This window comes from Candidatus Poribacteria bacterium (genome assembly GCA_026702755.1).
GTDB lineage: Bacteria > Poribacteria > WGA-4E > WGA-4E > WGA-3G > WGA-3G.
The window spans coordinates 1-49352 of sequence record JAPPBX010000098.1; the positions used below are offsets into that span (position 1 = coordinate 1).

The following is a 49352-nucleotide window of genomic DNA, read 5'->3' on the forward strand; positions in this document are numbered from 1 at the left end:
TATGAGTAAAGGTATAAAGAGTTTCATTTTTAAATCTCCTTGTCGTTTTTAGAATGGAATTAGTGTTTTGGTGTGTCATGCGACACGAAAAATAGCCCGCGACGAGACGCTCCGTGTGAGACGGAGGCGGCGCGGGCGCGAAGCATCGCGAACAACGATAACTGCTGATACCGTATTCTGAAGAATAATACTTTATATTTGTAAAGTGGGGGGGGGGGGGCAGCCTAACTGCTTGTTAGTAGTCTCTACAGATGACGCGACGGGGCAACACGCACCTCTGTCTTGGGAGGGACTTGCTCCAGCCGAGGCGGAAATCGCTTTGTCGATGTTTGCCTTGATGTGTCCGTTTGGTATGATCGTCATCTTTGTGAAATTTTGCGTGGCCCGTTGTGTCAGAAGTTTGATACTTTCACATTTGTTAATGTATATGGTATCGCAAATTTCGGTATTAATCAAATTAAAAGTGCGATAAAGTCAATTATTATAAGGATTTATTCGAGTGTTGTATTAGGTCATATTTTTTGAAATAAATAACAAAATAATAATGACTTTATCTAACACTTTGCGATGGACGCGACTTTTCCCAAGACATCTCGAATACATATTTCATAGCAACTCCGAATGTGTGTTGCTTTATTGAATTGTGGCGGAACTCCGATTCACTTGCCAATTTCCCATATTCGTGCTATCCTCTTAGGCAACCCTCAAAAAAGGAGCAATTCCAATGTATCGTGTCGGTATCATCGGGTTAGGCAGTATCGCCTCCCGCTATTCAACACCAGATGACGCTGCCCCCTATTGTCACACGGGCGGCATCCGTTTTTGTGAAACGACTGAATTGGTGGCAGTTGCGGACATGTCTACTGAACGCCAAGAAGAATTCCAGCAAATTTGGGGACCCGCTTTTCCAGATAACTCCATAAACTATTACGAAACAGATACACAGATGCTTGAAAGCGAGGATTTAGACATCGTCGCTGTCTGTGTGCGCGGACCGCATCATTTCACGGTGATGCAGAACGTTTTAAAGGCGGACATCAAAGCCATCTTCCTTGAAAAACCGGCAGGATGTTCCCTTGAAGAAGTTGACACCATGACAGCGGGTGCTGACGCGAAAGGCATCCCTATCGTTGTCGACTACACACGGCATTGGGGACCACACCTCATCCGCCTCCAATCGCTCATCAAAGACGGACTCATCGGTGAGGTGCAAACCGTCATCGGCTACTGCGGCGGCGGTGTGCTCTCTTTCGCTATCCACACAACGGACATGATCTGTCAGTTCGCTGGCTATGATCCGGTTGCGGTGACTGGATTCGTTTCTGGCGGTGGGGATGTCCCAGAGCCTTACGAACCTGAACCCGCGATTGTCGGTTCAACGATTCAATTTGAAAGCGGTGCTATCGGTTTTCACGTTGGAAATCATGGTACGCGAGGTGGATTTTCCGTTGATGTTCTCGGCAGCGAAGGAAGCGTTCAGACAGGATTTTACAGTGGAGCGACTGTGCATAAAGGCGGTGAATTGATTGATAATGCGACCCTTGATCTCCCCGAAAATGCCAGTCCGTTCAAAGTCGCGTATAAACAGATTACGGACTACCTCGATGGTGGCCCCTTCCCTGATTGTGCACGGGACGAGTATACGGCTGTCAACGAAATTGGATTTGCTACGATCGAGAGCAGCTTAACTGGACAAACAATACAACTCCCGTGTCAGAACAGGAAACGACTCATCTTCGCGAACGGTTAATACGGAGTGTGCATGGCATCTGTATGGAAACTTGATCGTCTCTCTCGATTCTTTATGAAGTTTTACGGTGGTCGGCGGTATCAAACATCTCCTAACACACCGCTGCGCTTACCGTTGAATGAATGCAGCGTCGCTCTCATTACAACTGCTGGTTTTTTTCTTGATGGACAGAATCCTTTTGAGAAGGGAGATTGTTCGTATCGTGAGATTCCAAATTCCATTCCGACCCAAGCACTCATAAATGGACATAAAAGTGCGGCTTACGATGAACGCGGCATCGAAATTGATCCGAACCTTGCATTTCCACTTGATAGATTCAGAGAGTTGGAGACCGAAGGTCAAATCGGATCACTCAACGATAGACACTTCAGTTTTATGGGATCAATTACAAAACCGCAACGCCTCATTACGCAAACCGCCCCTGAAGTTGCACAGATGCTTAAAGCGGATGGTGTTAACGTTGCTTTCTTAACCCCTGTGTGACCGATGTGCAATCAGTCTGTAGGATTGATACAACGTGCTGTTGAAGAGGCGGGAATTTCCACAGTTTCGATTACGCTTGCTGAAGGTATGACTCAGAAGATAAAACCGCCGCGTGCGTTAGCCGTGCCATATCCATTTGGACATCCGCTCGGTGAACCGAACAACCCAGAGTTGCAACATGCGATTATCGCTGAAGCACTTGCGCTCTTAGCGGATGAGACACCACCCCCTATCCTTAAAAATAAAAAGTAGCAGGCACACGTCATGTATTGTAACCAATCTTTAAGGAGAAAATAGATGGATAAATTTAAAGTCGGTATTATCGGATGTGGTGGCATATTTCGTAGCCTCCACGCGCCATATTACCAAGAACCGACGCGCCGTGCGGACATCGTCGCCATCGCTGACATCAACGAAACATCTGCAAACGAACAAGCAGATCAATTCGGCGCAGATGTCTATACAGACTACCGTGCACTCCTCGATAGACAGGATATAGATGCAGTCGATGTCTGTGTCCATCCGCGCCCGCATCTCGAAATCACGCGTGCTGCCGCCGCTGCAGGCAAACACATCTTGATGGAGAAACCGATGTGTTGTAGCGTCGCAGAAGGCGAGGAAATGATTGCTGCCGCTGAAGAGGCGGGGGTCCTCCTGATGGTTGCTTACATGATGCGGTTCAGTCCGGGACATAAGAAGCTAAAATCGCTATTAGATGATGGCACGCTCGGCACACTACAGATGGCGTATTCCAATCAGGTCGGTTGGTTCTCACCGGAGCGGCATCCATGGCTCTTTGTGAAGGCAGAATCTGGCGGTATGTTGGTGGAGCAAGCGATTCACGAACTCGATATCTGGTTGTGGTTATACGGTCCTGCCTCTACTGTCTACGGGTTCACAAGCCATGTTCCGCTCGGCGGTACATATCCACCTGCCGAGGACGCTGTGGAGAACAATGCCGTGCTGACCGTGCATTTCAAGAGTGGCGGTGTCGGTATGATGATTAAGAGTTGGGCATCTGAGATTCGGAACAGCGGTAACGGTCTGGTCACCAGCAAAGGTTCCGCGACGTTGATTCACAATGGACTCCGTTGGAAAACCCACGATATGGCATCTGAGGAGGAATTCACTGCTCCTGTGCCAGATGATGGTACCTATCGCAATATGCCAGAAGAGCGGCGTGAACAGCGGTATTGGGGTGTCGCGGCGAAAGGGGCAAGTATCGACCATTGGCTGCAATGCATCGCTGGTGAAGCGGAGCCAACAACCCACGGATGCATCGGGAGAGACGGTATAGAGCTGGCAGAGGCGACGTATCGTTCCTCGCAGATCGGCGCACCGATTTCGTTGCCACTGTAGGAATGAAAAATTTTGACTTTTTTCCAGAAATTAGTATAATTTATTCAACTCGTATCCTGAATGTCCGTAGAGGCATTTTTCCTATGGATTTCGCCAGGAAGCAACTGAACGCCTTGTGAATTGTCCTAAGTAAACAAACCCTTAAAATTACTCTTGAAGGGATGTGGTTAAGGTTACAAGAGGAGAATTTTTAAAATACTACGATTCAGCAGTTTATTCGGCCAAGCTACGGGTTCCCAGATCGGGTCCCAACTTAGCTGTGATAAATACTGCGCGCATTAATGACGCTGTTTCTTATGGGCGGAACGTTTATGCTATTGCCCTGGATCTTTTAGTTGATAGGCGTGCCGCTAATATGGTGCAACATGAGGTGTTCTGTCGCACTATAGAGCAGACTTACAATTTTTCTGTCGCCGATGTGTGGCGTGGTAACTCGCGCTGGGAAGGTCTTCAAAACCTCACTATAGCTGCCGCAGTTGATATTCTGTGTTTACCTGAAGAAAATAACCCACTCTCGCGCCCATTGATTGGCGGTGCACAATTACTGGGTGAGGTGAACAGTAAATGGTGGGGGATGTTGGCACTGACCTTCCGACTCAGAGGTTTGCTCGAATTTCAGGTAGGGTGCCTCACTGTTTTAAAAAAGCCTCTCCAAGAGATAGCGGAATGCCTTTCTAAGCCAGAGACTGAAATTCAATTGCTGTATCGAACAACCATCACGGAAATAAAGAACGCTATTGACCAGTGGGCGCAAACCGAGATTTCAGCAGCAAACGAACGTTTCACTGAAGTCGAGGAAATCAAAAGACACTACGATTACGGGAGGACATTATGAGGATCGGTGTCGTTTACTCTGGGGAACAGATACAACCGTGGCTATTTCGTGCCTTGTATCCTGTTCAATTGCGTGTAAACTGCATCGCAAATTCCAGTGTCATTCCCGAAAACCGTGTTCGTGTTGAAGAGTTCGCATCATTCTTCGATTGTGATTTCTTTGAGAGCCCTGAAGAGATGTTCAATACAATGAAGCTGAAGTTAGATGGCGTTATCATTGTCTCAGACGAGATGGCAAGCGTGCCGCGTGCCCAACTCATTGAATCTGCACTTGCTGCGGGTATCAATGTCTTGGCTCCGCCCCCCCCTGGCTCTTTAGAAGAAGGACTCCACCTTGCTGCAGCATCAGAAAAATATAAACGGCTTGTTATGACAGGAACAAGGTTCATATTTGGTCGGTGTATTCAGGAAATCTTACGTATTGTCAGCGATTCCGGATTCGGAATTATTCAGGACATGCGGTTCTTGCTCGGAATCGGACGCGTGCCGTATTTAAACGACTTGTTGAAGTTCGGAGACTCACATTTCCAGATCGTTTTTGAGATAGTCCGCCGGCTCTTTGTAGAATATACGGTGCTGCCTGAAGAAGCGACCGTAATGGCTTCCAAAAATGGAGCACCGAACATCGCCTGCACTCTCAGATTTCCGCAGGGTGCACTTTGTACTTTCTGCCAGACCTCTAATCGTCAATGGGGAAACGACTCGTATCATAAAATTGAAATTACTGGCGGTGCCTCTTACATCTGGAGCGACCTGCGGACTTGGAAATGCTTCTCTACGGAGAATACTTTCAGGATGGGCGGCGGAGATGAAGAAATTTCGGCGAATATACAAGGCTCCTCCGGTCAACTTAACGAGTTCTGTTTAGCTATTGAAGGCAATCGTGAACCTTATGCGGGCACGCTCCGGAGTACTTTGCCCGCTCTATGGTTCCGAGAAAGATTACAAGACTGTATCGAACATGGACAGACGAGTCTAAAACTGAGTGAAATTCGTGCTAACTCAGATGCTGAGATTCAACGCCTGACATCTCAGCTCGATGTTGATCCACAGAATAGAGAATACCGACGTCAGAAGGCACTGCTCTTAGGTAAACGTGGTGATTTCTCCTTAGCACTTGCCGAGTACCACCAAATCCTGTGAATTCTCCCAACTATCGAACAAGCGAGAGACTTCTGGAACCAATGAACCAATGTTTATAACGGTGATTTTCATCAAAACGCAAGGAAAACAAAATGAGTGAGAAAACCGCGACTCAGATGCAGAACGTTACCAGGGATATTATCGGTGAATCAGCACAGATGCAAGAGGTCTTTCGATCCGTAAGTTTAGTCGCCCCTACAGAAGCAACTGTTCTCATTACGGGTGAAACAGGCGTTGGCAAAGAGATTATCGCGCAAGCCATTCATGACAATAGTCCCCGTAAAAATAATCCGTTCAAAGTAATCAACTGTGGAGCGTTTTCGCCAGAACTCATTCAAAGCGAACTCTTTGGACATGAAAAAGGGGCTTTTACCACTGCTATTCGGAAGCATCACGGTATATTTGAACAGGCAAACGGCGGCACCTTGTTCTTAGATGAAGTCAGCGAGATGTCGCCTGAAGTCCAAGTAAAATTTCTGCGTGTACTGGAGCAGCAAGAATTTTCACCGGTCGGTGCGGAAGACATCATTGAGGTGGATGTCCGAGTGGTCGCCGCAACAAACAGGAACCTTAAAACCGCAGTGAGTAGAAAAAGATTTAGGGAAGATCTCTATTATCGACTGAACCTTTTTCGTATTCAGATTCCACCGCTCCGTAACAGGCGTTCGGACATCGCGCCTTTGGCGCATGATTTTGTCTCCCAATTAAGCGAAGGTTACGATAAACTAATCACCGGTATAGCCCCGGAGGCGGTTAAATATCTTCAAAATATTAATTGGTACGGTAATGTGCGAGAGCTCAGAAATGTCATAGAAACCGCACTTATCTTTGCAGAAAGCGAAGAATTAAAAAAAGAGGATGTCGAAACAGCGATAGAAAACCTAAATGAACCTGACGAACACTCAGATACTCAATCGGAAGCGTTTAGAGATTCATTCTCTGGCGAAGTAGATCCTTCACAAGAAGCTAATGGGGACTCGCACATAACACCTGAAGATGTCAGGGGTAGATTATTGGAACTCGTCCAGACCGGAACAATCTCCGAGATAACCTCCTATATTAGCCTTATGCGGTATGAGGCAGAAATTCCGCATTACACCAAACGGGAAATTGCTGAACGACTCCAAATATCTGTGCCGACCTTGGATAAATATTGTGCATTGGCTGAGGAAAACACATAAAAAAGTCGATACCCTTCCCCGAAAACTTACCATCCGTTTTTCCCTCACTTGTCAATTTTTTAGAACCCTCTGAATTCACATATTCGTCAATCAATACGGTGCCCTAAGAACCCAATTTTTTCTGAATAGGGACCAACTTTGGCAAAACCAAAATTTTTTGTTTTCACAAAAAATTTGGCACGCATCACAAAGATTTTTGTGTCTTTACACGGCTTAGCGAAACGGGATCTCATTGGGTTTAGAATCAATACAATGTTAGAAACCCTGATTTTACAAGGTTGTATCATATCTGAACCTGTAGAACCTACGACGACACTCAGAAAATTGCGAGAGTTGGCACAGTTTTTGCAAATTATCCTTGCCAGTAGGATAAGGTAGGGAACCTCGCCAAACAAAATTCTGATCGCAGGAAAGGCGCGAAGAATATTGGCACCCCTTCAAAATTTGTTGGATGGCGACTTCGGTTCTCATAAAAATTGGGTTAAAATAAAAAAATTGTTGTAATTTATTTTTTTTTTGCTATACTACCTTTTGGCATCCGTAAAATCCAATATGGGTGGTTCGGCGAGTATGCAAGACCCCCGAACCGCGGCACTGCCAAGGGTAAGTTGTCAGTGCGTGTTTAATATATCATATATCCCGCTTGGTGTCTCTGATATTTTAAGCAGCGTCGTAATTTTTACGTGTCTTTTTTTTGAAGACTCAGGCATAATTACGAATGGACGTAGGAGACGGATTGACGGGGTAGTCCCTCTACCTCCCGTCTCCGCCCATCTGGCAATTGGGTACGCGTCTGAGACTACAACGTCCAAATACCCCAATTTTTCTGGTTCCCTGATGGTGAGCCCTATACTTTGCAGTCGCGCGCTGCGTAGCGGAAATCATCTTTTTTGTATTTCAGGACGGCAGCGTGTGTCGAGAACAAGTGCCTCGCCTTAATGAAGATTATAGTAAAGCCCGAAAATATGTAGACAATTGGTCAGCGAACCAACCTCTCACGGGTTCGGTGCCTGCCAGAAAAATCGGAAGATTGATAATTTACTATTTAATATTGATTAGTTAGATATAGACTTTTTGTGTTTTTATTTACTGGAATAAAAAGAAAAATAGGCTTATTATAATCAAACGCGCTGTTTGTAAATTCATAGGATATTCTTTGCAGTGTTTTATTTTTAAAAACAAAAGGAACACCCCATGGACTCAGATACCTCTCATATTTGGTGGCGAGGAGAGAATGTCACCGCGAAAGGAGTTTATGATGAAAACACTAAGTGTGCGTCGGAAAATCATTGTGTCAATTCTAACAATGATAGTTTTGATATATGGTGCGCAAGGAAATCTTAGCTACGGTCAAGCCACTGCCTCAACCGTTCAGATCCTGCCGGCCTCAGTTGCATCTCCTGCTGTCGGAGAAAAGTTAATACTATCGCTGAACATCGTGGGCGGAACATCGGTAGCAGGCTATGAGGCAGCCATAGAATTCGATACGAGTGCGCTGCGCCATGTGGAAAGTGAGATAGGTGATTATCTGCCAACAGGTGCGTTTTTTGTGCCACCAGTTGTTGCAGGCAATCTTGTAAAACTTGCTGCAACCTCCCTGGCGGGTGAAAGCAATGGGAGCGGGACGCTTGCGACGATCACCTTTGAGATCCGGGCAGTAAAAGCCTCAACGTTGACATTATCCAATGTGCTTCTCTCCGATAGCGAAGGCGTGACTTCGCGTCCGCAGGTTGAAGGCACACAGATTACGAAAGCAGAAGAATCCACGCCTACTTCAGAGACATCCGACTATATCCAAGGGCCCTGGCTATGGATGATTGCTGAAGGTTCAAACATAGACACGGATTATCTCGAACTCTTAAGTGATGGAGAGATTAACGAAGCGATGGTCTCACGAGAAGGTATCACAGAAGGGGAAACATTGGGGCAGCTCCGATGGACAGGCGAGCGTATCCAGCCATCAACCCATTGTGGTTTTTTCCTCTGTGCCTCAAATAATGTCCAGCATGTCGTTAATGCCACTGGACTCAGCCCAGTTCAGAATCTCAGTCACCACACAGCTTACGCATTTATTAACATTGTCTCACCGCATGACCAAAACAGTGTTCGGATGGGAGTCGGCAGCGATGATGCCATTAAAGTTTGGCTGAATGGAACGGTGGTTCATAGAAAAAGAACCAGCAGGAGAACAACGGGCATCCAAGACCGGTTCGACACAAATCTGAAAGCGGGTGACAATCTCCTGTTGGTCAAAGTCAGCGAGTACTCGGGTAACTGGGGATTATTCTTTAAAGTTTATCTTGACGGGGCGGATTTCACGACTTCCACGACCGTAAGAGGCCTGCGTACAAAAAACCTCGCAGCGGCAGATGTCAATGAGGATGGAAAGATAGACATTCATGATCTAATTCTCGTGATAAGGGCCCTCGAAGAAACCGCGCCTACCAATCCACGTGTTGATGTCAACGCAGATGGCAGCGTCAATAAGAGCGACTTGCTTATCATTGTTGAGAACCTTGACGACTCGGCTATTCCTGCAGCCCCTGCGGCGATGTTAGTAACCCTGGATCCAGCAACGCTTCGGGCGTGGATAGATGTTCTGCTTGCTGAGACGGACAACTCAATTGCTTACCAGAAAACGCTTGCCATTCTTCAAGGGCTTTTGGCCACTGTGCTCCCTCAAGAGACCAAACTGCTTGCTAACTACCCGAATCCGTTCAATCCTGAAACTTGGATACCCTATCACTTGTCGAAGGACGCGAATGTCACACTGCACATCTATGCCGTGAATGGACAATTAGTGCGGACGTTGGCATTGGGTTATCAAGCTGCAGGGATGTATCAGAGTCGTTCGCGTGCGGCGTATTGGGATGGTAGAAACGCCTTCGGTGAATCTGTGGCGAGTGGTGTGTATTTCTATACATTGTCCACGGAGTCCACACGCGACTCCGTTACAGCAGGCGATTTTTCTGCAACACGCAAAATGCTGATACGAAAATAGTAATGCGTCATTATTCTTCAACTAAGAGAGGCGTTGTGGCAGTGACACGTAAAGTGATCGCCACAAAGGATTAACTGACAACTGATAACTGAAAGGTTTTTCGCAGAAAAACCGAACTGATAACCATTGTAAAAGGAGTTTGTAATGAAAACGTTATTTGTAAATCGAAATGTAATCGTGTCAATTTTCGCGGTATTGATGTTGACATACGGCATCCAAGGCATTAGTTATGGTCAGGACGCACCGGACACCATTGTGGAATTCGCTGATGCGAATTTAGCGAGAGTAGTCCGAAAAGCATTAGGTCTTCCTACTGGAGATGGTGTTGATCTCCTCAAAATTCCAAAAGCGGAATTGGAAAAACTGACAGAGTTAAGGGCTAGTGGTAAAAAAATAACTGATCTCACTGGCTTAGAAAATGCGACACAACTGATGGAGTTACACATTAGAGTGAATAACATCAGTGACATAACCCCACTCGCACAACTCACACAATTGAAGAGGTTAGATCTCAGTTATAACCAAATCGGTGACATCACCCCGCTCGTACGACTTGCGCAGTTGAAGACGTTAAATCTCAATCGTAATCACATCCGCGACATCACCCCCTTGGCACAACTCACACAACTAACAGGGTTAGAGCTTGATAGCACGCAAATCAGTGACATAACCCCGCTCACACAACTCACACAACTGAGGGGGTTATACCTCTTGTATAATCAAATCAGTGACATAACCCCGCTCGCACAACTGACACAGTTGGAGACGTTATTTTTCATTAGAAATCAAGTCAGTGACATAACCCCGCTCACACAACTCACACAACTGAGGGGGTTATACCTCTCGTATAATCAAATCAGTGATGTCACGCCTCTCGCGCAACTGACTAAACTGACAGAGTTGAACCTTCGGGATAATCTAATCACGGATGTCACGCCTCTCACAGGATTGATATTTCTTGAAAGATTAGAGCTTCGGCGTAATCCAATTTGGTCTACGTACCCACTTAATGCGCTCTTGGACGCGAATCCAAATGTGGATTTAGATATTGAAGTAACGGATGCAGTGCCATTCCCTATGACAGAAGCAACGTCGAAAGGTGGCAAAGAATTACGAGTGCTAATTCCAGAATTACAGCAGCAACCGATGTTTTGGGTAAATACTGACACCGGTAAAATAGAGTCGTCTGGACACTTTGATGTTGTTACGCAAGGAGTGACGGTTTTAACCGTGGATAGAGCGGGTAGCAAGCTCTACTGGGGCGAACGTAGTCAAAGTGGCGGTGTCATTAAACGCGCAAACTTTGACGGAACAAACGTTGAGGCACTCGTTACACTATCAAACGTTCCTCGCGGTATTGCTATTGACGCTATAGGGAACAAATTGTATTGGACGAACTCGGACTTGCAAATCCAGACCGCGACCCTCAACGGTGAAAACATCAGCACCATCATCCAACTTGAGGAAGATATACTTGAAGAAACGAAAAAAAGTTGTAGTTCCGGCTTCACTTTCTTTTTATTTTTTATTCCCATTGGGCAGACGACAGGAGAATGCAGCACGGAAACAGTCCGCCTCAATCTGACTTCGCCAACAGACATCGCCGTGAACACAGTGGATGGCAGGCTGTACTGGACAGAATTTTCTGGTCGTATCCGGCGTGTAAACCTTGATGGCACCGGTCTTGGTACACTTCTACCCGAGATAGGAAGTCCTTATGGGATCGTCGTGGTGGATGACAAGATTTATTGGGCAGAGGAAATAGGTGAGCATTCCGGTAAGGTCCAACGCGCGAACCTTAACGGCACAAACATTGAAACACTTGCCACGGTACAAGGGCTGCCTACTGGCATTTCTGTTGATACTGCAGCGGGTAAGGTGTATTGGGCAAACTCACTTGGCGGAATCCAGCGAACGGATATCAACGGTGGTGAAGTTGAAGTTGTTGTCTCAGGCATAGCTGCCCCGGGAGACTTCGTATTGGTTCCAAGCGTACGACCAACAACACCGACGACAGCCACCACAGATGCCACAGTTAACATCTCACCCGCTTCAGTGGCATCACCTGCTGTTGGGGAACAGATAACCTTCAACCTGAACATTGCAGGTGGCGAAGCAGTCGCAGGTTATCAGGCAACCGTGCAGTTTGACACAACTGCGCTGCGTTATGTCTCAAGTGCCAATGGCGATTATCTGCCTGCCGGTGCGTTCTTTGTGGAGCCGAAAGTGGAGGGTAATCTCATAAAACTCAACGCTGCATCCCTCGCTGGAGAAAGCAGTGGGGATGGCACCCTCACCACACTCACATTTGAAGTGATTGCAGTGAAGGGATCTACTTTGACATTATCTGATGTGCTGCTAACTAATAGTGCTGGTGAGGGTTTTGTGCCAACGGTTGAAAATGCAGAGATAACTGAAGCAATTCAACTCACAGGAGACATCAACGGTGATGGTATTATAAACATTCAAGATTTGGTACTGACTGCTTCAAATCTCGGAAAAACAGGACAGAATCCGGCAGATGTCAATGGGGACGGATCTGTCAATATTCAGGATCTCGTCTTAGTCGCCGGGGCATTAGGGACAAGTGCCGCCGCACCTTCTCTGCATCCGCAATCTTTGGAAACGCTCACTGCTACAGAGGTCAAACAGTGGCTATCCGCTGCACAGCACTTAGACCTCACGGATACAACGTCACGGCGCGGTATTCTGTTCCTACAACAACTCCTAATAACGCTGACACCTAAAGAGACGGCACTACTTGCTAACTACCCAAATCCGTTCAACCCTGAGACGTGGATACCCTACCACTTGGCAAAGGACGCGGATGTTACACTGCATATCTATGCCGTGAATGGGACATTGGTGCGGACGTTGATACTGGGATATCAAGCTGCGGGGATGTATCAAAGCCGTTCCCGTGCGGCGTATTGGGATGGTAGAAACGCCTTCGGTGAACCTGTAGCAAGTGGTGTCTATTTCTACACGCTTACCGCAGGTGATTTCACCGCTACTCGCAAAATGCTCATCATGAAGTAGAAATGTATCAGCAGAAGGATAGAAGAAGGAAGTATGAGAAATTCGGTTCCTATCCTCTCATACTTCCACTCTTCCAATCTTCCATTCAACAACCTGATTGTACATCGCAATTAAAAGATCAATGAGAAGGAGTTTATTATGAAAACGCAAATTATGAGCCCCAACTTTCTAACAGTATTTGGTTTTACTTTACTCGTTTCTTTCCTTTTACCGATAGTTCCCGCTTTAGCTAATGAATTTGAAGTCGGAACACAATTTGGGATATCTCAGTTCCGTCCCGATGTTGACGATGACTACTCCGTAAATATCACCTATACACAAATTCCATCAACATTAGCGCATATAGGAGCTTCCCCTACTTCGCTTTACGCCACATGGTTTCCGCATAAGCAATTTGCTATCGGGCCGGAATTCAGTTTTGGAAGAATGTCAGTTTCTGAGGCGTATCAAGGAGCGGAGGAGTATTGGGAAGAGGAAGAGACCGAGGAAAGCATAACAACATTCCATCTTGGAGGTCAAGCATCATATTTTCTGCTCAGCCACTCAGTATCTTCACCTTACGTCTTAGGGCGGGTTTCTCATACTATATTTAGCGGTGAGGATTCATTCTTCTTTGACGGAAACCTAAAGATCACAGGTATCGGAATAGGTGCGGGTTATCAGTGGCGTATAGGGTCGGCGTTTGTCTTACGGGCAAAAGGACAGTATCAACGACTGTGGATGTCAATTGAAGATGAAGATGAAGGTGAAAACGCTAATGAGTTCTCATTCACCATCGGGATCGGCACCCGGTTCGGAAACAGTGAATTCAGCACCTCTGAAGTGCCAAGCACGCAATAGCGATTTCACCGCAATACAGAAGATGTTGATTGAAAAATAGAAATATATCGACGGAAGAATGGAAGAAAAAAGAAGTATGGGGGAGGCGATGCCTATCCCCCTATACTTCCAACCTTCCATTTAACAATTCGATTGCCTATCACAATTGAAAAATCAATGAGAAGGAATTTTTATGAAAACGTTAATCGTAAATGGAAAGTCCCTTGTGCTTATCTTAACTATTCTCTTGGTAACTTTTGGAACGCAGCGGAGTTACGCACAAACGATAACTGCCTCAACTCCACACCCCTTAACAGAAGCAACACTGCATGGAAGTGTGATCACACTCACACTCAGCGGTGGAACTTACGAGCGGTCTGTTTGGAATATCAGAGATGCCGTGTCAGTGTCCGGCATTGTGGGTGTAACTGTTGAAAGGTTCGATGTAGAGCGCGTCAGTGACACCAAGGTGGCAGTTGAATTGACATTCAATGGTGACTTTGACACCAATGCAACGCTTACATTCGCCCTCGGTGCAGACGCAATCGTAGGATATAACGGACCCGCGCTTACCACACGAGTTCTTGTCGCTGCGATGCGGGAATCGCTCGTCGCATCAACAGAATCTCCTTTGACAGAAGCGATTCTTCATGGAAGCGTGGTAACACTCACGCTCAGCGGTGCTACTTACGAAGGGGCTTCTTGGAACATTGAGAGAGCATTGACAGTATCTGGTATTGAAGATGACACTGTTGAATTTGATATAGGGATCGTGGGGGACCCAACAGGAATCGAGATTGAAGGGATCCCTATTGAAAACTTTGATTTGGAGGACCTCGGTGATTTGGCAGAATTTGACATTGGAAATGTCCCTGTTTTAACCTTTGACGTGGAACGCGTCAGCGATAGAGAGGTGACTGTTACATTACTATTCTCCGGTGATTTCGATACCGATACGACCCTCACCTTCACTCTCGGCGCGGATGCAATATCGGGATACAACGGATCAGCATTCATTGCCGAAGTTCCTGTCACTGCGGTAGAGGAGTCATTAGTTGCATCAACGGAATTTCCCCTGACAGAGGCGACATTGCCGGCGGAACTACCATCAAGCCCCACGCCCGCACTCAGTGAGGGGATTAGTGTCGTCACACTCACACTCAAGGGACGGCGGTTCACCGAGTATAGTTGGGAACTTGGAGAGGCTTTGAAGGTATCCGGCATTGATGGGGTCACATTTGAATCATGGGATGTGGCGCGCATCAGTGACACAGAGGTAGCCGTCCCCCTGACTTTCAATGGTGACTTTGACACCGATGCAACTCTTACTTTAACTATTGGCGCAAGTGCAATAGCAGGCTATAATAAGGCGTTCACTGTCCAAGTTCCTGTCACTGCGGTAGCGCAATCGGATGCCACGGTGAGCGTTTCACCCTCTCCAGTCCTATCGCCGGCTATCGGAGAGCAGCTCACACTTTCCCTCAACATCGCTAATGGAAAAAACGTCGCAGGCTATCAAGCAATCGTGTTGTTTAATGGTTCCACCCTTGACTACGTGAAAAGTGCAAACGGAGACTATCTACCAGCAGATGCTTTTTTCGGAGATCCGATTATTGTTCACGACTGGTTAGGAGACACATTTTTCGGGGACTACATGTGGTCTGGAAAGGTGATACTCGCCGCAACCACATCCGGTGGTGCAGCGAACGGGGACGGCACACTTGCCACCCTCACGTTTGAAGTTCTTGACTATAAAGCATCCAGGGTGACCTTATCCCAAGTCTACCTTATAGATTCGGATGGAAAGCGGTGGGAAACTGCCATTGAGAGTGGAGAAGTGATTGAACCACCTGCACCGGCAGAAGCAATCTTGGGAGATATCAACCGCGACGGTGCCGTGAACATTCAAGATTTGGTGATTGTTAGTGCCCGCTTTGGTCAGACAGGACAGAATAGTGCTGATCTCAACGGTGATGGTCTTGTGGATATCGTTGACCTTGTGCTTGTAGCAAATGCTTTCGGTGCGGATGCGGCTGCACCATCGTTGAATCCACAGATATTGGCACAACTCACCGCTGCAGAGATCAAAGGGTGGTTGAATCAGACACAGCAGCTATCGCTCACTGATCCGGCATACCTACGCGGCATTACCGTGCTGGAACAACTCCTTATGGCACTAACTCCCAAAGAGACTGCACTACTTGCTAACTACCCAAATCCATTCAATCCGGAAACGTGGATACCGTATCACTTGGCGAAGGATGCGGAGGTTACACTGCATATCTATGCCGTGAATGGACAATTAGTGCGGACGTTGACACTGGGATATCAAGCTGTGGGAATGTATCAGAGTCGTTCGCGTGCGGCGTATTGGGATGGCAGAAATGCATTGGGTGAACCTGTAGCGAGTGGTGTGTATTTCTACACCCTCACAGCAGACGATTTTACTGCCACGCGTAAGATGCTGATAAGGAAATAATTCCGTGCCAGTAGAAATTCCGATGGGAGTTGGATTGGTAGGAATATTCCATAGTAGTCGTTATTTTTAATTGTTTAGGCTTGCGATGGCAAGTATAATATTGTGTTCAATGTGCATATTGATATGAACAAATACTACACTGTTTTTTTCGTGTGCTTCGTCAACTTAGAAGGTGGACAATCCACTCGCATGGCGTGAAGAAACAAATGTTCGCTCAAGGGAAGTGGGTAATCGAAAAGAACGAAAAGGAGTTTATCATGAAAACGCTAACCGTGAACTGGAAAACCGTACTGTCAATCGTTACAGCGGTGTTGTTAATATACGGTATACAAGGTACAGGCAACGTGCAAGCACAAGACAACGCACCTGAATTGACACCGGTCAGTGACCGGACGCAGCAGGTTCAAGATACGATTGTTGCCTTGGTGCCGGGTGTAGATTCCGCTAACGATGTAACCGCTGCACACCTATCTTTAATCACCAACCTTAACCTGAGTGATCAGAGCATTACCGCACTGAAAACTGGCGATTTTGATGGATTGTCGGCGTTGCGTTCGCTTTCTTTAGCGAAAAACACGCTGAGCAGTCTGCCAGCAGGTATCTTCTCAGGTTTGTCTGCCATGAGTAGTCTTGACTTAGGTAGCAACGAACTCAACAGTCTACCCAATTCGGTCTTTTCTGGACTCTCTGCCCTGAGCAGGCTCAACTTGTCCTATAACAGCTTGGATAGTTTATCGGCAAATACATTCTCTGAAATGACTGCGTTGACGGGGCTTGATTTAGGCAACAACCAACTCAGCAGCCTGCCAGTAGATATCTTTTCTGGGCTCTCTTCACTGAACTGGCTCAGTCTGTCTTCCAATCAACTCAGCAGTCTACCCAATGGTCTCTTTTTCGGACTCTCTTCGTTAAATTCGCTCTATTTGGGCGACAACACCGTTGGTTTATCCATCACTGTATCTCTGGAGAAGGTTGGCGAAAACCAGTTCAAGGCAACAACAGCCACTGGTGCACCTTTCAATATCGTGTTGCCGGTTACCGTTACAAATGGAAGTATTGATGGCGGTGCAACCACCATTACACTTGCCGCTGGCAGCGTAGAAAGCGAACTCCTCACCGTGATCCCCACCCCCGGTACATCAGATGCTGCCACCGTAGATATTGGCACGCTCCCTGAACTGCCGACAAGCCATTTCGGTTATAGTCTGAGCAAACCGAGCAGTGCTGATAACACCCTCAGTTTTGCGCTCGGTATTCCCAGACCTACCGGAGATCCGAACGTGAATCATGCCCCAATTTTTAGAGAGGGAAGTAGAACGACGCGATCTGTACCGGAGAATACACCCGCTGGCAGAAACATCGGCAGTCCTGTCACCGCTACGGACCTTGATGAAGATGTCTTGACCTATACCGTCAGTGGTGCAGATGCAGCCTCCTTTGGTATCATCAGTACAACTGGACAATTACAAACACGGGCACCCCTCGACTATGAAAAAAAGAATACTTACGCCATGACCGTGACCGTCTCCGATGGCAGTGCCAGAGATACTATCAGTGTCACGATTGATGTCACGGACGTAGAGGAAAACAACGCACCCGTCTTTGTAGAGGGCACTGCTACGGAGCGCTCCATACCAGAGAATACACCCGCTGGCAGAAACATCGGTGCCCCCGTCTCTGCTACGGACCTTGATGAAGATGTCTTAACCTACAGTCTCAGTGGTGCAGATGTGGCCTCCTTTGGCATCGTCAGCACCACCGGACAGTTGAGAACGCGCGCACCCCTCGACTATGAAAAAAAGAACACCTATTCAGTGGCAGTCCACGTCTCTGATGGAAATGGCGGAACAGACACAATCGGGGTCGCTATCAACGTCACAGATGTAGAGGAAAACAACGCACCCGTCTTTGTAGAAGGCACTGCTACGGAGCGATCCATAGCCGAGAATACACCCGCCGGCAGAAATATTGGCAGCCCCGTCACCGCCACGGACCTTGATGAGGAAGATGTCTTAACCTACAGTCTCAGTGGTGCAGATGCAGCCTCCTTTGGTATTGTCAGCACGACTGGACAGTTATGAACCCGCGCACCCCTCGACTATGAAAAAAAGAACACCTATTCGGTGGCAGTTCTTGTCTCCGATGGTAAGGGTGGAACAGATTCCATTGGTGTAGCTATCAACGTCACTGACATAGACGAAACCGCCACAGCACATGCGCCGGTCTTCACAGAGGGCAGTGCCACAGAACGCTCAATTCCTGAGAACACGCCTGCTGGCAGAAACATCGGCAGTCCCGTCACCGCTACGGATGAGGATGAGGACATCTTGACCTATACCCTCAGTGGTGCAGATGCGGCATCTTTTGGCATCGTCAGCACCACCGGACAATTACGAACGCGCGCACCCCTCGACTATGAACAAAAGAACATCTATTCAGTGGCTGTTATCGTCTCCGATGGCACGCTCACAGATACCATCGGTGTTGCTATCAATGTCACAGACGTAGCGGAGAACAGCGCACCGGTTTTCGCAAGTAGCAGCGCAACGCGATCCATACCCGAAAACACGCCCGCAGGGGTACATATCGGTGAGGCGGTCTCTGCCAAAGATGCTGACACCGATGATACCTTAACCTATACCCTCAGTGGCACGGACGCAGCAGCTTTTGACCTTGACGGCACCACTGGACAACTGAAAACCAAAGCCGCGCTTGACTACGAAACGAAGAATTCCTATTCGGTGACCGTAAAGGCCGCTGACAAGACCCTCACAGACACCATCAGAGTTACAATCATCATCACTGACGTAGATGAGAGCAGCGCGCCAGTTTTTGCGGGGAATCGCACGACGCGTCTTGTGAAAGAGAACACGCCTGCTGGTGTAAACATTGGTGCTCCCGTGTCCGCCACAGACGATGACGAAGATACCTTGACCTATAGGCTTGGTGGCACCGATGCGGTGTCCTTTAGCATCGTTAGCACCACGGGACAGTTGAAGACTCGCGCACCGCTCGACTTTGAAACGAGGAACGCCTACACGGTAACCGTTACCGTCTCCGATGGCGGGCGCACCGATACCATCACGGTCGCTATCACTATCATTGACGTAGACGAAAGGCCTCCGACCACAGATGAATCTCCTCGACCCGCCCAGGTTGAGAGTGTCATCAGCATTAGTGAAATCATGTTTGGCTCAGAAAGACGCTTTACGCCGCCGCAATGGATAGAGCTGCACAATGCCGGTCCAGATATCATCAATCTCACAGGATGGAAACTGATAATTCAGAATGTAGACTCAACAGAATTGACCGGACCCACAACCTGGGATGAACCAGTGGTGAGTGCAACAATCACCTTTGAGGACGACTTCTGGGGGGATGCCCCAAGGATTTGGCCGGATGATGTTGTTCTGGTGGTATCAAACGAAGATAGTGAAAATTCAAAGAATCTCACTGAAGATCAGATTTATGACCTCCAATGGAGAACAGACCTACCCCTCGGTTTGTGGAGCATAATTCTCAGCACGGAAGGTTTCCACATACAACTCATTGATAATGAAGGGAACTTGGTGGACGAGGCTGGGAACTTTAAAGATAATGTGCAGCAATGGCAATTACCTTATGGAAAAAACAGAGGTAGAACCAGAGACAGTCGCCGGACTTCAATACTCCGCCGCTACGCTAATAGTCTGCCACTTGATGGCACCCAAGCAGGCGGTTGGATTTCTGCTGTGGACGCGAATTTAACAGCGGAACAACAAACCTACTATGGGGATAAGAACGACATCAGCACCCCTGGTACTGGGATCGTCGTCAACGAAATTTCCACACAGTTTGTTGAATATGATGTTAATCAGGACGGAGTCGTGAACGTATCTGATCTGGTGATCGTTGCCGGATGCCTCGGACAATCCGGGCCCAACGCCGCAGATGTTAACGGCGATGGCATTGTCAATATTCAAGACTTGATACTCGTGGCAGGGGCACTTAGTCAAACACTCGCAGCACCGTCGCTGCATCCAGCATCACTCGCAATGTTTACCACCACTGATATTCAAGAGTGGTTGGCACAAGCACATGGCTTAGACCTTACGGATCCGAGGTTGCAAAGCGGCATCCGCTTCTTAGAACAACTCCTATCTGTATTGGTCCCGAAAGAAACCGTATTGCTGCCGAACTACCCAAATCCGTTCAACCCTGAAACATGGATACCGTATCGGCTGGCAGAAGATGCTTTCGTCACGGTGACGATCTATGATCAACGCGGAAGGGTCGTCCGTAGACTCAATATTGGGCCCCAAACTGCCGCAGTCTACGAGAGTCGGTCAAAAGCCATCTATTGGGACGGCAGAAATGAGGTTGGTGACAGAGTCGCGAGTGGAATTTATTTTTATACCCTCATCGCAGGCGATTTTTCTGCCACGCGAAAGATGCTCATTCTCAAGTAACACAAGGAGTGTAGAACTTATGAAAACCGATTTGCTGGCGAGGTTTCAAACCTCGCCAGCAGCACCTAATAGCGGATTATGAAAAATCGTCATAGGGGTCAATTGATGCTCCGAGGCATCTTTTTCTAAAATTGACACCTATTATGTTGCAAGTCACACTGACAAAACGATTACAATTGCTATGAAATCAGCGAAAGTCTTATTTACAATCTCTCTTTCAATATGCCTTCTGCTTGGACTGACCCCGCGCGCCATGAGCCGAAACGCGATCCCAGGAAAACAGTCAGGGACATCCGAAGATCCGTCGACAGTCAACCCAACGAACCGAGACAAAGCACTGGAAGGGATGACCATCTTGTATGGAACCAACGAAAACGCGAATACAAGGATCCCGCCGCCACCGATGCAGAAATTGTTCCAAGGAGACAACTATCTTAAAATCGAAAAATCCCAATTCATCGTAACCTACGACGGTTTTACAGACGAAGCGAGGGAAGCGTTTCAATATGCAGTCGATATTTGGAATTCGCTCATCCGGACACCGGTGCCAATTCGGATTGAGGCATCTTTTATAGATATGGGTGGATTTGAGGATGGAACTATTATTTTAGGCGGGGCGCGCCCGGCAGGCTGGAAGTCGCCCGCATCATTGGATTTGTGGTTCCCAGAGGCACTCGCGGATAAGAGAGCCGGTAGAGATCTTGCGAATAGCGAACCCGATATTATAACAAGATTCAATAGCCATGAAGACGCAAATTGGTACTTCGGCACAGATGGAAATACACCATCAGGGAAAACGGACTTCGTTAGTACCGTGCTGCATGAGATTGCCCACGGATTTGGTTTCTTCAGTTTTGCAAGGGTAGAAGAAGAATCAATTAGGACATTTTCCGCCTCTGTTGGGCGCGGTAAACTTAGGGGCAGCACCCCAAAATTACCTTATATTTACGATTTCTTTGTTGAAAATGGATCTGGGACAACCATTATGTCTTCCCCTGACCCGTCCTTTGATCTTGAAAATCAACTCACGAGTAACGACCTTTTCTGGAACGGAAAAAAAGGGACTGAAGCAAACGGGGGTATCCTCCCCCAACTCCATGCACCCAGTTCATGGGAGCAAGGTTCAAGCTACACCCATTTGGATGAGATAACCTTTCCAGCCGGCACCCCGAACTCCTTAATGACCCCGCATTACCATAACCAAGAAGCGATTCATGACCCTGGTCCCATTACACTCGGCATGCTTGAAGACATGGGATGGACAATCAACAAAGCACCCGGATTTATCGACGGCTTCAGCACCACACGCACAATGGTAAACGGAAGTATCAGGAATCCAGTACCAGCGGCAGATGCGGACGATGACTCACTCACCTATCAGCTCAGTGGCACGGATGCAGCAGCTTTTGATATTGATAGCACAACCGGACAATTGAAAACCAAGGCAACGTACAACTACAACAAGGCATCTTATACAGTAACTGTCACTGTTTCCGATGGTGCTTTGATAGATGAAATCCGTGTCACCATCAACGTCATCAGCACAGAAACTGAAACACCCACTAATAGCAGACCAAGCTTCGTGGATGGCAGTCACACCAATCGCGCTGTGGCAGAGAATACCGCAAAAGGTGTAAACATCGGTAATCCGATCACAGCAACAGATCCAGATAATGACACTCTCACTTACACCCTCAGCGGTCCCGACGCGGCAGCTTTTGACATTGATAACACTACCGGACAACTGAAAACCAATGCCGAACTCGACTATGAAAAAAAGAACGCCTACACCGTAACAGTTACTGTCTCTGATGGCAACCTCGCTATCACCATCACCGTCGTTATCATTATCATCAATCTGGACGATCAGAAAAGTCCAACGCTAACGCTAACTTCGCAACCGCTAACGGAAACAACGCTCAACGGAAGCATTGTGACACTGACTTTGAGCAACCGAATCTATGAGAACTGGCTCAGCGACCCTGTAACAGTATCCGGTATTCCGGGTGTAACGGTTAGACCGTTTGATGTTATCCGTCTGAACGATACGCAATTGTCAGTCCAACTGACATTCTATGGGACAGACCTCAATACGGATGCTCCACTCACCTTCACAGTAAAAGCGGATGCTATCGCGAACTACGATGGCCCCGCGCTCACGGCGACCGTACAGGTTACTGCGAATGTAGAATCGATAGTCGCTTCAACAGAAGCACCTCTAACAGAAGCAGCACTGAATCGAAGTGTCGTTACATTGACCTTAAACGGCGGTGTTTACGAATCTCAATATACTGTCGGAAACAGTGTGACGGTATCCGGTATTCCCGGTGTCACTGCTAACAGATTTAACGTGGAACGTCTCAGCGGAACGCAGGTAAATGTTGAACTCACATTTGATGGTACGGACTTTGACACCGATACCACGCTCACCTTCACTGTGGAAGCGAATGCCATCGTAGGATACAACGGCACAGCACTCATCGCACAATTACCCGTCAGCGCAGTAGTCGAAGCTATCCCAATCATAACGGCTTATACACCACAACCGTTGACGGAGGCAACCCTCAATGAAAGCATCGTCACACTCACACTATCAAGCGGCGTGTATACACAATCCAGTTCCAACATCAGCCGCGCACTGCAAGTATCCGGGATTGCTGGTGTAACGTTTCTTCAATCCGATGTAGTGCGCGTCAGTGGGACGAAAGTAACCGTTAAACTGATATTCGACGATACCGACTTTGATACCGACGCAACCCTCATCTTCACAGTCGGGGCGGATGCTATCACCAAATACGAGGGGCCCGCACTCATCACGAAGATACCTGTCACCGTCGTGGTTGAAGAAAGCCCTACAATAACGGCTTTTGCGACACAACCCTTGGCGGAGGCAACCCTCAATGGAAGTATTATCCGCTTAACGCTCAACAACGGTACTTACGTCCGATCTAACGATATTGCTACTGCTGTGACAGTATCCGGGATTGCTGGTGTAACGATCGGAATATTCGGGGTGGAACGTGTGAGCGACACAGACATTATATTTCTACTCGAATTCAATGGTAACCTTGAAACAAATGCCACACTCACCTTCACTGTCGCAGCGGAGGCCATTACTGAATACGACGGGCCTGCACTGATCGCACACATCATTGTTAACGGCGGACAGGAATCTGTCGTCGCATCAACTGAGGCACCCTTGACAGAAACAACGTTGAACGGAAGTGTGGTAACGCTCACACTCAACGGTGCGACTTACAAGCACTCGACCTTTGACCTCAGGGATACTGTGGAGGTATCCGGTATTGAAGGTGTCACTTTTCACTGGTTTGATTTAGACCGCGTTAGTGATACAGCGTTGACCGTTGAGTTGACGTTCAAAGGCAATATTGACACTGATGCCATCCTCACCTTTACGGTGGGCGCGGACGCTATTGCCGATTACAACGGACCGCCATTGACCGCGCAAATAACTGTTACGGGCAGCAAGGAATCCATCGCCGCTATAACAAAAGAACCCTTGACGGAAGTGACACTCAATGGCAGCGTCGTCACACTCACACTCAACGGTAGAAAATACGCACGCTCCATATTCAGCATTAGAGACGCTGTGTCTGTCGCCGGCATTGAGGATGTGACGATTGGAGCGTTTGGGGTGGATAGGGTCAATGACACGGAGATCACCATTGAACTCGAATTCAGCGGTGATATCGATGCTGATGCGATACTCATCATAACAGTCGCGGCAGATGCCCTATTGAGATATAACGGTCCCGCACTCACGGCGCAAATACCTGTTACTGGTGGGCAAGAATCAATCATCGCTTCAACATCTGCCTCTTTGACAGAAGCAACCCTTGACGGAAGCGTCATCACACTCACACTCAGTGGGCGTGTTTATGAGCGTTCTCCCTTTGACATCAGACGTGCTGTGACGGTCTCCGGTATTAATGGCGTAACGATACCTTGGCACCAACCAGAGAGAAAAAGCGACACTCACATCACTATGGAACTGGAATTCAATGGTGATATCGACGCTGATGCAATCCTTACTTTGACTGTAGGTGCAGGTGCTATCACAGGATATGACGGATTCGCTCTTACAGCACAACTACCTGTTACCGGAGGGCAGGAGTCAATAGTTGCCTCAACAGATACCCCCTTGACAGAAGCAACGCTTGATGACAGCGTCGTCACACTCAAACTTAGCGGTAGAAAATACGCGCGCTCTATCTTTGACATCAGAGGTGCCGTGACAGTAGCAGGTATCAATGGTGTAACAATACCTTGGCATCAACCACGGCGAAAGAGTGATACACAAATCACTGTGGAACTTGAATTTGATGGAAATATCAATGTTGATAGCACACTCATATTCACCGTCGGTGCAGGTGCCATCGCGGGATACAACGGTCCCGCACTCACTGCACAAATAACCGTTCCTGCTGATAGAGAGAACGCGCTTTTGGCAAACTTCCCGAATCCGTTCAACCCCGAGACGTGGATACCCTATCACTTGGCAAAACCCACAGAGGTCACCATCACAATCTACGCTGTTAATGGACAAGTCGTTCGGGAGTTAGAGCTCGGGCATCAACCCGCAGGTATCTATCAAACCCATTCCCGTGCCGCCTATTGGGATGGCAGAAACGCCTTCGGTGAACCTGTGGCGAGTGGTGTCTATTTCTACATACTTACCGCAGGCGATTTCACCGCAACGCGCAAGATGTTGATACGGAAGTAAATTTTTCTTCATCCGTAGGGTGAGGGACGGAAACCCTGCCCTACGGATACACACATCTACATCGAAATTCCTAATAATCCGCGCGTCAACTGGAAATCTGTGTTTCCTTTACCGTGCAACTTCGGTATATACTGCCGCGATGCCACCTCTATAATCAAGGCTAATAGGTCGTCAACATCGGCAGACTCTGAATCCAAATCCGCGCCGTAGTTGTTTTGTGTCATGCCATCGGTAGAAATCTGAATCAGCGGCACCATCACATGTGATTGCAAGGGCGCACCAACGACGTGTGCGAGTGCCAAATCAACACCCGTCGCACCCAATCCTGTTAACGTCTCTGTCGGTTGATCAGTTGGTGTCTCCATGATGTGGAACCCTGCCTTTTCAACGCGCTGCCCATACGCCAACGTAGGGGCAGTCCTTGTGGCTGCCCTTATAAATGTCGCATTTGCTGGCACAATAACCGTTCCACCTGCAGCGACGACTCTATGTGTCAATTGCGTCAGAGATTGAGAGACCTTTGCGGTCACCTCACCTGTTGATGTCACCGCTATATAGAGGTGTTCCAGTCCCGCATCGACAACCGGAACGGACGGTTTATCCGCAAGCGTTTCGGAAAACCAACCTTGCACCTTCTCAATAACGGCATCAATGCCACCATCCAATTGCACACTCGCCCAACCGTATCGCTCCGGCGATATACCGAGTTTCTGAATCTCGTGTCGGACGTGGTCGTTGTGCGTTTTTTCACAACCGTGCTCAAGGAGCAGACCGAGGGCAACCGTTGGGTGTGTGAGGTGTCCGATCATCGTGCGGGTATAAATCTCCTCAGAACGTCCGCCAGAAACGCCACACCCTTCTGTATGGGGTAGGGCAACAAAACGGGATATCCCTTGCTTTTTTCCGATTTCCCGTTCGTTGCAGCGGTGCGCAATCATCTGTGCAATCTGTCCAGAGCAGAGACTTGTGGGTAAGATGAGTCCGACTTGATCCGTGCGGTATCCTGCTTCCGTTTGGAGCGCACGGAATTGCAGGGTAGTAGGCACACTCCGCTGGGTTTCCGTAACAGCGTCAATCGGGAGAGTAGTAGGCACACTCCGCTGTGCCGTAACATCAATTGAAAGCGGCTCACCGGACTTCAATTCAGATTCTGTCAATAAAGCGTCTAAATCCACGGGTTCCGTCTGTTTCCAATCGCGCCACAACGAGACTTGGGAGTGCCCGGCTTTCTCACCGACCGACCGTTCACCCGATGCGACATTGACCGTCAGATCCAACATAGATTCGCCGAGTTCTTCCATCGGTGTCCCGTCGAGATATTCTCCTGCGTTCACGTCCATATCCTTGGTAAGCATCTCATAGCGTCCGGTCGTTGTGACAATCTTAATCGTCGGCACGAACGGGAAATTTGTGATAGATCCGTTGCCTGTCACGAAGAAAATCATATTAGAACCTGACGCTACCTGCCCAGCGATGCTCTCCAAATCGTTGCCGGGACTGTCCATGAAGTAGTAGCCCGATTTCTCCATGAGTTGGCTATAGTCAATGACATAATCAAGGCAGACATCGGGATGCCGTTTCATCGCTGCACCGATTGATTTAATAGCGATGTTGTAAAGTCCACGGAAGTTGTTGCCACCCGACGGATTGCCTTCTGCGGAGTGTCCGTGCCACGAGACGCGTTCCTTGAAACGTTCGATTGTATCAAGAAACTTACGCGCCGTTGGCAAGTCGCGGGCGTTCTGCAGCACATAAGCCTCGGAGCCGATAAGCTCATCGGTTTCTGCGAGATTGGCACACCCACCATAACGGATAACCTCTTTCGCAACATAGGCGGCGAGCGGGTTCCCTGATACGCCAGAGAACGCATCTGAACCACCACACTGCAAGGCGATTTTGAGATTTTCCAGAGACTGCTCAGTTCGCAGGACACTGTTCACGCTATCTAACCACCCATCAATAATCTCTGCGCCACCGGCTAAATCCGCGTCGAAACTCTCCTGCAGCCGATAGAATTTATGGACAACATCGTCCAAAGCATAGCCTTCGCGGAGCATGTACGCTTTAAGCATTTCGTTTGTAACCGATTCGGTGCCGTAGTCGACGAGTAGCATCGCGCCGATATTCGGATGGACGGTGAAACCGGCGAGTGTTCGGAGCAGCATATCAATGTTATTCGGGGTTCTGCTTTCGCCGCCCTCTGTGTGTGTCACAGCAACAACACCGTCTATATTTGGAAATGTATCGGGGTTACAAACCCCTCCTACCGAACACATATCGGCAAGTCTTCTTGCGAAACCCGACGTGCGTGCAGTCGTCCCCATAACGACGATATAATTTCGCGTGCCAACACCACGGCTCCCGGGACGCTGATAACCGAAGAAATGACGCTCGTTCGCATGCCGCGCCACCTGCCTCCCTGCTTGAAATTCAGCTTCGTCAAGCACGTAAGGTGCCATCTTGTCGCTAAAATTGGGCGTTTCAGGTAATTCAAAGGGCAGGTTCCGAATCGACAAGGAATCAATCATTTTTTGATTGCACACGTAATCGCCGGGTTCAATAGCACGTGTCGCAAAACCGAAAGGTAGACCCCACGATAGGAGTGGCTCGGTTTCCGAAATTGATTGTATCGCAAACCGGTGTCCTTCTAAAATGGTATGTGACAACTGAAACTGAGACCCCTCATAACCGATGCGTGTACCACTCTCCAGCGTTTGGGTTGCAATAGCGACGTTATCACCTGGTGATGGCAACCGCGCGACAGTCGTGAAATCATAATCCATTAAGCGTGCTCCTTTGGCAATATCGGCATTTGTTGGTGAAGTTAGAAACTACACTATAGCTGTCAATTTAGGAGTTCCATGGTGCCGTAGGTTGGGTTGAACGGAACTGAAAAGACAGATGCGGGTGTTCCAAATACCATTGAAATCCACCATATCGTTGTATACACTCCAGAACGCAGTGAAACCCAACTTTATACTAACGACGGTAGGTACTCACTTCAATTGCGTCCTGTTTCACCCACGGTAGATCAATGTCAAACCAATGCGTTTCAGATTCATAGTGATCGCGGACGTGCTCCAGATAATCCGCCATTGAATCAGCACCGATACCAACGTTGTCTGCCACAACGGTTGCGGGATTCGTTAAACGCGATTCAATTGCTTGAAAACAGGGAAAATAGTTGTTAAAATTGTTATCAAGGAGCAGAAAATCGACAGGTTCTTGGATGCTTTTGAGTACCTCCTGCGCATCGCCAAGGCGAGAATCGACGAGGTCTGCCATTCCAGCGCGTTCAAAATTCGTACGTGCTTGTGCTGCACGGTCAGCATCTATCTCAACCGTTACCAAGCGTCCAGTGCCAGCGGCTTTCAAGACGCGTAGCATCCACAACCCAGAATAACCGATAGCAGTTCCGCATTCAACAATAAGGGACGGCTTCGCCTCCTCAACGCAGGCGGCAAGAAATTTCGCCTTTTCTTCGCCCAGCATCGGGATTCTCTCTTCTTTACATTGTGCTTCGACCTCTTGTAAAACCTGATCAAACATATAATCCTCCATAGGAACGCGACGGCTCCGCTCTGAATTTGACATCCGTTAGCAGATATGGTAAATTTTTGTCGTAGTAAAATAATCATACACGAAAACCCGCTTTGAGGTCAAGAAACACACTTGATTTTCGGTCTTCATTCCAACAAATCTAAAAAAATTTGCAACCAAATCCGCGGTTCGGTGTATATTACAGATAAGCACCTCCGGAGGAACCTGATGCTTGACTTAGATGATGAATTGATGGAACGCTATCAGAAAGGCGATGAGAGTGCGTTTACACTTCTCGTGCGCCGACATCAGCAACCGCTCGTCAATTTCATTGCTCGGTTCATTAACGATAGAGATAGTGCCGAGGACTTGGCGCAAGAGACGTTCATTCGCATCTTTAAGGCGGCGCACCGCTACAAACCGGGACGCGCGCATTTTAAGACGTGGATGTATCACATCGCCAAGAACCTATGCAAAAATGAACTCCGAAACCGGGAACGACGCGACAAGTACAGGGTTGATAATGTGATAGACAGCGGGAGCGACAATAAGGGAGATTCAGAAGAAATTGATCTGATCGCGAACACTCCCGCGAATCAGGCTTTTCAACCGGAAGTAGCACTCGAACGTAAAGAATTACGCAATGCCATTCAAAAAGCAATCGCAGAATTACCAGAACAGTATAGACTCCCCCTCGTCCTACGCGATCTACAAGGGCTGAGTTACGAGGAAATTAGTGAGGTCCTGGAACTCCGGAGTGGGACCACCAAATCTCGCATCAATCGTGCCCGACTCATGCTTAAAGATAAGTTAAAACCGTTTATTTGATTATTTCATATTCTTAGGAGCAATTTATGAACTGCCTACAAGCCGAGGAATACTTCTCTGCTCACTTTGAAGACACACTTGATTATCAGACATTACAGGATTTTGAAGGGCATCTCGCAGGATGTGAAGCGTGTCAGCAGGAATATTCCCGATTTCAGGAATCTGTTAAGGCGACACAGCAATTGCCACAGATCGAACCCTCGCCCTACTTTATGCCGACGTTAATGCAACGACTCGCTGAAGAGCAGCACTCGGTTGATGGCGTTAAGGGAATCGGAACAGGTTGGAAACGGCTGCTGGATGTATTCCGCCGTCCGATATGGGCAGTTAGCGGGATTGTGGCGTTGATCCTCACCATAGGTGGTACCTATCTCCACCAAGAGGGTTTCCTATTCAATCAAGACCCCGTTTCAACGGTGGAAATGTCGGTAGAGACACAAGATAATCGTGTTACTCCAACACCGAGGCAACCGATGCAGCAGCATTACGTCCTAAAGCAGGTGAGTTATACCAACACGTCTACACGAGGTGGGCTCTAATTCGGCAATTAGTTTTCAGTTACGAGTTACGAGTTTTCAGTAACAAGAGATTTTCGTGGCAGCCACAAGATCCCTCTTAACTGGTAACTAACAACTGGTAACTATAAAAAGGAAAATGAAACATGTACGCAACAAAATCAAAACACCAGCGACTGATAATTGGACTGATCAGTTTACTTTTTTATGCAGGCCCCGCAAGCTTCGCAGGCGAAAACATCCTACAACTGCTTGAAAAGGATTTTCAGAAGGTTGTCACTGATACCCGTCCTGCTGTTGTGAAAGTCGTCGCAACACAGGCAAAGCCTTTTAGCCGACAAAACATCGGGTCCGGTATCGTTATTGATACCGATGGACACATCGTGACAACTACGTTTGAGATGGAGACCCCGAGTAAAATTGAGGTTATCTTCAAGAATAAAATAGTGTCTCCAGCAAAACTGATCGGCATTGATACACTCACCGATATTGCAGTTCTTAAAGTCGCCCATCTATTGCTTAGTCCCACGTCTTCGCAGGATGCTGCTAAGGCGGTAGCAGCTGGCGAATGGATCGAACTCACGCGACCTCAATCTCTTAAATTCAAATGGGGTGATTCTTCAAAAATTGATACCGGTTCTTGGGTCGTAACAATAGGAAGTTCCTACGGAAATAGCCCAATTGTTTCCTTCGGAATTGTCGGCGGTTGGGACACATTGCCAGACCAACTGTGCGGAGATTTAATTAAAATCAACGCAGCAGTTACACCCGGCAACAGCGGCGGAGCAGTCGTAAACACATCAGGAGAGGTTGTCGGAATGATTTTTGCGGTCCTCACGGATCCAACGAACGCCAATTCACCAGCAGACATGCTGTTCGAGAAACAGGACAACATAGATCTCAGACAATTTCTCGTTCAACCGCCTGTATTAGGAATTCGTAACCAAGAAATCACCTTTGCTATGCCGATAGAGACAGTGAACGCTGTTGCCAAAGAAATTATAGAACATGGAAAGGTAGCACGCGGCTGGCTTGGCATTGAGGTTGATGTCGGTGAACGTGGAATCTTTGTTACAGGCGTGATTGAAAACAGCCCCGCGCACAAATGTGGACTTTTACAGGATGATCTTATCCTCGAATTTAACAAAGTTCCTGTACACTCTTACGCCGAGTTGTTAAGATGTGTTGTGAGTAAGCGACCCAATACGAAGGTTCAGCTTAAAATCGGTAGGAATGGAACTGAACAATACTCTACGGTCATCTTAGGTGAAAAACCTTAACGCGCGACCCGCTCAAACTCAGCGAGGTATGCTCGCGCGATATCAGGGTTTCCTTTGATAATCAATAAATTTTCGCTGTTATGTTCTTCGGCGTTTTTTGAGAAATTGTAGGAACCCGTAACCACAATCTCCGCATCAATAACAATCACCTTGTGGTGCATGGCTCCCGGATTTCCATCCTGAACCACCCGCAAACCCGCCGCTTTCATCTGTTTATATCGGGAATATTCGTTATTAACCCGCCGCTCTTCAAACACCCCTCGAACCGCAACACCAGATTCAAAACGGGCCTGCATCGCACTACTGAGTGCATCCTGCGTGAACGAAAACGCCATAAAATGAATTGATTTTTTGGCAGATCCAATTTCCTTGAGAAGCAGCGAGATAATGTCGTTCTCCGGTGAGAAATAGGTGGAAATCTGCGTTCCATCGCTCAGTACTACTTCGGGATACACAACACGCGCACCAGAAGATTTCTCAGCCCGCATCTGAAGAAACAACTCTCGAAACTCCTGCGTGAAGTTATACGCCAGTGATACAGAATCGATGAATATAACGTTATTGTTGTTTCTGTACGCGCCGTTATAGGTTGTGTTATAGGAACCTGTCCAGACATATCGTTCATCAATCACAATAAACTTGTGATGCATAGAACCCTCTCGTCCATCGTCGTCAACCACCGGTATGTCTACATCCTGTAAACGTCTAACCGCTGTTTCTTCTACATAATCGGTTTCTGTGACGACACGAACAAGGACACCACGACGATGTGCTTCGATTAAAGCATCGGCTATTGGTGCGGAATTCAAGTGGTAGAGCGCGGCATCAATCCGAGACGCAGCATCCCCAAGTCTGGCAACAAGCTGTTTCTCAAGGGAGTAGCGGTTTTCACCGGCACCAACTTCGCTGAAGTAGACTTCCCACGCGCCTCCAACCGTCGCTGTGGAAGTGCTGCTGTAATATCGGATGCCGAAACCAGCCACAACAGCGCAACATAAAATGAGAAGGAAGGGTATAAATTTAGTACTTCTATTCTTGGACGCTGTGTTAGCCTCACGCGCATCCGAATCATTTTGCATATATGCGTTCCTTCGTAAGAGTTGAGTCAAAGCACCCCTAAGAACCTACTATTACAATTAAACCCCCCATCGCTCTCGTGACTCTTCCAAGGATTCAATCTTTGCACCCTTCTGTTTCCATGCGTAATGCCCTTTCGGTTTTTCGCCAACCCAACGTTCATCGATCGGTTCCGCAGCAAGCTGATAACGGGTATCTGCTGTTATCCGAATCTTATTGGAGGTATTGACGAGCGAAGCATGCATCAGGAACATACTGAAAATAATAACATCGCCTGTCGAAAACGTTGTCGTTGCCCAATGTCCGCCAAATTTCTCAATGACTTCAAGGGGTTTATCGCTAAAATGCCCTTCAATTAGATCTCGGTCTACATCTGACTGCCCGTAGGTAGCACGCACCCTTTCAAACTGGTTGGAGCCGAGACAAAAGACGATAGGTCCCATATCCAGCGATACATCACCAAAGGGGGTCCAACAGGAATAGAGGTCCTGTGTACCTCTGCCCATAAAGACGATATCGTAATGGATTGGGGAACCTGAACCGGGTCCTGCCGTGCGAAGCCATTTGAAATCGAACGTCGCTGCCTCGCCACCGAGGAACCGCTTGAAAAAGTCCATTATGGGTTCGCCTTCAACAACTGCTTTGAATGCTGGCATCTGCGTCAACGTCTTATTGCCCATCGAACCGGTTGAGGTAGGCTCCGGGTATTCCGGATTGAAGATGCCATCCATCAACGCCGTATCCGGTGCGAGCATCCCTTTTGTTTCGAGTTTCTCCAGAATCTGTCGACGTGCCGTAAGGACCGAGTCCTTGTCATGTAGTCCGCGAATCAACAGGTACCCATCCGTTGCTATGCGCTCTTTCAATGCTTTCGGATTGTCAAGGATGCCGTTACTCTCGCGCAAATCGGTGCTGACTTCTACTTCTTGATGCAAAAAAGGAAGTTTCATTTTTTTAATATTCCTTGCGGTTCGTTTAGGAAAACTGTGGTATCAGAATGAAACATTTGATGGAGGTAACTCTTTTAACCACGCAAGATTAAATCGATAATGCTGACGGCTGCTAATCAGATGAATTATACCGTTTTGCCCTTGACAAACAGCAAGGTAACCCCCCGGTTCAGCACTGTTTAACCCCATCGTAAAGGGTCGGCCATCCATCGTTTCGATCTCTCGGTCTGCGCCATCGTCTGTGATCAGGCGAATGTGTTCCCACGTCTCGCCATCGTCATAAGATAACGCGCCGAAGAGCCCGTTAACGAGACGTTCATTCCCAGAAGCATCGACGATCGGCATAGGTGTCGGTTCCCTCCGATCCGCTGTGAAGGAGGCGAGGAAAATCGGTCCCTCTTGAAGCTGTAGTAAAACACACCGCTGTCCACCGGAAACCACAGGGAACGGACTCGCGCTGTAATGCCACGTCTTACCGCCATCTTCGGAAAGACTTTTCGGCATCCGTTCATCAATCGTATCGCCTCTGCCATAAGCCATCAACCTGCCATCCGAGAGCTCAACCACAGCCGCGTGAATACCAGCAATCCACCCACCACTTTTTCCTGCAGCAAATTCAGGGATAGGTTGCCCTGCCCCCGGATCGTACCACGTTTCTCCATCGTCATCGCTAAGCCATATTGCAGTGCCGCCGTCTCCGCCGCTCACAGCATCGCAAGCAAGCAGTATGGAATCGTCCTGCCTTCGGAAGACCGAGGCAATCGGCATGTGTCGGAGACGATGCTCCGGTGAAATGAAGCGAGGTTTCGACCAAGTTGCGCCGTTATCGTCGGAATAGCGCATTACCAACGCTAAGGGTCCCCATGTCGCGGCTGCCGAAAGTCCATTGAAATGATAAATTCGTCCATTTTCATTTCGCCAGAGGGATGTCGCGTGATTATTCCGATCAGGCGGACCCCAGAAAGGCTCGGCAGGATCCCATTCTGTCCCACCAAAACGCAATCGACTCGCGGCGACTGTCAATTCACGTCCCCGTTCTGTCACGCACGAATACCACGCTGCGAACATATCACCATTCGGGCATTCTGTTATCGCCGGGACGTGATTATGCGCTGAAAAAAGCGGTCCATTTGAACCCTCTGGAATTTTAACGAACGTCAGCGGTTCTGCGAAATAAGGTGTCTCCGGTGCGGGTGAACTTGCAGGTTCCTGTTTGACCTCACGTCCCCACAACGCCACCTTCGGTGCAGGTGTCGGTGATGTCGGGGGCACTTCACCACAGACAACACGAAACCCGATGTACCAGTGTTTATCTTCAGGCACCGCCCCCATCCGATTCGCAGAACGCAGATAACAGAGCAGTGTCGAATGGCTACCACCGCGTGTGACACGATACAGCCCTGCTTCCCTGCCTATCGGATCGACCTGTGGGTTCGGTTGGTACGGTCCATACCAATCTCGGCACCACTCCTCTACATTCCCGTGCATATCGCAGACACCCCACGCGTTCGGTGTTGTGCGTCCGACATGCAAAGGTACAATTTCTTCTGTGCCGCGACCCCGTCCACCATCCGGGTACCAACTCTCTCCAACATTTTTATGAAATTCGGGCGGCAATGTATCCCCTGTGTGAAAATGGGTTGTCGTTCCTGCTCGGCACACATATTCCCATTCTGCCTCGGTCGGCAAGCGATAAGGGAGTCCCTCCTTTTCGGAAAGCCATTCACAGAAGCGCGTCGCATCGTGCCAATCCACAAAGATAACCGCCTCGTCATCTTCTCGAGAAAAACCGACGTTCCGAAGACTCTGCATCTCACGATGGGTCGCATCAAATGCCTCATACTGCACATTGGTAACCTGAAAAACGCCGATGTAGAACGGCGTGGTAAGCGTTACCTGATGTACCGGTTTTTCATCAGAATCGCCATCTCGGAGGTGTGTTCTTTTACTCCCTATTAATTCATCCGACAGTGCCGCGTTTTCTGAACCCATCATAAACGTGCCGGGTTCAATTCTAACGAACTGCATCCCTATCGAATTTGTATATGTCTGTTCTTCAATCGCCAATTTTCCCATAGCCTTCCTTTTCTGTGATTTTGTAAGCAATGCCCAAGTTGCAAATATAGGAGTTTGGAAGCTGCGCGCTATATTCATGTGCGCCGACGTTATTATAACAACGAATACGCTTTCGGTCAAGTTTCCATGCCTTAAATGAAAATCCTTGACTTTTTTTCCCCCTCTTGTTATCTTAAATTATTGTATTAACCGTTTAGGAATTTCCGATTTTTATTGACATCGGAAAAAGTGTCGCTTATAATTCTACTTTTAGGAGGTAGTGTCTTGAAACAGTGTGTTATTTTCGGGTTGCTCTTTCTTATTTTAATAAACGTTTCAGCGATTTGTAAAGCACAAGAATTAGTATTGCACCTACCCTTTGATACTTTAGAAGGAAAAGTCGCAAAAGATATATCCGAATTCGGCAACGATGCGACCTTCAAAGGTTCACCGAAACTCATTGAAGGTGTTTTTGGGCAAGCACTGGAATTCGACGGAAAAACCTCTGGACAAATTCCCGACCATGCGAGTCTTGACATTGTCGACGGAATCACCATTGAATTCTGGGCAATTGTGAAAGGCGGAGAAGCAATTCAGAGTGGCGTAGAAAAAGGAACGGCTTGGGTTTCTGGGCTGTATAACCTTGCTGCACTCTACAATGGTGGAACTATTCTTCAATTCTTCGACCTGCCAGATGCCTGTAACGATGATAATATTGGTCCCAGCATTCAGGATGGAGAATGGCATTTTCTTGCTGGAACATGGGACGGTAAAACGATCCTGCTCTATATCGATGGCGAATTGGAAGCAGAAATGGCGTGTAAGGGTGAATTAAAACCAAACAACGATCCGCTTTTTATTGGCGCACGCGGCGGAACCGGTCGTTTTCTTACGGGTGCCTTAGATGAAATTAAAATGTATAACTACGCCTTAACCAAGGAAGAGTTGCTCAGAGATATGGAAGAGCCTGTTGTACTGCATGTCGATGCACAGGACAAATTAACGACCGTCTGGGCACGCCTCAAAACGAACTAACTGGCACCTCAAAGGAGGTTTGATGAAAGCGACACGTTATCTTTTGGCGCAGCTGACCAGCCAAAACTTACTACACAAAAGTCCAATATTTCTTCTTTTATTCCTAACCTTAATCGGCTGCGCGCTTCCTTTTGGGAACCAACTAACGCCTGAAGAGCAGGCCGCGGTCGTCACAACCGACAAAGGCACCTTCGTGCTTGAGTTCTACCCCGATGCTGCCCCCGTGGCAGTGGACAATTTCATTAAGTTGATTAACCAAAAGTTTTACGACAGCTTAACATTTCATCGGAAAGTTGATGCACCCGGCTTGAATATCATTCAAAGTGGGTGTCCAAAAGGCGATGGATCAGGAGGTCCCGGTTGGACGATTATTGACGAATACACCAATCCGAATCAACGTCCACATGTCAGAGGCACTGTGGCGATGGCACGGGTGCCAGACACGCCGAACTCATCCGGGAGCCAATTTTACATTTGCTTCAAACCCCAACCCCATCTTGACGGCAACTACACTACCTTCGGCGGTGTAATTCAAGGTATGGATGTCGTCGATCGCTTAGAGATAGGCGATGTCATGACAAAAATCCGATTGGAGGCGAAGTCAAAATATGTTAAGGCAACAGCAGAGTAAGCAACACCAGCAGTTCGCATCTGCAGCACTCTTGGTTTTAGCGACTTTATTCGCGACCTTCGTGCTGAGTTGCGCACAAGAAGAGCAGCAAGCACCTGCACCGCGCGCACGCCGCGCTGGCACAGGCACCGCAACAACCGCAGCGAAACCACAGATTGATCCAGCAGCAGTGGTCGCCGTCATTGAAACGGCAAAAGGCACCATCGAATTTGAATTCCTTGCCACTGAAGCACCAGAAACGTCTAAGAACTTCATCAAAAACGCGCAAGTGATGTATTACAAAGGTGAAAAGTTTAATCGCGCAGAAGAACTCCTTATCCAAGCAGGTTCAAAACTTGCTGCTGGAGATACACTCCCCATTGAGAACGGTTCACAAGAGATGTCGCGAGGTGTCGTAGCTATGGCGAAAGAAGAAGGGGCGAGTGTTTCATACGCCTCTGAATTCTTTATCTGCCGAGGTGACGCGATCCTTGACAGTAATTACACCATTTTTGGAAACGTTATCAGCGGGATGGACGTAGTTGACAGTATTACAGTTGACGACGTGATCACCAACATCACCATTCGGGATAAGCAATAGCAGCAACGATGTAACGGTTGGTACAATGCCAATCGTTACATCTCACCCTATTATTTTGGAGGCATATATGGCATTAACAGTTATCCGTACGGCTCGTCCAAGCCCTATTTGGCAAGAGAGTTACGTGCGTGTGGAAAAAGGACAGAGACTTATTATCGACGCGGAAGGCGCGTGGTCACCAGATTTGCAAAATCGGACGGGATGGTGCGGTGCTGACGGTGTCCCGAAGACACCAGGCTCCGATGGTTACTTACTTCCCGGCACAAATATCGGCGCACTCATCGCCAAAATCGGAGATGTCGTTTTTGCTGTCGGCTCCCGTTATGACAATCCCGCTCCCGCCGACGGTGTTATTTTTCTCGCAATGAACGAAAATCCAAACAATAATAACCAAGCAGGGAGTTTACTCGCACAAATCATTATCTTTGATAACGAATAGCGAACTTTTTCTACAAACATCCGCTGCCTATATCAAGAAAATTAGACTCAGGAGTAATATTATATGGAAGAGACTACGGTTCAGGAAGAAGCACAGCAACTTCCACCTGTCGATTTTATTAGTTACCTTGCCAACCTTGTAGAAACGGGACGGCTCTACTTAGAGGGAATCCCGAACCCCGAAACGAACGAGGTCGTTACAAACTTCCCACTCGTGAAACATATTATTGATACGATTGAGATGCTTGAGGAAAAGACGAAAGGCAACCTCACCGCACCGGAAGCCAACTTTTTGGCGAATACCCTCTATGAACTCAGAATGGGCTATGTCCGTGCCATCAGTAGACAGGAAGCAGCTACAGAAGAAGAAACAGCAACTGGCGAAACTGAAGAAACCGAAGAAGAGGCTTCCACTGATAACACCGAAAACGCCTCTTAACCGATGACCTTTCAAGGGTTGAGACAGGCGATCCCGCGTTACAGTTTTAACACTGCCGATTTTCACGAATTATTTACCATAAATGGGGTTAACCACGTTAAACTTTCGAGGAGAATCGTTTATGGAATTCTATCACGGCACAACATTAAGCAGTGCAAGAGGGATCGTTGAAAATGGGTTTCGCCCACGTGGTGGAGCTGTCTGGTTCACAACAAATTGGAACTATGCTAAGAACCGCGCGGATCAAAAGGCACGACGGCGGCGGGGTCGACCGGTCGTACTCAAAACCGAACTGGAGGTCGAAAAACTCCGTGCACACCTCGGTAATGGCAGAATCCAAATACGGGGTGGCATTATAGCGATTCACCAACAGATGCAGGTCCAACTCTTAGAGGCGAATTCTTTTGAATTCCTTGCGTGTCCAGTTGCACTGGCACAATGGGTTAACGACCAATTGGGGCTTTACTCCCACAACGGCGTGAGTCGAAACCATTGGGGTATTGCGCGGTTGGCACATTGGATGAACAACCGAATGCGAGCGGGCACTGGAAACCAAATCAGTCGGCAAGAGTTTTTTATCAAAGGCAGACAATGGTTACCGGCATTCTTTGACAAGATTCCGTTTAGTCCTGAGGTGCTACCTATTCAGCATCTTCACAATGACACTATCGAGGTCCGCGTTCTTTATCCAGAGACGAAGGAGGAACCGCTTGAACCAGCGAAAGTTGATACCCTCCACACCAAAGCAGTCGCCGACATTTTTGATGAGAATCCAAAGCGACGGGTGCGCGGTCTTCAATCTCTCGAAAAAATCGGGACTGAAGATCTATTTGAGTGGTGTGTATTGCATCTTGAAGATGAATCAGTGGATGTGGTATGTAACGCTTTGCGAATCATGTGCCGATGCGATGACGGGTATGTCGCCCCTATTCTACCGCACGCTGAATCTAAAAATAGACGAATTCGTGCCGGTGCACTCGCAGCACTCGCAAAACACGATTTTGATGATGCCGAACGTTGGTTTGAACGTGGACTCAAAGACCCAGCAGCGTGTGTACGCATGGAAGTCGCAAAACTTTTGTCCACATTGGATAGGATTGAGCATCGTACCCTCTTTGACATTGCCCGGCACGATCCGAATCCTGCTGTCAAGCGCAGTGCCAGAAAGCGGCATTAGACGCAAAAAAACCAGAGGAATTTCCAATAGACATGCTCCAGAAGTACCAAGCGCGTCTATGAGATAGGAGAATGAATTATCAACGCAAGATCCTAATTGCCCCTATACTGCTCGTGAGCTTGATCGTAACGGGAACCGTTGGTTACCTATTCCTCGAAAGGGATAATCCGGAGGGAGAGTGGGAACTTCTCGATGCGGTCTACATGACTGTTATCACCCTAACAACTGTCGGTTATGGCAACATGGGAATGAGTGATGCTGGACGAGTCTTTACCCTGTTTCTGCTCATCGGTGGGTTTGGGGTGTTTACCTATTGTGTTACAATCGCTACCGCATTTCTAATCGAAGGACAACTACAAAGTTTTTTCCGACAACAAAAAATGATTCGAACTGTTGATAAATTATTTAACCATTATATTATCTGTGGGCTTGGTGATACTGGCGTGCATGTACTTGACGAAATGCTGAAGGCAGAAGTAGATTTCGTCGGTATTGAAGTCGAGGAAGAACGACTCATCCACCTCTCTGATACACGAAATTTTCTATACCTTCAAGGTGATGCAACCGATGATGAATTACTCATGCGGGCAGGCATTGAGCGCGCCCAAGGACTTGTTACATGTCTTAGCCGCGATCAAGACAATCTTTTTGTGGTGATCTCTGCAAGAAAATTGAATCCACGTTTAAAGATAGCATCTAAAGCCGTTGAAGACAATTCCCCCGGAAAACTCATCACCGCCGGGGCAGATGAAGTCGTCCTACCCGATCACATTGGTGGGCTCCGCCTTGCATCCGGCATACTTCAACCACAACTCGTCGGATTTTTGGAAAGTATGACCCAAAATCGACAGGGGGCACAATTTACTGAATCCATCATCCAAAAAGATTCTCCTTTAGATGGGATTTCTCTTAAAGCCGCGAGTATTCAAGAGCAAACTGGGCTGGTTGTCGTCGCAATTCAGGATAGCGACGGCGCATTTCTCTATAATCCGCCCGGAGATAAGAAAATGGTAGCCGGTGATGCCTTGTTAGTCATAGCCAGCCAGAAACAACTACACACATTACATAAACTTACTGGCGATTTAGGTTAGTGGAAAAGCGTTGACCTCTTAGCCTTCTCAGTGATATAATAGTGTTAAGATTTACTGGATGAGGTTTGAACCTCACCTACATAAAGAGCACACTTATAAAAAACATTTTATAGTGAAATCTATAAATAAAGAGACATCTTGTAGGGGCACCCCTTGTGGGTGCCTGCAACACACCGTTTACAATGTCTAATTAATTCTAAACTTTACTATAAATTAACACCAGTTGGAAGGAAATAGATGTATGCTCGCAACGGTACTAAGCAGTGCGATGTTGGGAATTGATGCCTATATAGTGAAAGTCGAGGTAGATGTCGCCGGTGGAATGCCGTACTTCAGCACAGTTGGCTTGCCGGACAGTGCTATCAAAGAGAGTCGGGACCGGGTTACTGCAGCCATTAAAAACTCCGGTTTCTACTTCCCTCCAACCCGAATCACAGCGAACTTAGCACCTGCTGACATCCGAAAAGCGGGCTCAGCGTTTGATCTTCCCATCGCAATCGGCGTTATGGCGGCTACAAATCAAGTAAGCCTGGAAAGTCTTGAGAATACCATGATTCTGGGCGAACTCGCACTCGACGGAAGCATCCGCGGTATACCGGGTGGACTCCCTATAGCCATCACTGCAAAAGAGAACAACATTCAAAATCTCATTTTACCTGCTGAAAACGCGAGAGAGGCGGCGATTGTTGAAGATGTGAACATCTATCCGGTTGCGAGTTTGTCAGAGGCTGCAGCGTTCCTCAATTCGGAGAAGGAAATAGTACCAGAACCACACACGCTCAATACTGACGAGGACACCGAAGCCTCAGAACCGCTCCTTGATCTACTCGATGTGAAAGGGCAAGAACACGTTAAGCGCGCGATTGAAGTTGCCGCTGCAGGTGGGCATAATCTTATCATGATCGGACCACCCGGTTCGGGAAAGACCATGATTGCGAAGCGGATCCCATCAATTCTACCGAGACTGTCTATAGACGAATCCTTAGAAACGACGAAAATCCAAAGCACCATCGGCATTCTCCCAAGTGACACTCCTTTGGTTGTAACGCGTCCATATCGCTCACCACATCATACAATCTCAGACGCAGGCTTAATCGGTGGTGGAAAGATGCCGCGCCCCGGTGAGGTGAGTCTTGCACACAATGGCGTGCTCTTTTTAGACGAACTCCCCGAATTCCGACGAAACGTTCTTGAAGTCATGCGACAACCGCTTGAGGACCGGCAAGTAACCATCTCCCGGGCATCAGCATCGCTTACTTACCCTGCAAACTTTATGCTCGTTGCTGCCATGAATCCTTGCCCTTGCGGATTTTTCAGTGACCCAAGTCGGGACTGTAAGTGCTCACCCAACCAGATTCAGAACTATGTTTCCCGTATCTCTGGTCCACTATTGGACAGAATCGACATCCAGGTGGAAGTCCCAGCGGTGAAACATGCGGAACTCGCCGCCGAGACAACCGGTGAAACCTCGGCACACGTCCAAGAACGCGTTGAAGCAGCACGTCAAGTCCAACACCAACGCTTCGCTGGAACAACAATACACGCCAATGCAAACATGGAATCGAAGCAGATACGAGAATACTGCAAAGTTGACGACCAAGCGCAAGATCTGCTTCGGGTTGCGATTAATCAATTAGGGCTGAGCGCGCGTGCCTACGACCGGATTTTGAAGGTGGCGCGCACCATTGCAGACTTGGATCGAAACCCGAATATAGAGGCGATGCATGTCTCTGAAGCCATACAATACCGGAGTTTAGATCGCAGTTTCTGGAAAGAGTAATTTTTTATTCAGATTTTCATGAAAAGAACATCGCAATAAGTCGTTTTGGGATTGGTTAAATCTGGTATAACTTAACGGAATTAGTCGTTTTGGACTTGCAGAAAGTTCTAAATAGTTTACACGATACTTTTGGATTTGACAAGACAAAAATTATCTGATACAATGTTAACTAAATCAAATCCACTAAAAACGAATTAGTTGTCTTAACTTGAAATTCAAAATTGAATTCCCATATTAGCAAAGGAGTATAAAAATGCAAGATAGTCCGATCATAGCAGCAGAGAAAGCAAGGATTAAAAGGGAAGTAGAAAAAGAGATGGTACAAGAGCAGATATTGGTGGTTTTAACTACTATATCTGAACAGTTAGCAGAAATTTTAGAACACTTAAAATCTTCCGAATCAACTTCTAATACGAAGTGATACTCTAACACCTCTTTATGCTCTATTATTAAGAAAAAACGGCAACACCTGTTCCGGTATTGCCGTCTGATTTATGGTCTGTCGGGTCAAATTTCCTCTGCCCATATTATCCATCCGTCTACATCAAATTCTATATCTTCAATATACAATGTGAAGGTATAGGTTCGTCCTGAACGATACCGATTTAGGCTTTTGGGGCTTTCGTAGTCTGTGATAAAGAAAGTTACGTCCCAATAGCCTGTTTCAAGTGAAATACCGCCTCCGTAATCTAAATCAGCACGATCAAATAGAACAGTTGCTTTAATTCTAATCTTCTCATTTTCATAGAGGTCTCCACCATTTATCGCGTCATTCACAACTTCTGACATACTGACTTCTTCTATAGGCGAGAATGGGTTATCTGCACCACACCCAACCAAGAGTATGATGCATAAAGTCAGATAAAACTGAAAGTATTTCATAATTCCTCTTTACTGGTAAGATTTTAGCGAGCCAAATCCAAATGAGACACCAAATTGTGCAGATATTGAGTCTCTCGACGGGAAATAGTCGGTTTGAGCAAAGAAAGCAAGTGCGTAATCCGCATGATAAGCATAACCTATATGTGTTATCGCAGATATACCTGTTCCAAAACCACCAGAGTATGCCGGACCAATTCCCCATTGGAGAAGTGCCTCTTTTGAAAGATAATATCCTGAAGTGATAAAACCTGATAATGCTATATCTTCGGATTTGAAATCATAATTTAGTGTGCCAAGTATGCCAAGACTATTAAAGTGTGCCAATCGCCCACCACTACGACTGTGTTCTAAATATGTGTGATAGAAGCCGTTAATACCAACGAATAATCTATCTGTGCTGTCGTCTATATCATAAATCCCACCATGGAAACCAACAAAATCAAATTCATTCCATAAATGTGATACACCTTCATTTGCATGTGTATCACTAACCACCTGATATGTTAAGTATAGAACTAATAAAATCTTTCGCATTATCCTCTCTCCTCTGGTAATCCTTAATTAAGTCAAATATGCTACACCACTAAACCCGGATACCCGATTCTTAAAAAGAGAGAGGGTATCCCCGGCGACCAAACCGCAATATCCAATTTACATTAGATATGGGATACCCATAGTCCTATAGATATTGCAGTTTGGTCATGAGACAGATTTTACAGGAAGATTAGAAAAAAGGAAAGAAAAAACTTGACAATGCGATTCTGCTATTCTGATTAATTCCAAACAAAAATATTTTTAACTTGAAAAAAAGAGAAATATTAAACCCTTCTTTATATTTTACGTCCAAATTGTATAAGATACAGATTTGTTACACAATTTGGACGTAAAATATAAAATTGACAAAAAAATACATTTTTGGTATCGTTTGGTACAGTGAGCGTTTAAACGTTCCATTTTGAATAATAGAAAGGAGTGTTAAATCGTGAATGAAAATTTGGATTTCTCCGAAAAGCAGAAGGAATTTTTAAGAGGTTTGCTCACAGAAACTTTTTCACCTCTTGAAAGGAGTGTGAATACAGCACTCTATCGTTATGAACTTGTATCCGAGCATGTATTAAATCTTGAGCGTGTTATCAATGAGGCAATTAAAAGTATTGAGGATAACCTTCCAGCAACAAAGGAGGGCAAGAAACAGAAGTTGGTTTCAAATAAGACTCGTGCAGTAGCACGAGAGAGTCGTGAGAGATTACAGATTTCTGTTCAAGCATAGGTGCTTTATTGATCTAATGAAAGCCATTGACTGTTTCAGTCAGTGGCTTTCGTCTTTTTTAGACTTTCATACTTCCATTGACAAACTTCGTCCAAATACAATCAAGGTTTCGGGAGTTATAGACATAACAACGTTCAGCGACATAAAGTGGGGTATACTCAACACTGTACCAATGGTGAGATCCATGATACGCCTTTTTCAGTAAATTCCAAAATCCCTCTATTGTATTCGTATGCTTATCACCATCAACGTATTGCTCTTGGTGATTTATGATATGGTGCTTAAGTTGGCTGCCAAGTGTTTTATAGCCACGGTATTCGTCTGTCATAAGTTCCGATTCCTTGACGTTCACAACTCTGCGTATGAATTCAAGGATAGCACGTCCTGTTAATCCTTTCGCAACTTCAGCAACGACTTGACCGCCTCGCTCTACCGCACCAATCACAGCGGTTTTATCCGTTCCACGCCCCCGCTTGGCTGGCACTCTATCCTCTGTCTTGTTCTCTTTGCGAGGTTTACCACCTATGTAGGTTTCGTCTGCTTCTATGATACCTTGTAGCAGTATAGAACTGGTCTTATTCGCCATTTCTGCTCGTATGCGTGTCTGAAGATACCACGAAGCCTTCTGCTTCAGGTCTAAATCACGTGAGAGTTGATAACTGGACAGGCTTTTCTTCGCATTGACGATAAGCGATATGGCAAGAAACCACTTCTGAAGCGGTATCTTTGTGCCGTGAAATACTGTGCCACAGGTTACTTTGAATGAAGCACTACAATCATGGCAATTCCAGCGTCCTACACGCCCTTCACCTTCTTCTTTCTTACGAACCACGTCTTTACTCTCACAATGGGGACAAACAGCCGTTCCACGCCAACGTATCCGTTCCAAATGCTCTATGCACGCCTCTTGGTCAGGGAAGCGTGCCATGACTTCTATGAGATTCATAAAAAAAGACACCTCTCCATAAAAAAGAGTTGCCTTCTTCTTATATCTTTTGATATAATATAGTTAACACTACTACAGAAAAAAGCAACTCATTTTTCTGTGTGATATAGGGAGGTTGCACCCTCCCTATTAACTTACCTATATTATACCATTTTTTAGTCAATTAAGTCAAGCAAAAAAGTGCAAAAAACATAGTAAATACAAGGGGTTATGGCACTTTTTTGGAAATAAATATCAAGATAGATAAGGGGTGATAAAGCAATGGAAAAACCACGAAAAATAAAAGAACTGGGTATAAATACTAAGGATTTGGAATCTATCAAAATCAGTTCGGAAACAAAGAAGTTATGGAAAAACACACAAGAAGCGGGAATCCGTTTTGAAATAGAAGATAGAAATAGTATGCACCTCAAAACAGATTTTGATAATATGCACATTTCTAACACAACATACGCTGAAGTCCAAAAAACAAAAATCTACTTTGAATCTTGTATAAAAAAGTCTAAAAATGAGTTGATTAAACTTGTCCTTTTCCGAACACGGCTTGAAGAACTACTGCATATTTTAGAATCGTCTGAAATTGACGAAACTAATTCTGACCTTATTGACCAATGTATAAAAACTATCTCAGAAAAATATCAAGATTAAATTAACAACCCCAAAAATAAACCAATTTTCAACATTCTAAAACAAGAAAAACCCCACTGAATACATGGGTTTAAAGCGGATTTCCAAAATTATTTTTCAATCCCAAAACGACTTATTGCGAAGAACATTATACAACGAAAAAAGCGGAAAAATGCAACCTAATTTCATTATCTTTCTAACGGACGACCAAGGATACGGCGACCTGTCCTGCATGGGGGCAACCGACTTCAAAACGCCACATCTCGACAGAATGGCAGCTGAGGGTGCCCGCTTCACAGATTGGTACTCGAATTCACCCGTCTGCTCCCCATCGCGCGCATCCCTATTGACAGGACGATATCCATGTCACGCTGGAGTCCGCTCCATTTTAGCAGGACACCGAACGGCTACAGGACTACCGCCATCTGTTCCTTCACTCGCAACCGCACTCAAGGAACGCGGCTACTACACAGCAATGTCCGGGAAATGGCATTTAGGACTCGCCGAGGGCTCACGTCCGGAACACCACGGGTTCGACGATTGGTTCGGCTTCATGGCAGGGTGCATTGACTTCTTCTCACATATCTTCTACTGGGCTTTAGGACAGCATGGCATCGACCAAACACACGACCTCTGGGAAAACGGTGAAGAGATATACCGAAACGGTGAATATTTTACGGAGCTCATCACTGAATACGCCATCCGATATATCCGAAAGTCGGTTGAACTCGGCAAACCTTTTTTCCTCTACGTCCCTTACAACGCACCGCACTATCCGATGCACGCACCGCAAAAATACGTGGACCGGTTCCCGGATTTGCCGTGGGACAGACAAATTATGGCGGCGATGCTCAGTGCAGTTGACGATAGTGTCGGCGAAATTTTCGCCGAATTAGAACGACTCGGACTCGCAGAAAACACCTTCTCCTATTTCCAGAGTGACAACGGTCCCTCACGCGAAACTCGAAATTGGTTAGACGGCACGCAAGACCCTTACTACGGCGGCACCGCCGGTAAACTGAAAGGACATAAATTCAGTCTCTACGAAGGTGGTATCCGTTCACCCGGAATTATGAATTGGCCCCAGCGAATCCCTGCGGGTCAGGTAATCGATGAAGTCGGCGCAGCAATGGATGTATTCCCGACTTTCCTCGCCGCAGCAGGCGGAGATCCTTCCGAGTACGAACTTGACGGACTCGATGTTCTACCGATGGTGACAAATGGTGAATCTACACCGCACAGCAAAATCTATTGGGAGATGGGCAAGCAAACTGCCGTGCGTCGTGGCAATTGGAAATTGGTGCTCAACGGTCAATTGGTAGAAGGGGCACCTCCCGAAGACGATGTGCATCTGGCGGATCTCGAAACCGATATGGGTGAAACGAGAAATCTGAAAGACGATCACCCGGAACTTACCACCGAACTCACAGAATCAGCACAGGCATGGCGCGAAGGCATTGAAACGCATTGGGAAACCAAATGGGTCAATCCGAACGGGACAACCGGTTACGTCAAGGAGTCATAGAGTGCTAACTGACAGCCAAGATGCCTACGGGCACCTCCTTTCTGATTATCATAATGGTCGAGAAAACGTCGAAATTGTGGAGAGAGAAGATAGATTTATCGATACAAGTCGTCTGGGACCTCTTAACTATTTCGCTGAATATGCGGATTGGGCTGAGCATCAAAAACTCGCTATAGCGGATGCCACCGGACGCGTTTTAGATATTGGCTGTGGTGTAGGACGGCACTGCCTCTATTTACAAGAACAGGGGCATGATGTTTTAGGAACGGACATCTCACCATTAGCCATTCAGACCTGTAAAAGTCGTGGACTCAAAAATGCTCTTATCAGCCCAATCACGCAGTTAAGTTCCAAGATGGGGACATTTGACACAATTCTCATGATGGGACATAATTTCGGACTCGTTGGAAACTATAAAAGAGCAAAGTGGTTATTGAAACGTTTCGCGGCTATGACAACAGATACCGCGAAAATTATCGCCGAAACAATGGATCCATATCAAACGACGGAACCGGTTCATTTAGCCTATCATCAATTTAACCGGGATCGGGGACGCATGAGTGGACAACTGCGCCTGCGAATCCGTTACCGGCAATATACCACGCCGTGGTTTGATTATCTGTTTGTTTCAAAAGCCGAGATAGAGGACATCCTTGATGACACAAAGTGGCAGGTTGAACGCTATATAGACGCAGCCAATACACCGACTTATGTTGCAATTCTATCCAAACGTATGCATTCTTGATTTTAATTATCTTAGTCGGCGTGCTGTTGGTAAAGGCGTTGCTTAGTGTGTTTTTGCTTGGGGTGTTTCTGCGTATTTCTGCGGATTTCCGCAAGGAACCTTGCCCGTTATTAAACCTCTGTTAGTGAAATCGGGATCCTCGCTGAAAAACGAGATATGCCATGATACTTTTTAAATTTGCCTTTATTACGGACACACACCTGTATTTAAACGCGCCAAGAAACTTCGCAGGTGGACTTCAACAACAAAAAAACAGTCTCGCACTCTATGAAAAGTTGGTTGAACAACTCAACACCTTTGAACCCGACTTTGTGGTTCATGGTGGAGATATCGTGTGTGGTGGTAAGAGTTTCGACATGTCTGCTGAAGAATATGAAGCCACGCTTGACGGTGCGAAACAACTCGGACAACGCATGAATGCCCCCTGCTATTACATCCCGGGTAATCACGATTTACATCCGGAGACAGGTTCCAAAGATGCCTTCTTGGCACGTTTCAGCACCAACGGCATGGGCTCCATCAGTTTTGTGCATGAAAACATCCGATTTATTCTCCTCGATTCACAGGAGGTACCGGAAGACCTCACACATGGGTATATCAGCACCAACCAGTTGGCATGGGCGGAGCGCGAATTAAAAAGAGCACGAGATTACGAGCAAGA

General features: G+C 47.1%; 39 protein-coding genes. 31 read left to right on the forward strand and 8 right to left on the reverse strand.

Features of this window, described 5'->3' with window-relative positions:
- Positions 1–724 precede the first annotated feature (724 nt).
- The 14 genes from OXH39_19670 to OXH39_19735 all read left to right on the forward strand — a co-directional run bounded on the left by OXH39_19670 (position 725) and on the right by OXH39_19735 (position 25280).
- Complete coding sequence (locus tag OXH39_19670; GenBank protein MCY3552681.1) at positions 725–1750, forward strand: Gfo/Idh/MocA family oxidoreductase; 1026 nt, start codon at positions 725–727, stop codon at positions 1748–1750.
- 12 nt (positions 1751–1762) lie between these two features.
- Complete coding sequence (locus OXH39_19675; protein ID MCY3552682.1) at positions 1763–2233, forward strand: glycine/sarcosine/betaine reductase selenoprotein B family protein; 471 nt, start codon at positions 1763–1765, stop codon at positions 2231–2233.
- A gap of 3 nt (positions 2234–2236) precedes the next feature.
- Complete coding sequence (locus OXH39_19680; protein ID MCY3552683.1) at positions 2237–2485, forward strand: hypothetical protein; 249 nt, start codon at positions 2237–2239, stop codon at positions 2483–2485.
- A gap of 45 nt (positions 2486–2530) precedes the next feature.
- Positions 2531–3592 carry a Gfo/Idh/MocA family oxidoreductase gene (locus OXH39_19685; protein ID MCY3552684.1) on the forward strand — a complete coding sequence of 354 codons (1062 nt, stop codon included), beginning with the start codon at positions 2531–2533 and terminating at the stop codon, positions 3590–3592.
- Positions 3593–3947: 355 nt separating this feature from the next.
- Entirely contained in the window at positions 3948–4427 is a 480-nt protein-coding gene (locus OXH39_19690; protein MCY3552685.1) for a hypothetical protein, read from the forward strand.
- Entirely contained in the window at positions 4424–5569 is a 1146-nt protein-coding gene (locus OXH39_19695; GenBank protein MCY3552686.1) for a hypothetical protein, read from the forward strand. The genes OXH39_19690 and OXH39_19695 overlap by 4 nt, the downstream gene beginning before the upstream one ends.
- A gap of 92 nt (positions 5570–5661) precedes the next feature.
- Positions 5662–6750 carry a sigma-54 dependent transcriptional regulator gene (locus OXH39_19700; protein ID MCY3552687.1) on the forward strand — a complete coding sequence of 363 codons (1089 nt, stop codon included), beginning with the start codon at positions 5662–5664 and terminating at the stop codon, positions 6748–6750.
- Positions 6751–8008: 1258 nt separating this feature from the next.
- Positions 8009–9751 carry a dockerin type I domain-containing protein gene (locus OXH39_19705; GenBank protein MCY3552688.1) on the forward strand — a complete coding sequence of 581 codons (1743 nt, stop codon included), beginning with the start codon at positions 8009–8011 and terminating at the stop codon, positions 9749–9751.
- A 144-nt stretch (positions 9752–9895) separates the two neighbouring features.
- Positions 9896–12790 (forward strand): leucine-rich repeat domain-containing protein, encoded by a 2895-nt coding sequence (locus OXH39_19710; GenBank protein MCY3552689.1) that lies wholly within the window; start codon positions 9896–9898, stop codon positions 12788–12790.
- Positions 12791–12928: 138 nt separating this feature from the next.
- Positions 12929–13630, forward strand: coding sequence for a hypothetical protein (locus OXH39_19715; GenBank protein MCY3552690.1), 702 nt, complete (start codon positions 12929–12931; stop codon positions 13628–13630).
- Between the two features lie 172 nt (positions 13631–13802).
- A complete protein-coding gene (locus tag OXH39_19720; GenBank protein MCY3552691.1) occupies positions 13803–16088 on the forward strand; it encodes a T9SS type A sorting domain-containing protein in 2286 nt (761 codons plus the stop codon).
- A 257-nt stretch (positions 16089–16345) separates the two neighbouring features.
- Positions 16346–18169: a cadherin domain-containing protein gene (locus tag OXH39_19725; protein ID MCY3552692.1), complete on the forward strand. Its 1824-nt coding sequence runs from the start codon at positions 16346–16348 to the stop codon at positions 18167–18169.
- A 42-nt stretch (positions 18170–18211) separates the two neighbouring features.
- Positions 18212–20536 (forward strand): cadherin domain-containing protein, encoded by a 2325-nt coding sequence (locus OXH39_19730; GenBank protein MCY3552693.1) that lies wholly within the window; start codon positions 18212–18214, stop codon positions 20534–20536.
- A gap of 181 nt (positions 20537–20717) precedes the next feature.
- Positions 20718–25280, forward strand: a complete 4563-nt coding sequence (locus OXH39_19735; GenBank protein ID MCY3552694.1) for a cadherin domain-containing protein — start codon at positions 20718–20720, stop codon at positions 25278–25280.
- A gap of 56 nt (positions 25281–25336) precedes the next feature.
- Here OXH39_19735 and OXH39_19740 read toward each other — a convergent pair whose 3' ends face one another.
- Both OXH39_19740 and OXH39_19745 read right to left on the reverse strand, forming a co-directional pair.
- Positions 25337–28063, reverse strand: a complete 2727-nt coding sequence (locus tag OXH39_19740; protein ID MCY3552695.1) for a UxaA family hydrolase — start codon at positions 28061–28063, stop codon at positions 25337–25339.
- A gap of 196 nt (positions 28064–28259) precedes the next feature.
- The gene (locus tag OXH39_19745; GenBank protein MCY3552696.1) at positions 28260–28829 is read right to left on the reverse strand and encodes a class I SAM-dependent methyltransferase; all 570 of its coding nucleotides are present in this window, start codon (positions 28827–28829) and stop codon (positions 28260–28262) included.
- Between the two features lie 219 nt (positions 28830–29048).
- Here OXH39_19745 and OXH39_19750 point away from each other — a divergent pair, with 219 nt between their 5' ends.
- From OXH39_19750 to OXH39_19760, 3 genes are all read left to right on the forward strand, one after another.
- Positions 29049–29648, forward strand: coding sequence for a sigma-70 family RNA polymerase sigma factor (locus OXH39_19750; GenBank protein ID MCY3552697.1), 600 nt, complete (start codon positions 29049–29051; stop codon positions 29646–29648).
- Positions 29649–29674: 26 nt separating this feature from the next.
- Complete coding sequence (locus OXH39_19755) at positions 29675–30187, forward strand: zf-HC2 domain-containing protein (GenBank protein MCY3552698.1); 513 nt, start codon at positions 29675–29677, stop codon at positions 30185–30187.
- A 122-nt stretch (positions 30188–30309) separates the two neighbouring features.
- The gene (locus tag OXH39_19760) at positions 30310–31443 is read left to right on the forward strand and encodes a trypsin-like peptidase domain-containing protein (GenBank protein MCY3552699.1); all 1134 of its coding nucleotides are present in this window, start codon (positions 30310–30312) and stop codon (positions 31441–31443) included.
- Here OXH39_19760 and OXH39_19765 read toward each other — a convergent pair.
- Genes OXH39_19765 through OXH39_19775 form a run of 3 tightly spaced genes read right to left on the reverse strand, consistent with a single transcriptional unit; the run spans position 31440 to position 35546 of the window.
- Positions 31440–32522, reverse strand: a complete 1083-nt coding sequence (locus tag OXH39_19765) for a phospholipase D-like domain-containing protein (protein ID MCY3552700.1) — start codon at positions 32520–32522, stop codon at positions 31440–31442. The genes OXH39_19760 and OXH39_19765 overlap by 4 nt on opposite strands.
- A 57-nt stretch (positions 32523–32579) precedes the next feature.
- A complete protein-coding gene (locus OXH39_19770; GenBank protein ID MCY3552701.1) occupies positions 32580–33470 on the reverse strand; it encodes a phytanoyl-CoA dioxygenase family protein in 891 nt (296 codons plus the stop codon).
- 42 nt (positions 33471–33512) lie between these two features.
- Positions 33513–35546 (reverse strand): SUMF1/EgtB/PvdO family nonheme iron enzyme, encoded by a 2034-nt coding sequence (locus tag OXH39_19775; protein MCY3552702.1) that lies wholly within the window; start codon positions 35544–35546, stop codon positions 33513–33515.
- A gap of 264 nt (positions 35547–35810) precedes the next feature.
- Between OXH39_19775 and OXH39_19780 the strand changes: the two genes are divergently transcribed.
- From OXH39_19780 to OXH39_19820, 9 genes are all read left to right on the forward strand, one after another.
- Positions 35811–36560 (forward strand): LamG domain-containing protein, encoded by a 750-nt coding sequence (locus OXH39_19780; GenBank protein MCY3552703.1) that lies wholly within the window; start codon positions 35811–35813, stop codon positions 36558–36560.
- 22 nt (positions 36561–36582) lie between these two features.
- Positions 36583–37191 (forward strand): peptidylprolyl isomerase, encoded by a 609-nt coding sequence (locus OXH39_19785; GenBank protein ID MCY3552704.1) that lies wholly within the window; start codon positions 36583–36585, stop codon positions 37189–37191.
- Positions 37169–37771 (forward strand): peptidylprolyl isomerase, encoded by a 603-nt coding sequence (locus OXH39_19790; GenBank protein ID MCY3552705.1) that lies wholly within the window; start codon positions 37169–37171, stop codon positions 37769–37771. The genes OXH39_19785 and OXH39_19790 overlap by 23 nt, the downstream gene beginning before the upstream one ends.
- Before the next feature lie 67 nt (positions 37772–37838).
- Positions 37839–38210 carry a hypothetical protein gene (locus tag OXH39_19795; GenBank protein MCY3552706.1) on the forward strand — a complete coding sequence of 124 codons (372 nt, stop codon included), beginning with the start codon at positions 37839–37841 and terminating at the stop codon, positions 38208–38210.
- A gap of 63 nt (positions 38211–38273) precedes the next feature.
- Complete coding sequence (locus OXH39_19800) at positions 38274–38648, forward strand: DUF1844 domain-containing protein (protein MCY3552707.1); 375 nt, start codon at positions 38274–38276, stop codon at positions 38646–38648.
- A 121-nt stretch (positions 38649–38769) separates the two neighbouring features.
- The gene (locus OXH39_19805) at positions 38770–39825 is read left to right on the forward strand and encodes a HEAT repeat domain-containing protein (GenBank protein ID MCY3552708.1); all 1056 of its coding nucleotides are present in this window, start codon (positions 38770–38772) and stop codon (positions 39823–39825) included.
- Positions 39826–39896: 71 nt separating this feature from the next.
- The gene (locus tag OXH39_19810) at positions 39897–40916 is read left to right on the forward strand and encodes a potassium channel protein (GenBank protein ID MCY3552709.1); all 1020 of its coding nucleotides are present in this window, start codon (positions 39897–39899) and stop codon (positions 40914–40916) included.
- Between the two features lie 241 nt (positions 40917–41157).
- Complete coding sequence (locus tag OXH39_19815; GenBank protein MCY3552710.1) at positions 41158–42696, forward strand: YifB family Mg chelatase-like AAA ATPase; 1539 nt, start codon at positions 41158–41160, stop codon at positions 42694–42696.
- 253 nt (positions 42697–42949) lie between these two features.
- Positions 42950–43117 carry a hypothetical protein gene (locus OXH39_19820; protein MCY3552711.1) on the forward strand — a complete coding sequence of 56 codons (168 nt, stop codon included), beginning with the start codon at positions 42950–42952 and terminating at the stop codon, positions 43115–43117.
- A gap of 86 nt (positions 43118–43203) precedes the next feature.
- Here OXH39_19820 and OXH39_19825 read toward each other — a convergent pair whose 3' ends face one another.
- The gene (locus tag OXH39_19825; protein ID MCY3552712.1) at positions 43204–43578 is read right to left on the reverse strand and encodes a hypothetical protein; all 375 of its coding nucleotides are present in this window, start codon (positions 43576–43578) and stop codon (positions 43204–43206) included.
- Positions 43579–43587: 9 nt separating this feature from the next.
- The gene (locus OXH39_19830) at positions 43588–44112 is read right to left on the reverse strand and encodes a hypothetical protein (GenBank protein MCY3552713.1); all 525 of its coding nucleotides are present in this window, start codon (positions 44110–44112) and stop codon (positions 43588–43590) included.
- A 448-nt stretch (positions 44113–44560) separates the two neighbouring features.
- Here OXH39_19830 and OXH39_19835 point away from each other — a divergent pair, with 448 nt between their 5' ends.
- Positions 44561–44848, forward strand: coding sequence for a hypothetical protein (locus OXH39_19835; protein ID MCY3552714.1), 288 nt, complete (start codon positions 44561–44563; stop codon positions 44846–44848).
- Between the two features lie 58 nt (positions 44849–44906).
- Here the strand turns inward: OXH39_19835 and OXH39_19840 are convergent, their stop codons facing one another.
- Positions 44907–45794, reverse strand: coding sequence for an IS1595 family transposase (locus OXH39_19840; GenBank protein ID MCY3552715.1), 888 nt, complete (start codon positions 45792–45794; stop codon positions 44907–44909).
- Between the two features lie 261 nt (positions 45795–46055).
- On the opposite strand from OXH39_19840, the gene OXH39_19845 reads away from it, so the two are divergent.
- From OXH39_19845 to OXH39_19860, 4 genes are all read left to right on the forward strand, one after another.
- Positions 46056–46442, forward strand: coding sequence for a hypothetical protein (locus OXH39_19845; protein ID MCY3552716.1), 387 nt, complete (start codon positions 46056–46058; stop codon positions 46440–46442).
- Between the two features lie 151 nt (positions 46443–46593).
- Positions 46594–47946, forward strand: a complete 1353-nt coding sequence (locus OXH39_19850) for a sulfatase-like hydrolase/transferase (GenBank protein MCY3552717.1) — start codon at positions 46594–46596, stop codon at positions 47944–47946.
- A 1-nt stretch (position 47947) separates the two neighbouring features.
- Positions 47948–48691: a class I SAM-dependent methyltransferase gene (locus OXH39_19855; protein MCY3552718.1), complete on the forward strand. Its 744-nt coding sequence runs from the start codon at positions 47948–47950 to the stop codon at positions 48689–48691.
- A gap of 161 nt (positions 48692–48852) precedes the next feature.
- Positions 48853–49352, forward strand: a 500-nt coding sequence (locus tag OXH39_19860; GenBank protein MCY3552719.1) for a metallophosphoesterase, incomplete at its 3' end; no start/stop codon positions are given.

What these genes read in the sequence shown, in the direction of transcription:
- OXH39_19670 (MCY3552681.1), top strand. Translation starts at nt 725, where the DNA reads ATGTATCGTGTCGGTATCATCGGGTTAGGCAGTATCGCCTCCCGCTAT.
- OXH39_19675 (MCY3552682.1), top strand. Translation starts at nt 1,763, where the DNA reads ATGGCATCTGTATGGAAACTTGATCGTCTCTCTCGATTCTTTATGAAG.
- OXH39_19680 (MCY3552683.1), top strand. Translation starts at nt 2,237, where the DNA reads ATGTGCAATCAGTCTGTAGGATTGATACAACGTGCTGTTGAAGAGGCG.
- OXH39_19685 (MCY3552684.1), top strand. Translation starts at nt 2,531, where the DNA reads ATGGATAAATTTAAAGTCGGTATTATCGGATGTGGTGGCATATTTCGT.
- OXH39_19690 (MCY3552685.1), top strand. Translation starts at nt 3,948, where the DNA reads ATGGTGCAACATGAGGTGTTCTGTCGCACTATAGAGCAGACTTACAAT.
- OXH39_19695 (MCY3552686.1), top strand. Translation starts at nt 4,424, where the DNA reads ATGAGGATCGGTGTCGTTTACTCTGGGGAACAGATACAACCGTGGCTA.
- OXH39_19700 (MCY3552687.1), top strand. Translation starts at nt 5,662, where the DNA reads ATGAGTGAGAAAACCGCGACTCAGATGCAGAACGTTACCAGGGATATT.
- OXH39_19705 (MCY3552688.1), top strand. Translation starts at nt 8,009, where the DNA reads ATGAAAACACTAAGTGTGCGTCGGAAAATCATTGTGTCAATTCTAACA.
- OXH39_19710 (MCY3552689.1), top strand. Translation starts at nt 9,896, where the DNA reads ATGAAAACGTTATTTGTAAATCGAAATGTAATCGTGTCAATTTTCGCG.
- OXH39_19715 (MCY3552690.1), top strand. Translation starts at nt 12,929, where the DNA reads ATGAAAACGCAAATTATGAGCCCCAACTTTCTAACAGTATTTGGTTTT.
- OXH39_19720 (MCY3552691.1), top strand. Translation starts at nt 13,803, where the DNA reads ATGAAAACGTTAATCGTAAATGGAAAGTCCCTTGTGCTTATCTTAACT.
- OXH39_19725 (MCY3552692.1), top strand. Translation starts at nt 16,346, where the DNA reads ATGAAAACGCTAACCGTGAACTGGAAAACCGTACTGTCAATCGTTACA.
- OXH39_19735 (MCY3552694.1), top strand. Translation starts at nt 20,718, where the DNA reads ATGAAATCAGCGAAAGTCTTATTTACAATCTCTCTTTCAATATGCCTT.
- OXH39_19740 (MCY3552695.1), bottom strand. Translation starts at nt 28,063, where the DNA reads ATGGATTATGATTTCACGACTGTCGCGCGGTTGCCATCACCAGGTGAT.
- OXH39_19745 (MCY3552696.1), bottom strand. Translation starts at nt 28,829, where the DNA reads ATGTTTGATCAGGTTTTACAAGAGGTCGAAGCACAATGTAAAGAAGAG.
- OXH39_19750 (MCY3552697.1), top strand. Translation starts at nt 29,049, where the DNA reads ATGCTTGACTTAGATGATGAATTGATGGAACGCTATCAGAAAGGCGAT.
- OXH39_19755 (MCY3552698.1), top strand. Translation starts at nt 29,675, where the DNA reads ATGAACTGCCTACAAGCCGAGGAATACTTCTCTGCTCACTTTGAAGAC.
- OXH39_19760 (MCY3552699.1), top strand. Translation starts at nt 30,310, where the DNA reads ATGTACGCAACAAAATCAAAACACCAGCGACTGATAATTGGACTGATC.
- OXH39_19765 (MCY3552700.1), bottom strand. Translation starts at nt 32,522, where the DNA reads ATGCAAAATGATTCGGATGCGCGTGAGGCTAACACAGCGTCCAAGAAT.
- OXH39_19770 (MCY3552701.1), bottom strand. Translation starts at nt 33,470, where the DNA reads ATGAAACTTCCTTTTTTGCATCAAGAAGTAGAAGTCAGCACCGATTTG.
- OXH39_19775 (MCY3552702.1), bottom strand. Translation starts at nt 35,546, where the DNA reads ATGGGAAAATTGGCGATTGAAGAACAGACATATACAAATTCGATAGGG.
- OXH39_19785 (MCY3552704.1), top strand. Translation starts at nt 36,583, where the DNA reads ATGAAAGCGACACGTTATCTTTTGGCGCAGCTGACCAGCCAAAACTTA.
- OXH39_19790 (MCY3552705.1), top strand. Translation starts at nt 37,169, where the DNA reads ATGTTAAGGCAACAGCAGAGTAAGCAACACCAGCAGTTCGCATCTGCA.
- OXH39_19795 (MCY3552706.1), top strand. Translation starts at nt 37,839, where the DNA reads ATGGCATTAACAGTTATCCGTACGGCTCGTCCAAGCCCTATTTGGCAA.
- OXH39_19800 (MCY3552707.1), top strand. Translation starts at nt 38,274, where the DNA reads ATGGAAGAGACTACGGTTCAGGAAGAAGCACAGCAACTTCCACCTGTC.
- OXH39_19805 (MCY3552708.1), top strand. Translation starts at nt 38,770, where the DNA reads ATGGAATTCTATCACGGCACAACATTAAGCAGTGCAAGAGGGATCGTT.
- OXH39_19810 (MCY3552709.1), top strand. Translation starts at nt 39,897, where the DNA reads ATGAATTATCAACGCAAGATCCTAATTGCCCCTATACTGCTCGTGAGC.
- OXH39_19815 (MCY3552710.1), top strand. Translation starts at nt 41,158, where the DNA reads ATGCTCGCAACGGTACTAAGCAGTGCGATGTTGGGAATTGATGCCTAT.
- OXH39_19820 (MCY3552711.1), top strand. Translation starts at nt 42,950, where the DNA reads ATGCAAGATAGTCCGATCATAGCAGCAGAGAAAGCAAGGATTAAAAGG.
- OXH39_19825 (MCY3552712.1), bottom strand. Translation starts at nt 43,578, where the DNA reads ATGAAATACTTTCAGTTTTATCTGACTTTATGCATCATACTCTTGGTT.
- OXH39_19830 (MCY3552713.1), bottom strand. Translation starts at nt 44,112, where the DNA reads ATGCGAAAGATTTTATTAGTTCTATACTTAACATATCAGGTGGTTAGT.
- OXH39_19840 (MCY3552715.1), bottom strand. Translation starts at nt 45,794, where the DNA reads ATGAATCTCATAGAAGTCATGGCACGCTTCCCTGACCAAGAGGCGTGC.
- OXH39_19845 (MCY3552716.1), top strand. Translation starts at nt 46,056, where the DNA reads ATGGAAAAACCACGAAAAATAAAAGAACTGGGTATAAATACTAAGGAT.
- OXH39_19850 (MCY3552717.1), top strand. Translation starts at nt 46,594, where the DNA reads ATGCAACCTAATTTCATTATCTTTCTAACGGACGACCAAGGATACGGC.